The organism is Enterococcus sp. DIV1368f (assembly GCF_051712245.1).
In the GTDB taxonomy this organism is placed as follows: domain Bacteria; phylum Bacillota; class Bacilli; order Lactobacillales; family Enterococcaceae; genus Enterococcus; species Enterococcus faecalis.
In genome coordinates this window covers 57,672-114,524 of the sequence record NZ_JBIOON010000001.1, presented here as the reverse complement: position 1 = coordinate 114,524, position 56,853 = coordinate 57,672, and the positions used below count along the sequence as shown (strand labels likewise).

The 56,853-nt window shown below is 36.4% G+C and carries 67 protein-coding genes, 2 tRNA genes and 1 pseudogene (1 of these 70 cut by a window edge); 8 read left to right on the top strand and 62 right to left on the bottom strand.

Translation table 11 applies throughout. From position 1 onward, the window contains the following. Positions 1-609, top strand: the end of a protein-coding gene (locus tag IGL07_RS00605) for a helix-turn-helix domain-containing protein (RefSeq protein ID WP_010711884.1). The gene continues 876 nt to the left of window position 1, outside the view; only the last 609 of its 1,485 coding nucleotides appear in the window; its start codon lies beyond the left edge, outside the window; the stop codon is at positions 607-609. A gap of 457 nt (positions 610-1,066) precedes the next feature. Here the strand turns inward: IGL07_RS00605 and IGL07_RS00600 are convergent, their stop codons facing one another. The 8 genes from IGL07_RS00600 to IGL07_RS00565 form a co-directional block, all read right to left on the bottom strand. Beyond that, on the bottom strand, positions 1,067-1,246 hold the full coding sequence (locus IGL07_RS00600) for a hypothetical protein (protein WP_002381345.1): 180 nt from the start codon (positions 1,244-1,246) through the stop codon (positions 1,067-1,069). A gap of 20 nt (positions 1,247-1,266) precedes the next feature. Continuing rightward, positions 1,267-2,502: an MFS transporter gene (locus tag IGL07_RS00595; RefSeq protein ID WP_002356101.1), complete on the bottom strand. Its 1,236-nt coding sequence runs from the start codon at positions 2,500-2,502 to the stop codon at positions 1,267-1,269. Positions 2,503-2,868: 366 nt separating this feature from the next. Continuing rightward, positions 2,869-3,111 (bottom strand): GlsB/YeaQ/YmgE family stress response membrane protein, encoded by a 243-nt coding sequence (locus tag IGL07_RS00590; protein ID WP_002356092.1) that lies wholly within the window; start codon positions 3,109-3,111, stop codon positions 2,869-2,871. Between the two features lie 23 nt (positions 3,112-3,134). Beyond that, entirely contained in the window at positions 3,135-3,695 is a 561-nt protein-coding gene (locus IGL07_RS00585) for an Asp23/Gls24 family envelope stress response protein (RefSeq protein ID WP_002356090.1), read from the bottom strand. Between the two features lie 58 nt (positions 3,696-3,753). Continuing rightward, a complete protein-coding gene (locus tag IGL07_RS00580; protein ID WP_010816949.1) occupies positions 3,754-4,266 on the bottom strand; it encodes an Asp23/Gls24 family envelope stress response protein in 513 nt (170 codons plus the stop codon). A gap of 12 nt (positions 4,267-4,278) precedes the next feature. Next, on the bottom strand, positions 4,279-4,470 hold the full coding sequence (locus tag IGL07_RS00575; RefSeq protein WP_002356087.1) for a DUF2273 domain-containing protein: 192 nt from the start codon (positions 4,468-4,470) through the stop codon (positions 4,279-4,281). A 12-nt stretch (positions 4,471-4,482) separates the two neighbouring features. Next, positions 4,483-5,055 carry an alkaline shock response membrane anchor protein AmaP gene (gene amaP / locus IGL07_RS00570; protein WP_002381343.1) on the bottom strand — a complete coding sequence of 191 codons (573 nt, stop codon included), beginning with the start codon at positions 5,053-5,055 and terminating at the stop codon, positions 4,483-4,485. 12 nt (positions 5,056-5,067) lie between these two features. Beyond that, complete coding sequence (locus IGL07_RS00565; RefSeq protein WP_002376330.1) at positions 5,068-5,961, bottom strand: SDR family oxidoreductase; 894 nt, start codon at positions 5,959-5,961, stop codon at positions 5,068-5,070. A gap of 273 nt (positions 5,962-6,234) precedes the next feature. On the opposite strand from IGL07_RS00565, the gene IGL07_RS00560 reads away from it, so the two are divergent. After that, a complete protein-coding gene (locus IGL07_RS00560) occupies positions 6,235-6,888 on the top strand; it encodes a Crp/Fnr family transcriptional regulator (protein WP_002356081.1) in 654 nt (217 codons plus the stop codon). A gap of 41 nt (positions 6,889-6,929) precedes the next feature. On the opposite strand, the gene IGL07_RS00555 is transcribed toward IGL07_RS00560, so the two are convergent. From IGL07_RS00555 to ruvA, 5 genes are all read right to left on the bottom strand, one after another. Next, complete coding sequence (locus IGL07_RS00555; protein ID WP_002367583.1) at positions 6,930-7,847, bottom strand: helix-turn-helix domain-containing protein; 918 nt, start codon at positions 7,845-7,847, stop codon at positions 6,930-6,932. 547 nt (positions 7,848-8,394) lie between these two features. Next, positions 8,395-10,734 carry an alpha-glucosidase gene (ygjK, locus tag IGL07_RS00550; RefSeq protein WP_010711875.1) on the bottom strand — a complete coding sequence of 780 codons (2,340 nt, stop codon included), beginning with the start codon at positions 10,732-10,734 and terminating at the stop codon, positions 8,395-8,397. Between the two features lie 178 nt (positions 10,735-10,912). Beyond that, positions 10,913-11,611 (bottom strand): N-acetylmannosamine-6-phosphate 2-epimerase, encoded by a 699-nt coding sequence (locus tag IGL07_RS00545; protein WP_002367581.1) that lies wholly within the window; start codon positions 11,609-11,611, stop codon positions 10,913-10,915. A 141-nt stretch (positions 11,612-11,752) separates the two neighbouring features. Next, entirely contained in the window at positions 11,753-12,769 is a 1,017-nt protein-coding gene (ruvB, locus tag IGL07_RS00540; protein WP_002381340.1) for a Holliday junction branch migration DNA helicase RuvB, read from the bottom strand. Between the two features lie 12 nt (positions 12,770-12,781). Further along, a complete protein-coding gene (gene ruvA / locus IGL07_RS00535) occupies positions 12,782-13,396 on the bottom strand; it encodes a Holliday junction branch migration protein RuvA (RefSeq protein WP_002361491.1) in 615 nt (204 codons plus the stop codon). A 218-nt stretch (positions 13,397-13,614) separates the two neighbouring features. Here ruvA and IGL07_RS00530 point away from each other — a divergent pair, with 218 nt between their 5' ends. Then, positions 13,615-14,601, top strand: a complete 987-nt coding sequence (locus tag IGL07_RS00530) for an LLM class flavin-dependent oxidoreductase (protein ID WP_002356071.1) — start codon at positions 13,615-13,617, stop codon at positions 14,599-14,601. Between the two features lie 14 nt (positions 14,602-14,615). Beyond that, positions 14,616-14,840 (top strand): DUF896 domain-containing protein, encoded by a 225-nt coding sequence (locus tag IGL07_RS00525; protein ID WP_002356070.1) that lies wholly within the window; start codon positions 14,616-14,618, stop codon positions 14,838-14,840. Positions 14,841-14,886: 46 nt separating this feature from the next. Here the strand turns inward: IGL07_RS00525 and IGL07_RS00520 are convergent, their stop codons facing one another. The 26 genes and pseudogenes from IGL07_RS00520 to IGL07_RS00395 form a co-directional block, all read right to left on the bottom strand. Next, positions 14,887-16,566, bottom strand: a complete 1,680-nt coding sequence (locus IGL07_RS00520) for a peptide ABC transporter substrate-binding protein (protein ID WP_002361487.1) — start codon at positions 16,564-16,566, stop codon at positions 14,887-14,889. Between the two features lie 134 nt (positions 16,567-16,700). Next, positions 16,701-20,672, bottom strand: a pseudogene (locus tag IGL07_RS00515) (5'-nucleotidase C-terminal domain-containing protein); the annotation flags it as partial. A 56-nt stretch (positions 20,673-20,728) separates the two neighbouring features. Beyond that, positions 20,729-20,802 (bottom strand) — tRNA-Ile (locus IGL07_RS00510). An 88-nt stretch (positions 20,803-20,890) separates the two neighbouring features. Next, on the bottom strand, positions 20,891-21,724 hold the full coding sequence (locus IGL07_RS00505) for a peptidoglycan recognition protein family protein (RefSeq protein WP_048942155.1): 834 nt from the start codon (positions 21,722-21,724) through the stop codon (positions 20,891-20,893). After that, complete coding sequence (locus IGL07_RS00500) at positions 21,708-22,112, bottom strand: phage holin family protein (protein WP_010716872.1); 405 nt, start codon at positions 22,110-22,112, stop codon at positions 21,708-21,710. Before IGL07_RS00500 ends, IGL07_RS00505 begins: the two co-directional genes overlap by 17 nt. 99 nt (positions 22,113-22,211) lie before the next feature. Continuing rightward, on the bottom strand, positions 22,212-24,038 hold the full coding sequence (locus tag IGL07_RS00495) for a glycerophosphodiester phosphodiesterase family protein (protein ID WP_438747235.1): 1,827 nt from the start codon (positions 24,036-24,038) through the stop codon (positions 22,212-22,214). Between the two features lie 44 nt (positions 24,039-24,082). Next, positions 24,083-26,350 (bottom strand): phage tail spike protein, encoded by a 2,268-nt coding sequence (locus IGL07_RS00490; protein WP_438747234.1) that lies wholly within the window; start codon positions 26,348-26,350, stop codon positions 24,083-24,085. Continuing rightward, positions 26,347-27,108 (bottom strand): distal tail protein Dit, encoded by a 762-nt coding sequence (locus tag IGL07_RS00485; protein ID WP_002411214.1) that lies wholly within the window; start codon positions 27,106-27,108, stop codon positions 26,347-26,349. Before IGL07_RS00485 ends, IGL07_RS00490 begins: the two co-directional genes overlap by 4 nt. Continuing rightward, the gene (locus IGL07_RS00480) at positions 27,108-30,428 is read right to left on the bottom strand and encodes a hypothetical protein (RefSeq protein ID WP_438747233.1); all 3,321 of its coding nucleotides are present in this window, start codon (positions 30,426-30,428) and stop codon (positions 27,108-27,110) included. Before IGL07_RS00480 ends, IGL07_RS00485 begins: the two co-directional genes overlap by 1 nt. Then, a complete protein-coding gene (locus tag IGL07_RS00475) occupies positions 30,421-31,002 on the bottom strand; it encodes a Gp15 family bacteriophage protein (protein WP_333493723.1) in 582 nt (193 codons plus the stop codon). Before IGL07_RS00475 ends, IGL07_RS00480 begins: the two co-directional genes overlap by 8 nt. Continuing rightward, positions 30,999-31,418, bottom strand: a complete 420-nt coding sequence (locus IGL07_RS00470; RefSeq protein ID WP_002411217.1) for a DUF6673 family protein — start codon at positions 31,416-31,418, stop codon at positions 30,999-31,001. The genes IGL07_RS00475 and IGL07_RS00470 overlap by 4 nt, the downstream gene beginning before the upstream one ends. Before the next feature lie 40 nt (positions 31,419-31,458). Continuing rightward, positions 31,459-31,923, bottom strand: a complete 465-nt coding sequence (locus tag IGL07_RS00465; RefSeq protein WP_438747232.1) for a phage tail protein — start codon at positions 31,921-31,923, stop codon at positions 31,459-31,461. Positions 31,924-31,993: 70 nt separating this feature from the next. Further along, positions 31,994-32,473: a phage tail tube protein gene (locus IGL07_RS00460; protein WP_010784202.1), complete on the bottom strand. Its 480-nt coding sequence runs from the start codon at positions 32,471-32,473 to the stop codon at positions 31,994-31,996. Beyond that, positions 32,473-32,871, bottom strand: a complete 399-nt coding sequence (locus IGL07_RS00455) for a minor capsid protein (RefSeq protein WP_438747231.1) — start codon at positions 32,869-32,871, stop codon at positions 32,473-32,475. The genes IGL07_RS00460 and IGL07_RS00455 overlap by 1 nt, the downstream gene beginning before the upstream one ends. Then, positions 32,871-33,197 (bottom strand): minor capsid protein, encoded by a 327-nt coding sequence (locus IGL07_RS00450; RefSeq protein WP_231411084.1) that lies wholly within the window; start codon positions 33,195-33,197, stop codon positions 32,871-32,873. The genes IGL07_RS00455 and IGL07_RS00450 overlap by 1 nt, the downstream gene beginning before the upstream one ends. Next, positions 33,197-33,538 carry a putative minor capsid protein gene (locus IGL07_RS00445; protein WP_016618526.1) on the bottom strand — a complete coding sequence of 114 codons (342 nt, stop codon included), beginning with the start codon at positions 33,536-33,538 and terminating at the stop codon, positions 33,197-33,199. The genes IGL07_RS00450 and IGL07_RS00445 overlap by 1 nt, the downstream gene beginning before the upstream one ends. Then, positions 33,532-33,936 carry a hypothetical protein gene (locus IGL07_RS00440; RefSeq protein ID WP_002408952.1) on the bottom strand — a complete coding sequence of 135 codons (405 nt, stop codon included), beginning with the start codon at positions 33,934-33,936 and terminating at the stop codon, positions 33,532-33,534. The genes IGL07_RS00445 and IGL07_RS00440 overlap by 7 nt, the downstream gene beginning before the upstream one ends. Positions 33,937-34,032: 96 nt before the next feature. Then, complete coding sequence (locus IGL07_RS00435) at positions 34,033-34,893, bottom strand: capsid protein (protein ID WP_231411085.1); 861 nt, start codon at positions 34,891-34,893, stop codon at positions 34,033-34,035. Positions 34,894-34,895: 2 nt separating this feature from the next. Continuing rightward, positions 34,896-35,465 carry a phage scaffolding protein gene (locus IGL07_RS00430; RefSeq protein ID WP_063855942.1) on the bottom strand — a complete coding sequence of 190 codons (570 nt, stop codon included), beginning with the start codon at positions 35,463-35,465 and terminating at the stop codon, positions 34,896-34,898. A 96-nt stretch (positions 35,466-35,561) separates the two neighbouring features. After that, a complete protein-coding gene (locus IGL07_RS00425; protein WP_231411086.1) occupies positions 35,562-35,753 on the bottom strand; it encodes a hypothetical protein in 192 nt (63 codons plus the stop codon). 15 nt (positions 35,754-35,768) lie between these two features. Beyond that, entirely contained in the window at positions 35,769-36,926 is a 1,158-nt protein-coding gene (locus IGL07_RS00420) for a phage minor capsid protein (RefSeq protein WP_438747230.1), read from the bottom strand. Then, a complete protein-coding gene (locus IGL07_RS00415) occupies positions 36,926-38,425 on the bottom strand; it encodes a phage portal protein (RefSeq protein ID WP_033626102.1) in 1,500 nt (499 codons plus the stop codon). The genes IGL07_RS00420 and IGL07_RS00415 overlap by 1 nt, the downstream gene beginning before the upstream one ends. Positions 38,426-38,440: 15 nt before the next feature. Continuing rightward, positions 38,441-39,730 carry a PBSX family phage terminase large subunit gene (locus IGL07_RS00410; RefSeq protein ID WP_010824925.1) on the bottom strand — a complete coding sequence of 430 codons (1,290 nt, stop codon included), beginning with the start codon at positions 39,728-39,730 and terminating at the stop codon, positions 38,441-38,443. Then, positions 39,720-40,553, bottom strand: coding sequence for a phage terminase small subunit (terS, locus tag IGL07_RS00405; RefSeq protein WP_438747229.1), 834 nt, complete (start codon positions 40,551-40,553; stop codon positions 39,720-39,722). Before terS ends, IGL07_RS00410 begins: the two co-directional genes overlap by 11 nt. A 52-nt stretch (positions 40,554-40,605) precedes the next feature. Further along, positions 40,606-40,830 (bottom strand): hypothetical protein, encoded by a 225-nt coding sequence (locus tag IGL07_RS00400; protein WP_002404955.1) that lies wholly within the window; start codon positions 40,828-40,830, stop codon positions 40,606-40,608. Between the two features lie 905 nt (positions 40,831-41,735). Next, a tRNA-Asn gene (locus IGL07_RS00395) sits at positions 41,736-41,808 on the bottom strand. A 66-nt stretch (positions 41,809-41,874) separates the two neighbouring features. Here IGL07_RS00395 and IGL07_RS00390 point away from each other — a divergent pair. Then, positions 41,875-42,012: a zinc ribbon-containing protein gene (locus IGL07_RS00390; protein WP_010773976.1), complete on the top strand. Its 138-nt coding sequence runs from the start codon at positions 41,875-41,877 to the stop codon at positions 42,010-42,012. A 35-nt stretch (positions 42,013-42,047) separates the two neighbouring features. On the opposite strand, the gene IGL07_RS00385 is transcribed toward IGL07_RS00390, so the two are convergent. The 22 genes from IGL07_RS00385 to IGL07_RS00280 all read right to left on the bottom strand — a co-directional run bounded on the left by IGL07_RS00385 (position 42,048) and on the right by IGL07_RS00280 (position 52,190). Then, entirely contained in the window at positions 42,048-42,311 is a 264-nt protein-coding gene (locus tag IGL07_RS00385) for a hypothetical protein (protein WP_002357363.1), read from the bottom strand. 442 nt (positions 42,312-42,753) lie between these two features. Beyond that, the gene (locus tag IGL07_RS00380; protein WP_325826208.1) at positions 42,754-43,170 is read right to left on the bottom strand and encodes an ArpU family phage packaging/lysis transcriptional regulator; all 417 of its coding nucleotides are present in this window, start codon (positions 43,168-43,170) and stop codon (positions 42,754-42,756) included. A 389-nt stretch (positions 43,171-43,559) separates the two neighbouring features. Further along, positions 43,560-43,760, bottom strand: a complete 201-nt coding sequence (locus IGL07_RS00375) for a hypothetical protein (protein WP_002414920.1) — start codon at positions 43,758-43,760, stop codon at positions 43,560-43,562. Between the two features lie 182 nt (positions 43,761-43,942). Next, on the bottom strand, positions 43,943-44,452 hold the full coding sequence (locus IGL07_RS00370; RefSeq protein WP_438747228.1) for a DUF1642 domain-containing protein: 510 nt from the start codon (positions 44,450-44,452) through the stop codon (positions 43,943-43,945). Further along, the gene (locus IGL07_RS00365) at positions 44,449-44,661 is read right to left on the bottom strand and encodes a hypothetical protein (protein ID WP_010773514.1); all 213 of its coding nucleotides are present in this window, start codon (positions 44,659-44,661) and stop codon (positions 44,449-44,451) included. The genes IGL07_RS00370 and IGL07_RS00365 overlap by 4 nt, the downstream gene beginning before the upstream one ends. A gap of 13 nt (positions 44,662-44,674) precedes the next feature. Continuing rightward, positions 44,675-44,923, bottom strand: a complete 249-nt coding sequence (locus IGL07_RS00360; RefSeq protein ID WP_010773515.1) for a hypothetical protein — start codon at positions 44,921-44,923, stop codon at positions 44,675-44,677. Next, on the bottom strand, positions 44,920-45,336 hold the full coding sequence (locus IGL07_RS00355) for a YopX family protein (protein ID WP_438747227.1): 417 nt from the start codon (positions 45,334-45,336) through the stop codon (positions 44,920-44,922). Before IGL07_RS00355 ends, IGL07_RS00360 begins: the two co-directional genes overlap by 4 nt. After that, positions 45,320-45,481, bottom strand: coding sequence for a hypothetical protein (locus tag IGL07_RS00350; RefSeq protein ID WP_179114997.1), 162 nt, complete (start codon positions 45,479-45,481; stop codon positions 45,320-45,322). The genes IGL07_RS00355 and IGL07_RS00350 overlap by 17 nt, the downstream gene beginning before the upstream one ends. Before the next feature lie 271 nt (positions 45,482-45,752). Further along, the gene (locus IGL07_RS00345) at positions 45,753-46,517 is read right to left on the bottom strand and encodes a DNA-methyltransferase (protein ID WP_113793605.1); all 765 of its coding nucleotides are present in this window, start codon (positions 46,515-46,517) and stop codon (positions 45,753-45,755) included. 53 nt (positions 46,518-46,570) lie between these two features. Beyond that, entirely contained in the window at positions 46,571-46,777 is a 207-nt protein-coding gene (locus IGL07_RS00340; protein WP_113793604.1) for a hypothetical protein, read from the bottom strand. A 19-nt stretch (positions 46,778-46,796) separates the two neighbouring features. After that, complete coding sequence (locus tag IGL07_RS00335) at positions 46,797-47,126, bottom strand: hypothetical protein (RefSeq protein WP_202523117.1); 330 nt, start codon at positions 47,124-47,126, stop codon at positions 46,797-46,799. Between the two features lie 11 nt (positions 47,127-47,137). Further along, a complete protein-coding gene (ssb, locus tag IGL07_RS00330) occupies positions 47,138-47,665 on the bottom strand; it encodes a single-stranded DNA-binding protein (RefSeq protein WP_438747226.1) in 528 nt (175 codons plus the stop codon). Then, a complete protein-coding gene (locus tag IGL07_RS00325; protein ID WP_002381633.1) occupies positions 47,655-47,963 on the bottom strand; it encodes a MazG-like family protein in 309 nt (102 codons plus the stop codon). Before IGL07_RS00325 ends, ssb begins: the two co-directional genes overlap by 11 nt. Further along, on the bottom strand, positions 47,963-48,823 hold the full coding sequence (locus IGL07_RS00320) for a helix-turn-helix domain-containing protein (RefSeq protein WP_142954865.1): 861 nt from the start codon (positions 48,821-48,823) through the stop codon (positions 47,963-47,965). The genes IGL07_RS00325 and IGL07_RS00320 overlap by 1 nt, the downstream gene beginning before the upstream one ends. Positions 48,824-48,826: 3 nt before the next feature. Then, the gene (locus IGL07_RS00315; protein ID WP_438747225.1) at positions 48,827-49,468 is read right to left on the bottom strand and encodes a putative HNHc nuclease; all 642 of its coding nucleotides are present in this window, start codon (positions 49,466-49,468) and stop codon (positions 48,827-48,829) included. Between the two features lie 4 nt (positions 49,469-49,472). Next, positions 49,473-50,159 carry a DUF1071 domain-containing protein gene (locus IGL07_RS00310; RefSeq protein WP_128437528.1) on the bottom strand — a complete coding sequence of 229 codons (687 nt, stop codon included), beginning with the start codon at positions 50,157-50,159 and terminating at the stop codon, positions 49,473-49,475. Continuing rightward, positions 50,152-50,475 carry a hypothetical protein gene (locus tag IGL07_RS00305; RefSeq protein WP_033600921.1) on the bottom strand — a complete coding sequence of 108 codons (324 nt, stop codon included), beginning with the start codon at positions 50,473-50,475 and terminating at the stop codon, positions 50,152-50,154. Before IGL07_RS00305 ends, IGL07_RS00310 begins: the two co-directional genes overlap by 8 nt. Positions 50,476-50,674: 199 nt before the next feature. Next, complete coding sequence (locus IGL07_RS00300) at positions 50,675-50,848, bottom strand: hypothetical protein (RefSeq protein ID WP_002381626.1); 174 nt, start codon at positions 50,846-50,848, stop codon at positions 50,675-50,677. Positions 50,849-50,859: 11 nt separating this feature from the next. Continuing rightward, positions 50,860-51,045: a hypothetical protein gene (locus tag IGL07_RS00295; RefSeq protein ID WP_002411350.1), complete on the bottom strand. Its 186-nt coding sequence runs from the start codon at positions 51,043-51,045 to the stop codon at positions 50,860-50,862. 10 nt (positions 51,046-51,055) lie between these two features. Further along, positions 51,056-51,748, bottom strand: coding sequence for a Rha family transcriptional regulator (locus IGL07_RS00290; RefSeq protein WP_438747457.1), 693 nt, complete (start codon positions 51,746-51,748; stop codon positions 51,056-51,058). A 36-nt stretch (positions 51,749-51,784) separates the two neighbouring features. Then, complete coding sequence (locus IGL07_RS00285; protein ID WP_010824905.1) at positions 51,785-51,946, bottom strand: hypothetical protein; 162 nt, start codon at positions 51,944-51,946, stop codon at positions 51,785-51,787. 37 nt (positions 51,947-51,983) lie between these two features. Continuing rightward, on the bottom strand, positions 51,984-52,190 hold the full coding sequence (locus IGL07_RS00280) for a helix-turn-helix domain-containing protein (protein ID WP_010824904.1): 207 nt from the start codon (positions 52,188-52,190) through the stop codon (positions 51,984-51,986). Between the two features lie 142 nt (positions 52,191-52,332). Here IGL07_RS00280 and IGL07_RS00275 point away from each other — a divergent pair, with 142 nt between their 5' ends. The 3 genes from IGL07_RS00275 to IGL07_RS00265 all read left to right on the top strand — a co-directional run bounded on the left by IGL07_RS00275 (position 52,333) and on the right by IGL07_RS00265 (position 54,774). Then, positions 52,333-53,049: an XRE family transcriptional regulator gene (locus tag IGL07_RS00275; protein WP_231411100.1), complete on the top strand. Its 717-nt coding sequence runs from the start codon at positions 52,333-52,335 to the stop codon at positions 53,047-53,049. A gap of 164 nt (positions 53,050-53,213) precedes the next feature. Further along, positions 53,214-53,396: a hypothetical protein gene (locus IGL07_RS00270; protein WP_010824902.1), complete on the top strand. Its 183-nt coding sequence runs from the start codon at positions 53,214-53,216 to the stop codon at positions 53,394-53,396. 28 nt (positions 53,397-53,424) lie between these two features. Continuing rightward, positions 53,425-54,774: a recombinase family protein gene (locus IGL07_RS00265; protein WP_048942190.1), complete on the top strand. Its 1,350-nt coding sequence runs from the start codon at positions 53,425-53,427 to the stop codon at positions 54,772-54,774. A gap of 544 nt (positions 54,775-55,318) precedes the next feature. On the opposite strand, the gene glmU is transcribed toward IGL07_RS00265, so the two are convergent. Then, a complete protein-coding gene (gene glmU, locus IGL07_RS00260) occupies positions 55,319-56,695 on the bottom strand; it encodes a bifunctional UDP-N-acetylglucosamine diphosphorylase/glucosamine-1-phosphate N-acetyltransferase GlmU (protein ID WP_010826281.1) in 1,377 nt (458 codons plus the stop codon). Between the last annotated feature and the right edge of the window lie 158 nt (positions 56,696-56,853).

Below are 56,853 nucleotides of genomic sequence, written 5' to 3'. Positions count from 1 at the left end.
CGGATGCATATGGTCCAGCTGTTAGGCTCGCCCATTAAAGAGATTATTTATCAACTGACGTCTTTTTATCAAATTAAATTGACATTTCACGAGTATCTTTATCTATATACTTCTATCCAAAATTTAAGTGTCTTTTTTAAGACCTTTGTTACGATTGCCAATCCATTTGTGCAAGAAAGCTTTTTAAAAGAAGCACTTCAAAAAAATCCGAGTCTCTACAAAGATGTGAAGCGACTTACAATCGAAATGCTTCCAACATTGATGGGCAATGAAAAATTGTTAGTTGACTGCTTGTTCATTCTTTTCTGTACACTGAAAACGAAATCTTTACCACCGATTCGTGTCTTAGTACGGACCAACCAAAGTAACTTAATTTTAGATACCCTTTATGAAAAGCTAAGTAAAGCCGTGGATAAAAAATTAATTTTTGTCGCTTCACCAGAAAAGCCTTTCGATGTAATTATTACAAATATCTTTTCAGAAATTAGTGTCAAATCAACGATTCCTACTTATTATGTTGATTTTTCTGCTAGCATTGGTGAACTAGCACAGAGCTTAGAAAATTTAAATACACAAATTGTCACCAAACAAAGTCCACGCCACTTTTAAAAGTTTTCACGTGAAACATTTTAAGTGATAAAAATAAGCAAGAGGAGGTCGGGACAGAAGTGTTTAGCTCCGAGAACCAAGTAGGTACTGTTCAACATCTATTTGCTTTGCAAATAGTGTTTCTCAGCAATAAGAAGGAATTTCCGAAAATTGTCATAAAACACAACGAGGTACGAGTTGATGTTGCATGATACCTACCTGGTGTTCTTTAATTTTTGGAGAATTTCGGCTTATTTCCGAAGGAGTTGCTTCTGTTCCCGCCGTTTATCAGTTTTTGAGCATGGAGCAAAAATCCAAAGTGATTTTTGTCCCACGCTCTTCTTGCTTATTTTCTTTAAATTACAAAAAACGTCAAAAGGTAGCAGAAAAATTGCTACCTTTTGACGTTACGAAAATTTTTCAATGTTCCACTCTAGTGATAACGAAGCGTAGAACATTCATTTACTAACTACTCACTTTACATGACGTTATTATTTTCTGTCACCAATTCTAGCTCTTGCAAGTAATGATCCAAAGTCGCGTGATGTTGATCGACATCGGCTAACTCTGTTTCAATTTTAGCTAAACGCGTGTTCATGCGTTGAATTTCCGTTAGTGTTTGTTGTAAAACGTTTAAAATCCGTTCATCGTTAGGCATTGAAATCACTCCTTGTTCATTTATAGTTCTGAGCCGTGTTCAATCTCTTCAATCGTTTCAAGAGACAAATCTTTGGCATCATTTTTAGCTTTGTGGAAGACCATATATAAAATGGTACAAACGATTGGGATACAGCCTGCTAAGAAGTACATTTGTTGGAATGACATAAAGTTACGTAATTCACCTAAAACGTACGGACCAACCCCTAATCCAAGGTCTAAACCGATGAAATAAGTCGATAAAGCAATCCCGATACGGTGAGGACTTGGACTTTCTTGAAGACAAACCGCTTGGCCATTTGACATGAAGGTACCATAACCTAAGCCAATTAACCCACCTGAAACTAATAACATCCAACCAGACGTAGTCATACTTAATAAGAACAAGCCTAGTGTTAAGAAAATGTAGCTCGGATACATGACGTAGCGTTCCCCTTTGACATCGAAAATCCGACCTGTCGATGGACGTGTTAAGGTAATCACGACTGCATAGACGATAAAGAAGAAGGTGCTGACGTCAACTAAATCGATTACTTTGACATAAGAAGATAAGAAAGATAAGACACTTGAATAAGCAAGACCCATTAAAAAGGCGATAAATGTAATAAATAAAACTTTCTTTTCAACAAAACTATCAAAATTCCATTTAGATAAAGCTTCACGATGTTCAGGTGTTAATTCAATATTTTTCACTGGGAAAATGAAGCAAGCAATGGTTGTTAACAAAATTAAAATAATTGAAAAGTTAATAATGACATGGAAGTTGGAAACATTTAACAATAACATCCCAATAAATGGTCCAATGCCGGCTGCTAAACTAGTACTCAACCCATAATAATTGATCCCTTCCCCTTTTTTGTTTTTAGGAATATAGGCGGTGACAATCGCGTTGGTCGCTGTCGAAACGGTTCCGTAACCAAACCCATTTAAAAAACGGACCAGATAAAGAATGCCCATACTTGGCATATACATATACGCAACAGTCGTTAAAAGATAAAACAAAGCCCCATAACGTAAGACTTGTTTGCGCCCAATCAGTTCAAGGAGTTTTCCCATGAAAAGTCGTGCAAGCAATGTCCCGATGATGTAAATTCCTGAGGCCAGACCCGCTTGACCTAAAGTAGCATGTAAGCTATCTTGCGCAATCACCGCAATAATAACCATTAATAAATAATAAACAAGATAGACAATGAAATTAATCACTGTAATACTGATAAAGCCTTTATTCAAAAGCTTTGTTGGTGTTTGTTCTGTCATAATTCTTTGAATTCCTCTCTCTTTTGTTCTGTTTATTTTTTGTTGCTATTTTTCAATAAAAGACCGCTATCCCCTCACTTTGATGACTTATCAAAAAATTTTCTGAAATTCATTTGCAGTTATTACTATACGAGATATCCGTTACAAAAAAATGTAAATTTGTGAATGATAAACGTTATCTACAAATAACTTCAACAAATGTTGTTGATTTTTGTTGAAAAGCCAAAATAACTAATGATTTTAATTAAAATAAGCTCTTGGCTAATTGCTCAAAATTTACTTTTCATACGAAACTTCCTCATACATAGAAAAAGAAAAATAGGGCATAAGTCGAAACGACTTATGCCCTATTTTTTTAAACTTTCTCTATTTTCGTCCTAAAATCCATGAAACGATGGCAACTAAAATCACTGCCCCGATAATCGATGGCACAATAGCCATCCCAGCTAAACTTGGTCCCCATGTGCCTAAAATGGCTTGACCAATTGTTGAACCAACTAACCCTGCAATGATATTGGCAATAATGCCCATTGATGATCCTTTTTTAGTAATTGCTCCAGCGATTGCCCCAATGACACCACCGACAATTAATGCCCAAATAAAGCCCATGATTGTTTCCTCCCTTTAACTGTTTATTCTACACGTGGTTCCATATTTTCTTTGACTTGTTCTGTTCCTTTATTCACAGCTTTTTTTGCTTTTTCTGTTTGTTCAGAAGCAAATTCACCGGTACTTTTGGCAGCGCCTGTGACTTTATCTTGAACCGTTTCGCTATCTTCTTCGTATTCTTCTTTTGATTTGATATCAACTACGTTAACATTCACTTCAATCACATCTAAATGGGTCATTTTTTTCACTTCACGGCTGATTAATTCTTTCATTTTTTCGTAAATGTCTTGAATATCTTTGCCGTATTCTACCACGATATCCATATCAACAGCGACTTGTTTTTTACCAACTTCGGTATCAATACCAGCTGTGACGTTATCTGTGTTTACTAATTTTTCAGCAATATTTGAGAAAAAGCCGCCATCGACTGTCAATAGACCATCAACATTTTCTAAGGCTAAACCGATAATTTTTTGAACGACTTTATCTTCAAATGTTAATTCACCTTTGATTGCATGATCTTCTGGTGTGTGTGGTCCGTTTCCTGCTGGTTTTGGTACATTATTGAATTTTTCGTTACTCATGGTTCATTCCTCCTAGTTTCTTCTATTATTGCTTTATTTTTAATAAAATAATAACCAATTATTGAACACGAGGTGCCGTGTTTTCTTTGACTTTTGTCTTGCCTTTAGTTACCGCATGTTTGGCTTTGTTGGTTTGTTTTGACATAAAACTACCTGTCGCTTCAGCGGCGTTGCCAAGTTTATCTTGGACCGTTTCACTTTCTTCTTGGTACTCTGCTTGTGTTTTGATATCTACTACGTTGACATTGACTTCGATTACTTCCAAGTGAGTCATTTGTTGGACTTCACGAGTAATAACCTCTTTCATTTGATCATAAATGGTCTCGATATCTTTCCCATATTCGGCTACAATGTCCATATCCACTGCGACTTGTTTTTTGCCGACCTCGGTGTGAATGCCTGTTGTAACATCGTCACTATTAATCATTTTATCTCGTAAATTCGAGAAAAAACCACCGTCCACAGTTAACAAACCGTCGACTTCTTCCAAAGCAATGCCAATAATTTTTTGGATTACTTTATCCTCAAACGTCAACTCACCTTTAACAATCGATACATTTGCATTTTCCATAGCCAAAACCTCCTATTTATGATGAAAATAATTTTTGACAATGCCTGTCTGTTCCAAATACAAACCTAGCCAAATACCTAGTCCTGTCAGGAGTACTACTAACAATGTTTTAAAGAAGCCGATTGACAGAAACAAGATTGCAAAAACCAAGCCGACTAGGCCACCAATTAACGGAACGGCATATTGTTTTATCCATTCAACCATTGTACATCCCTCCTACTCCACACGTGCTTGTGTTTGCTGTTGTTGTGGTCGTTTCATTGATTGAATATCTTCAAAATGAACATCAATCGTAATCTTGTGACCAGTTCCCACCAAACGAGCAAGCCGTTCTTCCATTGTTTTTGACCAAGCTTCTGTTTGTCCAATTAAATCTGCCGTTCGTTTCAGTGTGCCTTTGACATTGACCTTAATGCGCCGTTTTGTCGCCTTTACACGAATGGTTGGTGCTTCCAGAAAGTCGCTGTCTTGCAAGCTAGAGCGTACAAATCCTTCGATGGCTTTACGGTGTAACACTAACTTTCCTTGCTCTTCTTTTAATTCAAACGTGCCTTTTCTTCTTGGGAATAAAAGAATGAATAAAAATAGAAAGAGCATAATTCCTAGTAAAACCAGCGCTACCCAAAAGATTGCTTGACGTGCGTACTCGTTGTCTTGCAAGAACCATTGGACATTATCTGGTGGTTGCCAAGCTGTATCGGCTGACCAAGTGGTGATGGCCACCGCGCCAAATAATGCCATTAAAATCAGTGAACCTAGAAGCAAAAGTATTTTAACAACTTTATTCACGGAACATCCCTCCTAAAGATTAATTGCTTCTCCACCAGTTACGCCATAAACTTGAGCCGTAACATAACTTGCATCATTGGACGCCAAGAAAACATAAACAGGGGCTAATTCAGCAGGCTGACCCGCACGTTCCAGTAAAGAATGTTGCCCAAATTCTGGCAACTCTTCAATTGGTTGTCCATGATCTAACTGTAACGGTGTCCAGATTGGTCCTGGAGCCACGCCATTTACCCGAATGCCTTTTGGTGCCAGTTGTTTTGCTAAACCAACGGTAAAGTTGGCAATTGATGCCTTCGTTGCTGCATAATCCAACAAATGCTCACTGGGATTAAAAGCTTGGACGGAAGTCGTTGTCACAATGCTACTTCCGGCAGGCAAGTGAGGCACTGCTGCTTTGACAATGCCAAACATCGCAATAATATTGACATGGAAAGTGTCTATCACTTGTTCCATTGGTAATTCTTCAATAGCGGCACAGGAAATTTGTTGGGCTGCATTTAAAACGAGGGTATCCAAGCCGCCTAATGCTTCATGAGCTTGTGCAACCAATTTTTCAGGTGCCTGTTTATCTCTTAAATCTGCTGGCAAAAGAATGACTTTTCGGCCAGCTTCTCGTATATAGTGCGCCACTTCTTCGGCGTCTTTTTCTTCACCTGGGAAAAAATGTAAGGCGATATCTGCGCCTTCGCGAGCAAAAGCAATCGCCGCCGCTCGTCCAATCCCAGAATCACCGCCTGTAATTAATACCCGACGATTTTCTAATTTGTGATTTCCGACATAGCTGTCTTCCCCACAATCTGGTTTAGGGACCATTTTGTCCTGTAATGCGGGAGTTTCTTGATCTTGTTGCGGAAATCCATCACTATAAAATAACTTTCTTGGGTCTTTTAAGTTTGGTTCTGTCATTAAATCTCCTCCCTTTCTACTATTACCTTAATACAATTTTTTCTTTTTGAAAAATATTTGAGCACATAAAATAAAAAAAATATTTTTAATACTCATTAAGCGAAATTTTTGGCAAAATTATCTAAAAGCTGATTTTATTTTTCAAAATAGCGTTTAATTGACCTTTTTTATCAACATTTGTTATTGACATATGATGTCCAATTCGCTTAAATAAGAAAGAAGCCCAACAGGCAAAAACAAAAATATTTAGAGATAATTGAGGAGTTACCGCCAATGAGAAATGTTTTACAAGACTACTTAGATGAACATTCCTTTAGAGTCGTTGTAAAAAAGAAGAAAAATTATTTAACTTATGAAGGACTGCAAGATCGTTATGCCTATATTTTAAAAAGTGGCATCATCAAAACTAGCGTTATTTCCAAAGACGGTCGTGAATTTAATTTACGTTATATCAACAATTTGGAAATTGTTTCATTGCTACGTGATGAATATTCAGAATTTATTGATGCACCTTTTAATATTCGCATCGAATCTCCACAAGCAGAACTTTACCAAATCGACCGTGTTCAATTTTGGCGGGATATCAATAATAGTAAAGACTTGCAAATGTATGTCAAAGAATACTATCGGGACCGTTTAATGCATTCCATGAAAAAGATGCAGCAAATGTTGATGAATGGCAAATTTGGGGCCGTTTGTACACAAATCTATGAAATGTACGATTCATTTGGCGTAGAAACAGAGGAAGGTATTTTAATTGATTTCGTGGTGACCAATGAAGAAATTGCGCATTTTTGTGGGATAACTTCTGCTAGTAGCGTTAACCGGATGATGCAGCAACTAAAAGAGTTAGGGGCAATTGAACTACGTAACCGCAAAATTTTGATTAAAGATTTAGATATGATTAGAGATAACATTATTGTTTAACATCAGCACCCCCCGCAAGTTTGACCTTGCGGGGGTGCTTTTTATTTTTCAGTGACAATATTCAATGGAAACTGACCTTTTTCTAAATTAAATGTCCGACCAGCCGTCAGCTGAAGCATTTCTTTTTTCATGCCTTCCGCCAAACGTACATCGCCAAAGCTTTCAATCATATCAATAACGGCGATTACTTCTTTATAATATCTCATTTTGCCAGTGTACAGATAATACGTAAGATTTTTTAAGTAACGTAAGTTAAAATGAATATAGTAGATTTCAGCAGGAATCGTGGTAACACTCACTAGCGCTAAATATTCCCGAGCTTTTGCATAATTTTTCTTATAAAGTTCCCCAGTAATGATATTTAGGTAAAAACCATAGGCAACATTTAGTGTTTGGGTATCACGTAATTCAGCATCTTTGACAGGAAACATCTGCTCAAGAATCTGAAGGACTTCATTTTCAGAAAACAAGGCGGCAGGATTAGTCACCATTTGATAATCGTAGTATGTATAGTAGCTTTTGCTAGAAATAAGCGCGAGAATTACCATTCGATCGGTTTCATCAAATTCTGGAATTTCCTCCCAATCATTACTAAACGTTAATTTAATATCTGTGTAAATAGACATTTCCAACGCATTTTTATGAGGATTGCGCTCTAATTGATAAAAATAATGAATCAGATTCTTTTTTTCACTTGTATTGTTCAACCCCATTTGACAACATTCAATTTGATGTTTGACTTCTGAAGAAGCCATGATTCTCGTATCAGATACCATAAAAAAAAATTCATTAAAAGTAATCCCCAATGACTGTAACGCCGTCATTAAATCCTCGTAACTTAGCTTGGCTTCACCAATTTCGATTCTTCGATAGGTTTGTTTCCCCTTTTTTGGCAAAACATCTTTCTGAGCAATTTTTTTCTTTTTTCTAAAATATTTTAGAGCACCTAGCACATCCATAATATCCTCCTTTTATAACAAAAATAATATTAAATATTATTTTTTTATTAACGTAAAGATCCAACAATACCTGTACAAATTAAAAAAAATCAGAGAAAACATTAATAAATATTTCAAAATATCCATTTTTATTATTTCCATAATTATAATATTGTAATATTTTGATAATCACAAAAACTTATATACTTAACTCCCCTTGAAAAAATCAAAAGAAATGTTCTATAATAGAAGTCAATATAGCTAACAAAGAAGGAGGTTTTGCATATGTTTGGTTTTGATATCAGCTTATTCCTTATCACACTATTCCGTTAAACCCACTCTTCATTAACCATTGTACAATCAATCCCATTGAATATCTATTTCATTTTTATTAAATAACACTTTTAATAAAAGTACATATCTTTTTATTTTTAGATATTTACTTTAATTAAATGAAATATATTTATTTAAACAAATAAATTACATTTAATTAAATCAGAGGGGAAGAGATTGTAGCAAGTGAAGAAAAAAACAGCTCTTGAGTGATATTTTCTCAAGAGCTGTTTTTCTATTTTATTTCAAAAGCGGTTTGCGTTGTGGGGTTATTACTTAATAAGGTGTTTTTATACAGTAAATAGTACGCTGCCGCTGACCAACTAAAGTTTTTCGTACTCAGGCCTTTCCCTGTCAGTGGATCATAATTTTCATGAATAGGTCCTTCTCCCATCAATCCTTCGGCATGTAAGAAGAGTTTTTGTGTCATTTCTTTTGCTTCTTTTGTATAGTCATAGTTTTGAAGAGCTTCTACACCAAACAAGGCTTGATCAAGCCAAACTGGTCCCCGCCAATATTTCGTTGCAGCAAATTTTTCATTGTCTTTGGATGCCGTTGGGAATGGCATAAAGGTATTGAACATTTCTTGATTCATCATGTTTTTCTTAACTGCCGCCGCCTGTTCTTTGGTCGCTACTTTTGCCCAAAGCGGCAACCAGCCTTCTGTTCCTTTGCCACGATTGACTAACAATTTTGTTTTCGAGCCGTCTTCATTTATTTGTAAGTCATAGAAGAAGCCCGTTTTTTCATCAAACATATTTTCTTGAATATATTTTTTTAGTTTCTTCGCTTCTTTTTGATAGTTCTTATAGTCCTCTTTTTTGCCTAGTTCTTCTGCTATCGAAGCTAAATAGCCCTTTTCAGCGTAGAGATACGCATTCAAATCCACTGATTCTTGATTAATTGAATACCCCACTACTTTTCCTTTATTTTTATTTTCAAAAACTTTAACTCCATCATCGCCTTTGCCCACACCTTCTTTGTCAAACCGTGTAGCGTTATCCATGCCACTTTCCCACGCGGCTGCTTCAATAACAGCATCATCGTCCACTTTAGGTTGGCCATTTTTATCTTTAATGATTTGATCCTTGTCGTCTTTTTGCCAGTGGGCATCACTGACCATGCTTCCATATTCTGCTATCCCATTTTTATTGTGGTCTCTGTTGGTATACCACCAATTATGATAAGCCACAAGTTTGGGATACATTTCTTTTAAAAATTCCTTGTCTTTGGTTTCTTGATAAATATGCCAAACTGCCCATGCAGCCAATGGTGGTTTAGAATTTCGTTCATTCCAGTTGCCACCTTCACCACCACGCGCACTGTCTTGATTGTAAAAGACAGCATCAATGATCGCTCCTGCATCTTGTGGACGTACGGTATCATCTTTTTTAATTTGATAATCAAACAAGGCACGCATATTATTTTTAGCTAACTCGGGATTAAAATCAGCCGTTGCTACATCCGCTTTCCACGAATCCCAAGCCCACATACCAATAAACCATTTATAAGACATGGATGGAACAATCCCGTCATGCTTAAAGGCACCTGCCGCACTTCGCCAATTGGTATTAATCGTTTCAATCGATTTGACTAGCGCATTTTGATATTCAGGAAATTCTGCTGTTTTCTTTTGATCAAACGTTTTATCTAGGTATCCTTGCCATCTTTGCTTGTTCTCTTTGAAATAGCGCGCCGCATTTTTGGTATATTCGGGTGCTTGTTGTTGTTCCTTTGCCTCTTCTTCTTTTGTAAAAGTATAGCTTTCTGTCGTATAGGTGTTGTACGTTTGTTTAGGCTTCAATTCAATAGGTTCAGCGGTCGCTGTATAATTCCGATTATCAATTTTTGTTGAAACTTTATCCGCATGATGAATCGTATATTTTGTGTCTTTCGTAGCAAAATAATTCCACGTTTCTCTGACTTCGCCAAAATTCACTTGAATGTCATTGTCTTTAGCAGTTAAACGAGTACCAATATCTAAGGTTTCCGTTCCCTCTTGAATTTTGTCAAAGACCGCACCTGTCCAGCTTGCTTCAAGTGACAAGGGCTCTTCACCAGTGTTTTCAAGTGTCGTTTGGATAAGCGCCGTTCGATTACTGACAAAAATTAAAGCTAAATGAATCGTTAGATCGTCTAATTCATAGGTTTGCTCTAGGCGCCCAGGATAATAAGACAGGTCCATGCGGTTGCTTTGGCTTAAATCATAGGTTTCTCCCGTTTTTTTATTTTTGACCGTTAATTTGTTTAAACTTGCCGCCAAGTTTACTGGATATTCTTCCGCAATAATCAATGGCCCTGCAAAACCACCCAGTAGCTCTTTATTGCTTTTTTCAGGTAAATAGTAGCCATGCCATGCACCTAAATCAGAAAAATTATTAAAATAATTGGTATCGTATACGCCATTCGTCCGTTCGGTTGGTGATGCACTCACATCTAAAACATTTGCAAATTCATCAACTTTTGTTCTTTCAACACTTGCTTGCACTTCCCCGCTTAACGCAAAACAGCTGACTACGGTGATTCCTAACGCTAACCAAGTAGACACCCGTTTCTTTTTTGATAAACCCTTCATAAAACCCCTCCTATAAAAATGATAGCGCTTTATACACTGATTTATTATCAGCAAGGACTATGCCAAACGGAGTGTATCCCTTTTCATTATTGAAAGATTCAGCTTTCTCTAGAAAAAAAGCGACCGTATCGAAGTGTATTTATCAAAAAATAACGAGTGTATCGATAGTGTATTTAGTTTATGCTTGATTCTGTTTTATTTTCGTAGCTTCTACAAATTTTTCAGTAATTTTTTGCGGTCGTGTAATAACAGATCCCACCACCACGCTATAAGCACCTAGCTCCAGAACACGTTGGACTTTTGCTGGCGTATCAATCATTCCTTCTGCAATGATTGGTGTAGTAAAATGCTTCTTTGCTTCTCTTAACAGTTCAAAATCATTTTGTTCAATCCGCTGATTTTCACTTTGCGGCGTATAGCCGACTAACGTTGTGCCAATATAATCAAAACCTAACTCCGCCGCTTCAATCATCTCTTCCAGCGTGGAACAATCTGCCATCCATTCTTGGTTAGGATACTTTTCTTTTATTCTTTTGAAAAATGTGGCTAACGTTTCGCCATTTGGTCGTTTCGAATGGGTTGCATCGAGAGCGATAATTTCTGGCTGAACAGCCATTAATTCATCTACCTCACGCATAGTTGCGGTAATATATACTTCTGCGCCAGGATAATCTCGTTTAATAATCCCAATGATTGGTAAATCAACCTCTTTCCGGATTGCTCGAATGTCTACCACAGAATTTGCTCGAATACCTTTAGCCCCTCCTTGTTTAGCGGCCAAAGCCATCTTGGACATGATAAAGGAACTATGCAACGGTTCGTCTGCCAACGCTTGGCAAGAAACAATTAATGCCCCTTTGATTTCTTTATTCAACATTAATCCCTCCAATTTAAAAGCGTTTACAAACACAGTATACCTACAACAGCTGAAATATGCCACTCTTCTAAATAAGAACAAACGTTTCACGTGAAACAAAAGAAAGCAAGCGGTTAAGGCTTGCTTTCTTTTGACTTATTTTTAATTTTTACGACCCTCTAAATAATCATACCCAAAATGTGCATACGCAAATGGCGTTGCAATTCGTCCTCGCGGTGTTCGTTTAATGAAACCTTTTTGAATAAGATAGGGTTCATACATATCTTCCACCGTTTCGGTTTCTTCACCGATATTTACAGACAAGGTACTTAAACCAACCGGACCGCCGCCGTATAAATCAATCATTGTTTTCAACAATTTTTGATCGACATAATCCAAGCCTTGATGGTCCACTTGCAGTAAGGTTAACGCTTTGTCTGCAATCGCTCGGTCGATTTTGCCATCTGATTGGACTTGGGCAAAATCACGGACACGTTTTAACAAACGATTAGCAATTCGGGGGGTTCCTCTTGAGCGGCGCGCAATTTCAAAGGCACCTTCCTCAAAAATCTCCGTTTGAAAAATATCCGCGGAACGAAGAACGATTTCTTTTAAATCCTGCTCTTGATAATACTCCATGTGAGAAATAATCCCAAAACGATCTCGTAATGGCGCTGAAAGCATCCCTGCCCGTGTGGTAGCGCCCACTAAAGTAAAAGGCGGTAATGGAAAATGAACGGGATGTGCCGTGGTTCCTTGACCGACCATGATATCAATGTAAAAATCTTCCATTGCGGAATACAGCATTTCTTCCACAACTCGCGGCAAACGATGAATTTCATCGATAAATAACACATCACCAGGCTCTAATTCGTTCAAAATAGCGACTAAATCTCCCGCCCGTTCGATGGCTGGTCCACTTGTGGTACGAATGTTCACATTCATTTCATTGGCGATGACCATCGCCATTGTCGTTTTCCCTAAACCTGGCGGACCATAAAGAAGGGTATGATCCAACGCTTCATTCCGATTTTTCGCCGCTTCAATATAAATCGTTAGTTCTTGTTTTACTTTGTCTTGACCAATATATTGTGCTAAAAATTGTGGACGTAACGATTTTTCAATTGAAGCTTCTGCTTCTTGACTTGCAGCTGAAAGCAACCGTTCTTCTTCTGTCATCGTTATTCCTCCTTAGCGTTTCATCATGAATTTTAACGCATTGCTCAAATAAACATCTGTCGTTGTCTCACCTAACGCTTCCAATTGCTTAGTGATACGCTTAATCTCTCGGTCACTGTAGCCTAGGGCACTTAATGCTTCTAACGCTTCTGCCAATGCTTGATTGCTTGTTGTCACCACTTCGGTTGCGGTCATGGCAGCCACCGCTGCTTCGGAAGACTCTAATTCTCCTAGTTTTCCTTTTAAATCTAAAATCATTTGTTGGGCTGTTTTCTTGCCAACACCTGGGAACTTCGTTAAATATGTAACATCTTCCCCTTCAATTGCATTGATTAAACCACCATGATCAGCCACAGAAGCCATGATAGCTAAGCCACTTTTAGGGCCAATTCCAGAGACACTGATTAATTTTAAGAACAATTGTTTTTCTTCTAAACTGCCAAAACCAAATAATAGCTGTGCATCTTCCCGCACGACTTGGTGAAGATATAGTTTAATATCCGTATCCATTTTTCCTGAATAGCGATACGGGTTATCGACTGAAATCTGATAGCCAATGCCATTTGTTTCAACGACAATATAGTATGGGCTAACAAACGTTACTTTTCCAATAATATATTCGTACATGTTGTCACCTTTCCAATTGCTGATTGCGTACATATGTTCCATTTTAACACAAAGCATCAAAAAGCCATAGCGGAGAATTTTTTATCATCGACCTTGGCTACATCTATTTGTTACTTTTCACTCACTAGGGAATTAAAAAGTGCGTACTGTTTTTTTTGACATGCTTGCGTAATAATAGCGGTAGCTTCAAAAAAATAACCAAAAAGGAGACTACATACATGAAATTAAGTATCTTAGATCAATTAACGGTTCCTAAAAATCAATCAGCAAGCGACACATTACAAGAAGCCAAAGAGCTCGCTCAATTAGCGGAAAAACTTGGTTACACAAGAATTTGGTATGCCGAACATCACGGATCAGACGCCTTTGCCAGTGCAACGCCAGAAATTTTAGTTGCACATATTGCTAGTGCCACTGAAAAAATTCGTGTTGGCGCGGGTGGCATCATGACCATGCATTATGCGCCATTTAAAGTCGCAGAAACGTTTAAAACGTTAGCAGCTTTATATCCTGATCGAATCGATTTAGGCATGGGCCGCTCGCCTGGCGGCAGCCCTTTAACTACGTTGGCGTTAAATAATGGTCAGCCACCGCAGCTAGACCAATTTGATAAATTACCTGAAATTTTACTCTTTTTAAGAGAGGAATTTCCTGAAGATCATTTATATTCTAAAATTTCAGCTGTTCCGCGGGAAGTTCTATTACCACAACCTTGGTTACTAGGTGCTAGTAAAGAAAGCGCACGTTCAGCTGGTGAATATGGCATTAATTTTTCCTTTGCGCAGTTTATTCATGGACATTTACCCAAAGAAGTATTGTCAGCATATTACAAGCATTTCCGACCAGTAACTGAACAACAAGAGCCTCAAGTGAGCGCTGCGTATTTCACTTTCGCCGCCGACACGAAAGAAGAAGCAGAATACCATGCGGCTAGTTTTGAGCATTATATCTTTGCCACCGAACATGGGCTTCCAAATAAATTTTTATCGCCAGAAGAAGCCCTAGCTTTCCCTTACAGTGAAATGGACAAACTGGTTTTAGAACAAAATAAACAACGCTTTGTCATTGGCAGTAGCCAAGAAGTTGCGGAGTTTTTCCACCAACAAGAAGAACTAGGGTTGACAGAAGCAATGCTAATCACCCCAGGTTATGACAAACAAACGCGCTTTCAATCGTTTGAACGCCTAGCAAAAGAATTATTATAGAAAGGAAATGAGAAATGTTAGAGGTTTTAAAAAGAATTAATACGCTTGCACAAAAAGAGCGTGAACAAGGTTTAACATCTGAAGAACAAGCTCTTCGTGTCGATTTGCGACAAGAATATTTGCGGACCATTCGTGAACAATTCAATAAAACATTAATGGGCGTCACTATTTATGATCCTACTGGTGAAGATGTGACCCCAGAAAAATTAAAAGAAGAACAGCAGAAATATTTTGATTAAAAGAGACACAGAACAGTCGATTTGACTATTCTGTGTCTCTTTTTAACTACTCTTCTGTTACATATGTCCACTTATAATCATATTGTGCGCCAGCACCATGGGCAACGACGCCTTTCACTTCTTTACTGCGTAGATGGGCAGTCGCCTTTTGATAAAGTGGTGCTAAAGCGGTCTCTTCACCAATCAATAACTTCTCAGCCTTAACCATGTCTTCCCAACGTTTTTCAGGATCTGAAGCATCTCTTGTAGCTGAAGCCTCAATCAACTCATCGTAGGCTTTACTTGAAAAACGCCCGCGATTATAGTTATTACCAGTAACAAAAAGGTCTAAGAAACTACTTGGATCTGCGTAATCCGCAGCCCAACCACCTAAGATTGTCTCAAAATCGCCGCGACTACCTCGATCAATTCGAACTGAAAACGGCACTGGGCTCACTGTTACATCAATACCCTCTAAAGTATCCTTTAACGTACCTTGAATATATTCCGCTAACTTTTTCGTAGAATCGACATCATCGGCAACAATATCCATTTTGAGTGTTGTTATGCCCAATTCTTTCTTCGCTTTTGCCCAATATTCTTTTGCTTTTTCTGGGCTATATTCAACAATTTTTTTATTTTCATCAGCAAAATCTTTGTCATCTGTCGGCGAATACGACATCCCTTCTGGAATTAAGCCGGTAGCGACTACTGAGCCGTCGCCTAAAATTTTATCTACTAATGCGTTGCGATCAATCGCTGCTGAAATTGCTTTGCGTAAATTCACATTATTATACGGTGAATTTTTATCTCGCTGATTAAATTCCAAATAGCTGGTTCGTGCTTCTTTTTCGATAACCAATTCTGGATCCTTCGCCATTTGCTGGGCCAATTCGCCACTTAAAATAACATCGTCTGCCTGGCCATCTTGGAATAAGTTCAAGGCAGTTGGCGCCTCCTTGACAACATCAAAATTGATTTTATCTAATTTGACATTGTCTTTATCCCAATAGTTTTCATTTTTTTCCAAAGTCCAATTGGTATCTGAGCCAGCCCCTTCAAAGTTAGCTAAGACAAACGGACCATTATAGACTGCTTTTTCACTGGAAGCAGCGTAATCTTTGCCATATTTCTCTACGGTTGCTTGATGTTGCGGGAAAAATAGTGGAAAGGCCAGTAAATAATCAAAATATGGTGTTGGTTTTGCCAGTTTAATTTCTAGCTCGTAATCCCCGTTTGCTTTAATGCCTAATTCAGAGACTGGTTTCTTACCAGCTACAATATCTGCGCCGTTTTCAATCATTTCTAGAAAATAAGCATACTCAGCGCCAGTCTGAGGATCTGCTGTACGTTGCCAACTAAAAACATAATCGGCAGCTGTGACAGGATCACCATTGGACCATTTTGCTTCTTCTCTTAGTTTCACTGTGTACGTCAGACCATCATCACTGACTTGCACTTTTTCTTTAGCCCCTGCTGGTTGCGGCTTGCTTTTATCATCTAAACGATAAATTCCTTCATACGCATTATTCAGTGCCGTAAAACTAATTGTATCTGTTCCTAAAGATAAATCTGCAGAAGGCATTTCTTGTTGAACTACTACTTTAAATTCTTGTTTAGCGGCGGTTTTCTCTGATCCGCCTTTTGCTTTTTCGGCGCCAGCTCCCCCATCACCACCACAAGCAGCTAAAACTAACAGCGTTGTTAAACTTAACCCGATAAGTCCTTTTATACGTTTACTTTTCATGCCTTTCTCCCTTCACAGAAAAAACTCTTCATTTTTTAATTTTTAGAATATTCTTATAATACTAAAATTAAAAACAAATGGCAAGCATTAAAATAAAAAAAGAACCAATCCCGAAGGACGGTTCTTAAAAATGACTAACTAGCTTTGTTACGTCGTTTATAAATATACCAGCCAGAAGAAGAAAGTCCAACGAACAGTAAACCATATAACGCAAGCGCTTCTGTTTCTGTACCTGTTTTAGGTAAAAAGCCGCCATACTTTTTCTTCTCTGTTACGGATGGATTGCTCTGTCTTGCTCCCGCTTGGTTTTGTTTATTGGTTGCTACTGGTGTTTCTGGTGTTGGTGTTGGATCTGGTTTCGGGTCTGGTTTTGGATCTGGTTTTGGATCTGGTTTTGGATCTGGTTTTGGATCTGGTTTTGGATCTGGTTTTGGATCTGGTTTTGGATCTGGTTTTGGATCTGGTTTCGGATCTGGTGTTGGCGTCTCTCCTCCACCGATTAACTCTTTGTATGCTTCTTCCGAAATAGAAACAATTCGTTCGCCTGGGAATGGTTCTTTATATTGTGCTAAATCAATCGTCGTTGCTGCACGATACAACCGCAAGCTGGTTGCACTTTTCAAGTATTCAATTAAGACAGCATCTAGTGAGATTCCTTCTTCTCGTTCACCACCTAGCATATCGTAACCATCACCACCAGCAGCTAAGAAATCATTGGTGGCCATCCGGTATTGTTTCTTCTCATCTAACGGTTCAAACTTTTGTGTTTGTCGATTTTTAATTTCTATTCCTAATACGCGACTACCGACAATCGTTTGTCCTGTTTCATTGCCTTCGTCACTAGCCAAGCGAGTACCTGGTTTTGTGGAATCATAGTGGATACGAATGGAGCTTGAAACATGTAGGAAACCACCATTTGCGCCAAGTTTTGGTTGGCCAGCATCATCTAGTAAAATTGTGCCATTCTCATCTTTTTGTGGAATCGAACGAACAGACATTTCAAACATTTCTTTAACTTGAGCGCCGGTTACTTGAATTTGCGCAATGCTATTGCCAAAAGGTAACACAGCAATGACATCCCCAACTTTAATCGGTCCTTGCTTAATATCAGCGCGAATGCCGCCACCATTAGTTACTGCAAAATCAGCAGGTTGACTAAATGCGTCTTGGCCATATGACATAATCGCATCACCAATCAAATTCCCTAAGTTGGTCTCTCGTGTGCGCACATTTTCTCGTTGTCCATCCAATGTGAATGGAATATAATCGACAATTACTTTTTCATTTTCAGCGTTAAAATTCGTACGTGCTTCATCAACGATGGCTTTAACTGCCGGGTTTTCTGGCAATTCTAGCAACTCTGCTGCTGAAATCAATTTTGCTGTTTTCTTAGTTGGTTCACTCTCTGGTGCTGTGACAATTCCAACATTATTTAAATAATTACCTGTTTGAGCATAGATCACTTTGCCATAACGTTTGCCACTTTCGACGGCTGTATGCGAATGTCCATCAATCACAGTGATATCTAACTCAGGATATGTTTGACTAAGGGTTTCTGCTAGCGTATCACCACGCCAGATATGCGGCGTCGTTTCATCTACGCCTAAATGCCCAGTAACCACGAAAGATTGAATATCCGCGTACTTCTCTTTAATTTCCTTAATCACTGCTTCTACTTCTGGAATCGGGTCTTTAAATGTCACCTTCTCCACGTTTTTCGGGTGTGTTTTCGTTGCTGTTTCTGGGGTCGTCACACCTACAATGGCAAACTTTTTCCCGGCTTTTTCTACGATTGTATACGGATCAAAAACCCGTCCACTGCCATCTTTGTAATACGTATTACTAGATAAAATCGGAAAATTCAGTTGATCTTTATAACCTAGTGCAATCTCTAAACCAAAATCAAACTCGTGATTTCCCACCGCCATGGCATCATAACCAACTTCATTCATTGCTTTGGCCATATCCGCGCCTTTGGAGAAATTGGAGATTGGTAATCCTTGGAAAACATCCCCTGCATCCACCATCAAGGTTGGGTTTTCTTGGTCTTTAAAGGTTTTTAGACGCGCCATACCTAATTCGCCTTTCCCTGCTTCTAATCGTCCATGAACGTCATTTGTGTGCATAATGGTATATGCATTATCTAAATCAAAGCCCGCATTACGGACGTCTTGTTTCGTAATAGCGGCGGCGTTTGGTGTACGTCCATCAGGAGAAGTCGGAATTTGAAGAGTGCCGTCATTCACTAATTCGATTGCTTTGGCACGCCATTTTTCATCAAAATTTGTCCCAATAATTGACCAATTTTGTTCGATTTCTTGTTCTGGATCAAGCGTTCCTTTTTTCTTAATATAATCAACAATCATTCCTCGTAAGGTTTCTGGATCAGAATTTTTAATAGGTTCCCCTACTTGAATCCCTTGGCTAGCTAAACCGCCGTAACGATAATTATTCATAGCAATCGTATATTCTTTGGCAGGATCCAGCGGTTGGCCGTCAATTTTCGCATCTACAATTCGTTCACCCACTGGTTTTGAAATGTCAATCTTGTAGTCCACTCCAGAAATCATGTCATAGTTATATACACGAATGTTTGGATTAAAACTAATGGTCAAATCATCTGGCTGTGTTTGGTTATAGTACGCCCCTTGTTTTTCTAAATACTTCAGTAAGTTTTCACCGTTAATGGAGACACTCACTAAGGTATTCGGGTATTTGTAGATATCAAAAATCGTGGCATAGGAAATCTTCCCCGCAGGTAATTTACTGTCGTATTTAAACAGCGCTGCCGCACTTAATTGTGCGCCTGTTACTTCTTTTTGAACGTTATTAATTAAAGAAATCATCGCTGTTGGTTGTAATTGTGCTTCGGGAATTCCTTTAATTTCTTGTTTTGGTAAAAAATCAGCTGTTGCTGTGCCGATCTCCTCCTGAATAAACGCTCGCGTTTTTTCATGGTATTCTTTTGTCGCTGCCTTAACTGCTTCATCTGCTGGAACATTCGTTGTTGGTACAATCGTTGCTGTACCTTCTTGCACTTCCCACTTATCGGCATTTTTAGCAACTGAAAGATCAATTTTGACAACCTCTGTCCCCGTATCTTTCGGTCCCCCTACCGGTACAGTTTTTCCATTCGGCGCTGCTCCTTGCTTGGTAAAAGAAAGGTGGTCATGACCCAGAATATACGCATCAATCCCCGCGACATTTTCAATTACTTGGTCGGCGCTGGCAGCCGGATCACTATTTTGTTGTCCCGCATGAATCGAGGCAACAATAATGTCAGCCTGATCGTTAGCTTTCAACTCAGTAACTGCTTTTTCTGCTTCTTCTTTCAAAGGTAAAAAATTAAGCGAAGTAACACGAGGGCCATCCCACAAAGGAATGTGCGGGATTGTTAAGCCGATAATCCCAACTTTTAAATCTGGCTGCCCATCTTGATTAAGATCAAGTTCCTTCGTGGTAGTCCCTTCAACAAAACGACTACCATCCTTATTGTAGGTATTCGCAGACAAGATTGGAAAAGTGGCTTCTTGTTGAATTTTTTTGATTAACGGTAAACCAAAATTAAACTCATGATTCCCCAAAACCATTGCATCATACTTCATCACATTCATGGCGGTGATCATTGGATGGGTCTTTTCATTCACTAAAGGTGCTTTATTATACAAGTCATCTGTTAAAATAGTGCCTTGAATATTGTCGCCATTATCAATTAAAACGGTGCCTGCTGGGTTTTGTGCCCGGACTTGGTTGACGACTGTACTTACTTGGGACAAACCAACTGGTAGTTCTTTATCATCTTCATAAGACCAATTCCATAATTGACCATGAACATCTGACGTACCTAAAATTGTTATTTTTTGCGGCGTGCTCGTTTCTTCTTTTTCAGCGGTTGACGTTTCTAAATTCGTCGTCTCTGTTGGTGCTGTGGTTTCTTGTGACTGCTTGACACTGTCACTCGTAGCCTGATTTGGTGCTTCTTGTTTGATGTCTGTTGTTTCCTGTGTGATGACTGGTTCTTGTTTTCTACTTGAATCGGTGGTACTTGTTACTGCTTCTGAACTTTGTTGACTCGTTGTTTCTACTGCATATGCCGTACTGGATAATTCCATTTAACGCAAACAAAAAAACCTCGTTCCCTAGAAGAGAGCGAGGTTTTTTATGGACCATACAGGACTCGAACCTGTGACCGAACGGTTATGAGCCGTTTGCTCTAACCAACTGAGCTAATGGTCCTAAAAAGAGCCACCTTAGAAAGGCGACTCAAGAGAAATTTAATAAGTGTGTTATTATTTGACACTACCTATAAATATTTTACTATACTTTATTTCACGACTGGAAACATAGCTTCTAAGCGATTATACCAAGGAGCGTTTTTGTTCCATTTATCTTGTCCGTAGAAAGGAATATCTTTTCCATTGTTTCTCTTGTATAGGTCCTCAATGACTTTCATTTCATCCGGATGAGACACACGTCTTGTATTCACTCCGTTACAAAACATTACCGTCCAAGCATCTCCATTCCATTCTAGTTTACCCGTCTTTGAATTAATTGGTCTTTCGTATAAACATTGCATAGTCGTTTCTCCACCTTTTATATTATTTTGATTGTTATTATTTGAATTGCCATTGCCTTCGTTTGGATTGCCCATATATTTTTTTATTTGGCTAATAAAATAGTCTTTTACGGCATTTGTTTCTTTTCCATGCAATTCCCACGAACGGTGAGGACATGCCGTAGGAACAAATTCTTTGTGTAATCTTACAGTATCTCTATTAGGATGCATTCCCCAAAACTTCATATCTTCAGCAACTTGTTTAAATGTCATTTGTTCATTAGCTAAAAAATCGGCATCGCTAGCACCCATTGATTGACATACTTCATAGCCAACATAGTTCAAATTACCTTCTGGATTCGCTGTGTGCCATGCTGCATTGAATGTATCTTCTACACGTGCAATTGTATTCCGATCAATATAATAATGAGCAAAACCATTCGCCAGTTGTGTAGGAGACATTACAGCCAAACCATTGACATATTGTGTAGCGGTCGCATAAATACTTCCAGCATCATTATGAATTACAATACCTTTTGGCGTTGGATTGGGACGTTTACCAGCAATCCCTCCACAAACAGATTGATTAATCACTTGCACCATCTTTAGGTTCACCGCCTTTATCATTTTCATCTTTTAATTTACTTAAATGCTCCTTAACCCATGAAGGAAAAGGAACGCCTAACTGCCCTAAGTTTTCAATAATGGAAATACCATACACTGCTATATAAAATAAGACAAATCCAGTAGCGATTGATTCTAGACCCATGATTTTTAAGTATGGATAAGCAATACTTACTAGGCAAACCACTAAAAGATGTTTTACCAATCCTAGCAATCCTTTTGTGCTATTCCCCTCCTTAATGAAAATCCCTTTACATAATCCTGTTAAAATATCACCTAACACAATCCAGACAAACACTTGGATAAATCCGTTAGAAATCATATTCTTAAATTCTAGTATCAACGCTTGATTATCAATAATCACCATATTTTCCACCTTCCAATAATAAAAACCGCCTAGCTTTTGCTAAACGGTCTCTTATAAATATTTAAATTAAATTTTGATTTTACTTTAATTGATTTGAACTTATACTGCATATACAGTTGATCCTGCTGCCCAACTTGATCTACCGCTCCAGTTTAGCCCCACAGACAAAGTTCCTGCAACAACTCCAGTAGGTGCTGTTCTACCTCTAATATCAAACGTTCCTAACGCCACGCCGCTAGAAGTACGTATTCCGCATTGTGAATATTGGCTTTTCAAAGGAATAGCCCAGTCAGGCAGGTTTGCTATAACAGTGTTTTGAGTATTACCACCCTTTTCAACATTAAAGTTAATATGGATTCCGCCCCCTACTAATTCTTCAACATAACTAGCATCAGTAATACCTTGATTATCAACAAATCCGTTTTGATAACTCAACTTAGCATATTTTTGATTTCCAGATAATGAATTGGTGGTGATATAGTCTATACCTAATTTAGTCATATCTGCAAACTTGTTTTCTGGAACTGTCCAAGTACCAACTTTAAAACCAGCCATATGCAATGCTTTAACATTTGCTGTTGACAAGCTAGAATTACTATATGAGCAACTAACAGCCGCTGGAACACCTAGTTTTTTGATCTGAGTAATTACACTTTCGTTAATCGCATCAACAAAGTAATGTAGCTCTATATTAGGATAGTAGGTTCTGATCGTGTTCAATATATTGACACCAAACGACCCAATAACACAATTTGCTTCGCCGTATCCATAAAGATCCAACGTATCTTTTAACAAATCAAAATTATCTTTGCTATAGGTTCCAGATTTGACTTCAATAACTGGTACTTTGTTTAATTCTTTACAGATTTTTAAATACTCTTCAAACGTAGGTGGCGTTTTTTCTTCATCTGATAACTTAGAAACATTAGCACCAGCATCAATTCTTAAATTTCTAAATTGTGCCAATGTCATGGATGATACTTTACCAGTTCCGTTTGTTGTGCGATCCACTGTGTCATCATGCATGACAACCCACTGACCATCGCTTGTGACCTGAATATCCGTTTCGATACCCCAATGACGTCGAACCGTTTTAAATGCTGGAATAGAATTCTCTGGATATTCTGTATTGTTTCCTCGATGGGCAATCCAATTCAACCCTTCCTTCCATCTTTGACGTTGTGCCTTCGTGTCATTTTGATAGAACTCTTTTGTAACCAGTTTTTCATCCGATTCCTGTTTCGTATATGCATCGCCTTTAGCGATAAATTTTTCATCCGATTCTACACGTGTATAAAAGTCTGCAGCTCGTAATTCTTCTAGGGCGGCATTCATAGCATCAGTAACTGTTTTTCCAATTGTTGTAATCTTGGTTTCGCTATCTGTAGCCACCTTTGATATACGACCTTCTGCATCGCTGACTGTTTTATCAATTTTCGCTTGTAATACATTCATTTCTTTTTTAATTGATTCAATACGAGCAACTACCGCATCATAATCAGCATCTATTTTTTTTAAAGCTGCTTGATAGGCCTCATTTAACGCTGTTACCAATTTGTTGTATTCTGTGATAATCGTTTCTGCTTCCTCTGCGTCAATGTCAGCATTTCCTTTAACAATAATTTTAAAGTCTCCGGTAGTATCTCTTTTCCCATCTTTTTGAAACGAGAAATATGCTCTCTTGTACGTCCCTTCCACGCTAAACGCTGCACTAGGAAACGTGTATTCAAATGTTCCTTTTTGCAATCCAGCGTTATTAGAAGAGACGTTTTCAGAATCAAAAACTTTCACTTTTCCGCCTGCCGGTTCGCCCTCAAAAGTAATGACTCCACCCGACAAATCGGGTATCTCATCTCGTCGAGAAATTTTCACAGTAATTGTTTGCATTTTTTCGTCGCCAACACGACCATAAATAATTGGTGGCATTATTGGATCCTTAGAGAAATCAAGATTTAATATTTTATTTGCCATCAAATCCCTCCTCTATGATATTTTCTTCTATTCTTGTTAGGTTTGTTTATTTTTTCTTCTAATTGTTCAATTTTTTCAATAAGTTGTTTATTAGTTAAACTGTTAAGCATCACTTGTTTATTCATATCTAAACTTAAATAGTGGTCTTCATTATGTTTAACACTTAAAAATGGTGAATATTGAGCAATTAGCCCAAGTTCTCTTTTATTAGAAGGCTGTTCTATTGGATTATTACTTTTATAGTGTTGCTTTCTATCAAATTCCACAAAGTTTAATTTTTTGGTTTCTTTGATACCATCAATCTTCGTATCTGTTATATTCTCCTTTAGCCGAACATCTGATTGATTTAGAATTGAAAAACCATTCATGTTTAAATTAGAGTAAAATCCTAAGTTAACATTGTTATTCACTGTAAATTTTGTACTAACACTAGTATTTACCAATGTTGAATTTTTTATTTCTCCAGACCCTCCAACATAACTTCCACCCATGTTTAAATTTGATATTTGAACCCCTGCGTCAAAAACTGTAAAGTGTCTCGCAACATCGTTCCCTGAGACTTTTTTTGCTCCGACACTTGCTAACACTCCTGGTTCAGAATAAATATGGATTTCTTCTTTGCCTAAAGAAGTAGAAAATGCTCTACCCAGACCTCCTAACTTATTTAAAGTTCCTTCTTTGTTAAATCGCACACCATCAGAATTTAGTTGCATCAATTCAATTTCTCTAGAATCATATATTGAAAATTTGTTAGCATCCATCGTTGATTTTAAAACATTATTATAGTAGTTCTTGATAGCTCCCTTTGACATTATAATTTTGTTATAGCCACTTTCACTTGTAATGTCACTACCTGTAATTGTCACACCTATAATGTTAATAGCTCTCAATGTTCCTGTAGCCATCCTGTCTGCAACAATTAGCCCATTATTTGTCATTGCTAACTCATAGTTACCGTTATATCCAGTTGAGCTAAATCCCAGCCCTCCAACATTCCACCGCCAGACTTTTCTAGCAGTATTTATACTTGTCGTATCCATAATTAATAGTTCTTGAGGATCTGCAAGCGACGGATATATGAGCACATGACCTTTTCCTGGATTTTTGATAATATCAGATGCTTCTTTTTGCGCTTGTTCAAGCCAATCTATTTTGTCTGACAAATCATTAATATTTTCTTTTGAGTCTTCAATTACCTTAGCAAAATCAGTTCTCGCTTCACCTAATTCGATTGACTCATATCGGTCTAAAGAAATATTCCACACAGTTTTTACAATTTGTGCCGTTGTATTAATGTTTAATTGATTAAACGCAACCGTTACCCAATCACATAAATCTACAACCTCAAGGCTTTTAAGTTGTTCATCTGAGACGGAACTCGCTAAGTCTACATAACTAGCTTTTATACTTACACGAGGAATCCCCACATTATTAGACTTAATAAACGATTTAACCATGCCGCGTAAAGCTTCAACATCTTTTGGCTCTTTATCACTAAAATCAACCATTTGTATTCTACGTTCCGTATAATTACTGACATAGTCACTATCAATATATATTTCTGGTAGAGTGATTACTTTTTCATCATCGCCATTACCGATTTTAGCCCAGCCATATATTGAAGTATACGTATTTTCAATGGATTCCTCTTGATTAATATCTGTTAAATTTTTACCGTAGGCAATGACTACATTCGTATCGGTACCGGCTTTTGCTAACAAGCGAACTTGATTATTATTAAAAAGATATTCCCCACCGAAATTATCTAAAATTGAACCAGCGACACCGCCTAAAACTTCTTGCGCATTTTTATATTTTGCGGGGTCTGTAAAATCAATTGAAGATGTAGTCCCCACATCACTGTAAAAAGTAAAATCACTTTTAGGCTCCATCTGACTTCTTAATTGATTCAATGCTGTTTGTGCCGAAATATTAGAATATTTGGAACCGATTTTTACCATTGTGCGCAACAATTTATAGCGATAATGCTCACAGTAAACAGTGACAATCCCTTTGATTGGTTTTGTAATTTGTGCAATTTCAAACCGTTGACTTTTAGCGACCAATGTCGGTCCAGCATCAGCGACTATCCATCTTCCTACTTTCAGCTCATGAAACAAATTCCCTACCACTGGATACTGGAATGTCATATCATAAATACCATTACGTTCCCTTGTAGAAAGAGGATTTATTGCATCTTGTAAAGGACCTATGCCTAGGGAGTTCCAATTGTTATTTTTCTTATCATGTAAAATAATCGTGCTCATACGGCTAAAGTCCTCCATTTTGGCTTAATTTTAAAATCAGTGATATAGGTATAATTGATAATGCTTTCGCCTGGGGACAGAGTGATTGGGTTATAACCATCTGTATTTAAAAAGCAATATTTTGTGATATTAAGGCCACCATCTTTATAAGCAATGCCTTCTTCGCAATCTAGCGTAATTTTTCCTGTTCCAGCTTCTTTTGCAATCCTGAATTGTTGGCCATTAATATAAATATTACTATCTTGTGTACTACTAGTTTTATTGAAAGTTATAATTGGCAGACTAGAAAAAGCTTCTGGATTCCTAATACCACCTCCACTTTTTATATCTCTTTCATCATCACCATCAAGACGAAAAACGAACGGCTGGCACTTAAAAACAAAATCAACATCTAACCAACTTCTTGTTTTGTCTGCCGCATCTACTTTGCTGTAGCCTAGCGCCTTATAATAGTATTCGCTATATTCACTAAAAATAAGCGGAGCGTAATCTTTTGATAAATAAAGCCACGCAGCTATATCTCTTAACTGCGCGGCAATAGTTGTATCTGCTTGTTTATACAATCGTACTGGAAAGACCTTCTCGATGTCTTTATATTTTCCTTTATCATAAATGACATCAGAGCTCCTTCCATCTACCTCTGTAAACTGCAAAGCGGCTTCCGGAATAGTAAACGTCATTTCGTTTCTTATCCGCATAGCGAATTCATTCGATTGTTTCCCTCTAAATTGAAAATATGGATAGTTCGTTAAATCCATTATAGCCGCCCCCTTGTTTGTCGTTCTGTGAGTGTTGCCAATTGTTGAGAAGTTTCTTCAATTGATTTCTCATTAGAAAGATCTGCATGTTCAATGTTTATATTGATTGTAGGATTGTAGGTTTTCGCAAAGTTGCTATTATTTACAATTTGGCTACCCAAATTAGCAGCGCCCATCATATTTGTGTTTAATGCTAATTCTGGACTAGTAAAGTTAAAATTTGAAAAAGCATTGTCAAATGAGAGTTCCTTAGAAATAGAATCTGCCATATTAGAAGTAAGATGTTTAACATTATCAAATCCTGCTATTATTCCCTTTTCTAAACCAAACATTAGTGCAGAACCATTATCAATTAAAACTTTTTTATCATATGGAATTGGACCTTTTAAACTAGCGATAGTATCTGCGATACCACTAACAAAGCCTTTAACTTTTTCAAATCCCCATTTTATTCCTTTTAGTAATCCACCCATTAAAGATGTACCTGCATCCCATAGTTCATCTCCAACAATTGCAGAACCTAAACTATTTACTAATCTTTTTACTGCCTCTCTAGCCTCTTCTTTATTATTATCAATACCCTCTGCTAAACCATTAATTAATCGTATAGCTGCTTTCCACATTCTATCTGAGAAATTAATAATATTCTCAACTAATTTATCAACTAAATCTGCAGCAGCGTTTACTAATCTGTATAAATTATTTCCAATTCCTTCTATACATTTCACTACTAAATCCATACCTGCATCGACGATTCGTGATAGATTATTAGAAATACCTTGTAGTACGCTAACGATTAACGTCACTCCGGCATCAATGATATCAGGCATTCTAGAAGATAATCCATTTAAGAAATTAATCATCAAATTAACAGCCGCATCGATAATATCTCCCATTCTATTACCGATTGCATTAACAAAATTAACGATAATACTAATTGCTTCATTAGTGACTTTGCCAATATTATTTGCAATTCCACGAAGAAAATTAATCAACAAATTGAAACCAGCTTGCAAAATATCAGGCAAATGTTTATTCAACTCTGAAAGCCACGTGATAATTAATGTAGCCATGTTTTGCACTATTTTAGGTAATTGTTCTGTTATACCTTGAAGCAATGCATTGATTAAACTAGCTCCAGCTCCTAACAACTTTGGTAGTGCTTCAGTAAGTGAACCTAAAAAAGTAGTAATAATCATCGTTGCTGATTCTATGATAGTCGGCATAACTAATAAGATACCATTAGTCAGTGCATTGATTATTTGTACTGCAGATTGAGCAATGATAGGCAACAGCGTGACTATTCCATTAGTAAACGCCATTATCAGTTCCCCAGCAGATACTACAATGCTTGGCAATCCTTGTGCGATACCAGAAATAAAACTAGACACTACTTGTAAAGCTCCAGTAATAATACCTGGTAAAGCATTGGCAATCGCACCTAAAATTCCTTGTAGCGCTGTACCAAAATTTGTACCTAATTGTGGCCCATAAGTCTTGATTCCTTCAGCTAATCCTTTAAAAGAATTCATAATTGTATCAATACCTTTATTTACATCTCCGCCACCCAGAGCTTTTGCTAGTAATTCAAAAACTTTTATAAAAAGACCAACGGGACCCATCATTCCTAGGATAACCATTTTAAGAATTTTTAAACCTACACCAACTATATCAAATGATTTTCCAACTCTCTCAGTTGGGTTTATAAGTTTTTTTAGAGAATCTATCACATTTTTTATTGCTTTACCGATTTTCATGATATTTTGCTCACCTTTGACGGTGAATGCTCCTTCAAGAAAATTACCTAATTCGCTCATATTTTTAATTGAACCAGACATTATTTTTCCGATTGCCTTTATCCCAAGTTTCATATCATTAATTTTTCCAGTAAAATTAATCATTCCTTGCCAAAGACTTTCAGGAAATAGCTTAATAAATTGAGACCTTAATTCCGCGATTTTCTCTCCTGGACCATTGGTTAGCATTTCAACAAAGCCTTTACTTAAAAGCTTTAATCCTTTAAATACTTGATCAATGGGTTTCATGAACGATTTTAAAGTCAACACCATTCCATCAACCTTATTCCTAAAAGTATCTGAAGTTTTATAAAAATAGATGAAAGCTGCGATTAATGCACCAATTCCAGCGATAACTACAGCAAAAGGATTTGCCATCATAGCCACTTTCATTAATGAGAAAGCCGTTTTGACACCATTAATTGCTGTTTTAACACTGTTCATAATTCCGATAGTTGCTTTGAAAGCAATAAAGCCTGCTATAGCACCAACAATAACAGAACCTAGAAATTTAATTATTTGAGCATTTTTACTAATAAGTTCAAACAATTTATCAAAAATAGGAAATTTATCGCCAATTGAGTCTAATAGTTCTGCAAATGCCGCTTTTACATGAGGAATAGAAGCTTTGACAAAAGTAACAATCGCTCTTGGTAATGCTTTTAATATATTTCCAATCATGGGAATAAAGTTACCAAAAAGAAATGTGGCCGTTGTTTCTGCTAACTGATTTAAAGAAGGTTGGATATCTTGTCCAAGAGCCATTTTACCAAGTACATTAGATAAAGAAGCTTTCATAGCTGCGAATGAACCGCTAAGTGTCTCTGCCGCTTCTTTTGCTGTAGTTCCTGTGATATCAAGATTTTCTTGTATTGCGTGAATGGCATTGTATACATCACTTAGGTTACTAATATCATATTTAACGCCTGTAAGTTTTTCGGCATCAGAGAGTAGTCGTTGCATCTCTTCTTTTGTACCACCGTAACCTAATTTCAAGTTATCAAGCATTGTATAGTTTTGCTTTGCAAAACCTTGATAGGCATTTTGAATATCTTGCATATTTGTACCCATTTTGTTGGCGTTGTCAGACATATCAATCATAGCCATATTTGCAACATCTGCTGCTTTTTCTGTATCGCCACCAACAGATTGTAGTAAACTAGCGCTAAAACTTGTTACGTTTTCCATATATGCATTCGCTGATAACCCAGATGTTTTATACGCTTCATCTGCATACTTTTTTACTTTGTCCGCACTACCTTTGAATAATGTTTCAATCCCACCGAGGGATTGTTGTAGATTTGCTCCTTCTGAAATTGCGGTAGAGAATGCAGTTTTAATTGATGAAATAGCTTTGCCTACAACTGCAGAAGCAACTTTTACTAATCCCATTGAGATAGCTAAATTTTTTATAGAAAAACCAGCTTTGTCACTACTGCCTTCCAATTGATCTAGCTGGCTGTTAAGCCCAGCTACACTTTTACCATTAACATCAACATCAATTACAACTTGCCCATCAGCCATCTTCTTCCTCCTCTCCTAAGTCAGTATTAGGTAAGGCATATTTCCTTTTTAACTCTCGCATTCGACGTTTTTCTTTACTTGATTCCCCTTTTTGAGGTTCCCAATTCCTAATCTGAATAATCCTCTGCATAATACAATTATCTGGTAGACTCTCTAAAAGTGCTTGAAACTCTTCCCAACTCATTTTTCCTTGTTCTTCGAAAAGATTAATACCAATTTGACGAAAAGAAGCATAGATATACTTGGCATCATAAACCAAATCTATATCTTTACTATTTATTTTAGTTGGTAATTCATTGCCTAATTCATCAGTTTCAACTTCGGAATGTTGACCTAAAAGCAGGTATTCATCATAAACGTATTTAAACATTTCAAATTTTTGTAGTATATCTAAATCAACTTCCCCAACTAAGATTAGAATCGAAAGTTCAATCTTATCTTCTAATATCAAACTCTCATCTTGCATTATTTCAAAAACATCAAGGACATGATCAAACGCTAAGTTTATTGGAAATTCTTTGCCCAAAAACGAAAAGGATGTAGTCAGCGGATTATTCAACCGCATAATACTCATCCTTTCTTTTTGCTAACTTTTTTTAGATATTCTTGTTTTAATTTTTTTGATTTTTTACCACGCTCATCTAATAATTCAGTCTGTTTCTTAGTGTATTCTTCAATAGATTCACTAATACCTACTGATAAATCGTAAAAGGCGTTTAGCCATGCGATTATGTCTGGGATGTCTTTATACAAAATTGCAAACGTACCTTCACCAAGTACGGAATCATACCCTTTTGTCAACACAGAAATATATAATTCATCACTCATTTCCTCAGAATTTTCATCTAAGTCTTTCAGTTCTTGTACGACTTTATCGTACGTTTCTTCATATTCTTTTATATGCTCTAATGAACAATCAAAGAAAAATTCGTGCCCAGCAATTTTCACTGGAAAACCAGTACGCTCTACTTTAATCTCTAATGCTTTCATTTAATTACCTCCATAAATAAGGACAGCCAAATAGCTGCCCTTATTTTCGTATATATGCTTGATTATTAAGTGTTAAGGTATGTTGTGCTGTTTTCTTACCATCCTCTGTTTCGCCTTCGGTAACATAAGTACCAACTGGTACCGTTTCTGTCCAAGTAATATTACCTGTTTCAGAGACAGCAAGGCCTTCTGTTACAGGCGTAATAGAATAGTTTACTTTTTTATTTGTAGCATTTTCAGGCAAAACAGTTGCTGTGATTTGTCGGCTACCTGCAGTACCCGCATTTGCTGTGGACGTTTTAGGAGAAAACTCTAAGCCTGTTACAGCAATTGGCGATGTTTTAAATGACGGTACATCTACTTTTTCGCCGCCGTCTGCAAAACCTACTTTGTATGTTCCTGATGGAACGTCGGTGTTTGGCTCAATACCTGTAATTTCTAGAGGGCTTGGACTAGCCGGAACAATGACTTCCTCACCTTTATAAACAATATACTCTCTAGCCATTCTTATTCTCCTTTCTCCATTTCAATGATTACCCCAGTTTTAGTCGGAGTCATTTTACCGATTACTGGGGTTATACTTTTGGGGTGATATTAGGTAAGGTATCAAAGGTAATCGTGCAGCTGAAATCTTCATACTCTGTCGCATCTCCTGCACCAGCGACAATATCTGTTACTGTTGCACGCCCTACATAAGTATCGCCATTCGTCATAATAATTTTATGCCAAATCTTACGATTTTCTCCAATTTTGTATTTTTTACTTGCAATTAATTTTTGTGCGGGATCTTCTGGGTCATAAAATCCTTCAGGACTATAAGCACCAGAAACAGAAGTCACTGTAGTTTCTGGTGTACCATCGCCATCATAGAAACCTGCATCGTCCGTTTCTTCATCGGTATCATCGCCAATTGAACTAATGTACTTGGCAAGACGTTTCCACTCTAACTCGGTAGTTGGTGTTGTTTCTTTCCCAGGTACATACTCAGCAATAAAATGCTGCCGTTTTGCATTTTTGTTCCGTGCAAACATTTGAATATTCATTTTTAATAACATTAATTTTCCTCCTTAAATGTGGTTAATTTTGCTTGAAAATCTAATAAAAAAACGAACCAACCTTGTTCATCAGCTTCATTAATGAACGGTTTGCTCGTTATCATTAAATTATTACACTCAAAAGAGCCATCTTTACTTGATAATTCTTCAATACTTTCTAATACATCTGAAAGAAGCCACAACGTATGCTCTAACTTATTACCGTCTTTTGATTTCATGGCAATTTCATAGTTTAACAACTCGTCTTTGATTCCGTCATAATATTCGGTTTCTACCTTACCGCCCGGTAATGGGTATATCACTAAACTTTCTAGTGCTGAAAGGTATCCTTTCCGGATATTTAACGGCAAATTAGGAATCTGGTTTATCTTTTCATTTAAACAATCAAGAAAATCCATTACTTAATACCCGCTCCTTTCAGAAAAGCCCGTTTCCATGAATTTAGATAAGCGCCTTTTGCTTTTAAATCCCATCTTGGCCCAGTACCTGGTGTGGTATATTTTTTTCCGTTCAAATAAAATTGACGTTTCGCGTATTTCGTGCCGTAAATAATCTTTTCACCATTGCTTGATAAATGAACGCTTTGCCTTAAAATATTATTCTTTCGTGGTACAAATTGGTTCATATCTGCCATCGCTTGATTACCTAACGCATATCTGCCTCGTCTCATTGCATCGGGGCTTACTTTGGTTCGTACACCGCTTAAATTTACCTTAATCCCCATCAGACCACCTCAATTTCATACGAGTAGACATTATTCGAATAGGCTTCAATTACGGTATCAATTTTAGTGATCACGTGTTCCTTGCCATCGTAAATAACCAATGATTGTTCTTTGAAGTCAGGCAAAGGCGTAGTCAATTCCTGATAACAGAAAATCAATCCGTTATAAAGCAATTGTTTACCGCTTGATGAAAAGGTATATTGGCTTCCTCTGTCAATCCGGCAATACTCAATAAGAACTGGTTCCTTGTATACTGGCTTGTTCCAATCGCCCTCCCCTAAGTACTCTTTATACTCAAAGGAATCAACTAAGAACTTTTTGGGTGGCTTTGGCATTAGCATGACGAAACACCTCGATATAACAAACCTGTACCTTCCAGATACAAATAAACGTCTTCGGCAGTCAACGACTTACTTTCGTTATTTCCAGAAGGATTGTAGCGACTGGCATTAGAAATACTCGTACGGCCTGCTGAAAAGCTTTGAGGGGCATTGTTGATACTTTCATACGTATCCGCACCAACATCGACAAAATACATTATTTGCGCACACAGAGCGAGTTTAAACTGTTTCACTCTAAATTGCCTAGAATCTTTCGTTATATCATTGAACTGATAAAAGTAATTCGTTACATTATCAATTGCTGCGGTGGCTTTTACTAAATATTTGTCAAAGTTATCTTTATATTCATCTGTGGCGCCTGTAAGCTCTTTAAACTCTTCAAAATCAATATAGGACATCTTAGATTCCTCCTAAAAAAGAAGGAGACTAAGCTCCTTCTTCCATTTCAATAACTACCCCGCTTGTTGTCGGCGTTAGTTTACCAACTTTCGGGGCTACGCTTTTGGGACATATGACACATAAATAGCTTTTTTCGCATTATCAAATACAATTGCATCATAGTAATCCAAACCTTTAATTGTATCACGGTAACCACTACGGTCTTGCGAAGCTGGCACAGTATCAACTGTCCCATATTTGACAATTGGCGCAACTGCAGTTAAAGGAACAATGATAAAGTTTAATTTATCTTCAATGTTCACACCTGAGAAACGGTCTTTCGCCACTTTTAAGATGGGCACGCCACCGTCAATTTGAGCTACTGTGCGATTAATACCATTGATTGCCATTTGGTTAGTAGAAAATGATTTTGTTACCCCTTTGGCATTTTTTAGCAAGCGATAGGTTGCTGCCGAAACGAACATTACATATCCGCCAGGAACTTCGTTGTCTGTCATATATTCTTCTGCAGCATCATAAGCCGCTAAAATATTGTCTTCTGTTAATGTTTCATTCACTTTTTTTTCAGCATTATCAAACATAACTTGTACTGCTACTTTGTCACGATGCGGTACAGTGACTAAACGCTTGTGTTCTGTCACAATGTTATTAATCGTTAACGCTGCACTTTCAGACTGATCTAATTGATCAACATCATAACCAAACCAGTCTTCATGCGTTAATTTGATTGTTTCTTTGGCGATATCAATTTGGTTACGTGCATTTTCCCCATTACGTTTGTATTGCGTTGCTTCCATGAATCCTGACATCTTATTCACTCGTACTTCGTTCACGCCTACAAAATCAGCTGCAGTGATACTTTTTGCGCCTTGCGTCAAAATATCCCATACTTGGGAATCTGCGCGATATTCTTTATCAATTGTTGCTAAATCTTCTGAATCTAATACTACTGCCATAATTATTCACCTAATCTTTCTTGAATTTTTTGTACAATGCTTTTTCCACCTGCTGCATTGCCTGCAGGATTTCCACCAGCCAAAATTTGAGGCGTTGGCGGAGTTGGTTCAGGGTCTTTTGCTTCTTGAAACAAGAATGATTTATTTTCTTGAAGTCCCTTTAATTGTTCTTCAAAGCCTTGTAACTTACCGTCAACAACTTTAATAGTGTCTTTATCTAAAAGACCAAGAACAATCGTTTCATCAAGTGCATTCGCTTCTTTTAAAGCCAATTGAATGGCAAAGTCTTTTTGTTGTTCGGCTAATTGGTTTTCAGAATTGGTTTTCGCCTCATCGAACTTCGCTTGTAAATCGGCCAGATTTTGAGATAACTCTTCGTTGCCTTGTGCTGATTCTTTTAAGGCCGTCAATTCTTCTTGATTCGCTTTTAGTTCTTGTTTAGCGCTGTCACGTTCACTTTCTGCGGTAGCTACTTGCGCATTCAGTTGCGTGACGGTCTTACCATGTAAAGCCATGATAGACTTCGCTGTTTCTTCCTCAATGCCTAATGCGATTAAATCCTCTTTTTTCATAAATCTGTTCCTCCTAAGTGTTTTTTTGAGTGGCAACTCCCACTGTGAGCCGTCTTTTTGAGACTTCCGAGCAGGTCTAGGTATAAAATAAAAAGCCTAACGGTAGTTAGACCTGTTTTCTTCTTCTCTTTTTAAATATTCTTCGTATTCGGCATCTAGTTGATCGTATGGATCATCGCTTGGCCCGATATTCATTTGAAACCCGTATCTAATTAAAGCGATAGTGATTGTCAGTGAACAACCCATTATAGGTAACCCAATCACAACAGCAATAAATTTTAATAGCATTCTATAAAACTCCTCTCAAAAATCATCGTAACGAAAATCTTTTAGCAACGTATTAACTGGGGTGTAAACTTTTTCACGGGCATAATTTCTGCCTAAATACTCATTAGAATCTACTAGTTCTCGTAGTTTCGCTTGGTTTGCTCTTACTTTCTGTTGCCATTGTTTGGCGTTGTCAGTCTGTCCTAATGCTTCGGAAACCATTTGATTCTTTTTAAACCTAACGATTTGACGTTCCAGTTGCCGTTGACGCTTAGTCAATTGAGCGACTTTTTCATTTTCTTTTGCATCAACTTTCGGTTGATTGTTCGTGTTAACGCCAGGAATAAAAGGGATGTGTAAATGATTGCAGTTTACTCCCCGATGGCCTCCAGCGGTTCCATATTTAGCTTGCCAATAAGGATCGTAGATACTTTTATATTTGCTACCCCTTGGAACGGTTCTGCGTAAATCAACCACATGTCCTTGAATCTTTGAACAAGCTTTTCTAGCCCCCATATGGCTAGTGACAAGCACCGTATGAACGCCATATTCACCCATACGGTCTGTTCGCAACTGATTAAAGGTATTTCCTAGTGTTGACTTCAAAACAGTTCTAATGTATCTTTCCAAACTCCACGTGTGCCCGCCTTTATCTATAAAAGTGGACTTAATTCCTTTTTGCGCCCATTCTTGCAATGTACGTTCTAACGCTTCCTCAAACGTAAATAAGCCGCTGTTAAATGCAGCGACTGTCTTATTAATGATTTCATTGTACATTTGAGTGGTAACTGTTCCATAACCAAAGTTAGTGGATAACAACGTTTGGTTTACATAGTTGTTAATATCAGACCACACTTGGTCGTGATAGGCTTTCATGATATTGTCTAAATCCGTTGGCATAGGCTTTGGGTCATACGGCAATTCTTTATCCAAGTCTTTTACAATCTTTTGCCCGGTGCTTTCAAACATTCGTTCTATTTCAGATTCAGCAATTCCCGTTACTTGAGAAATGATTTTTGCTGTTTCTTTGTTAAATAAATGCAGTTCTTGTAACTTTTCTCTTTGCCAATCTAATATGTCACCACTCCCATTTTTTAAACGCTTAGCGATGATTCGTATTAATTCGCCCTCTAACGATTGGTAGAGGTGTGACATATTAGAGGACCATAAATCTAATTGATGAGGTGTAATCATTATTCCTCATCTCCTAGTTCATTTTCCGCCGATATTCTTTCTTGTTCTGGATAGTCCATTTCTAACGTTTCTGCTCTAATCTCGTAAACTATTTTTTTGGCCTCTTTTTCAGTCACACCAGTTAATTTCTGAATAGCGCTTAGTTTTGATGAAAGACCAGCTGTAACTAATTTAGAGTAATAATCAGCTTTGGCATCTTGAGATTGAAAAACACCGTCATCAAAATCTATATTAATGCCTAGTTCTTTTGAATATTTGAATAGATTAAATGCTGCGGCCAATTCGAATATAGTTGTAATTAATTCTTTTAATGCTTCTTCCACAATTAAGACATTATCTGAACGGGTAGAAAAAGTCTCAGAATTTTCGCTGATGATTTCCGTAGCTGTTTTGACTGATTGTCCATCAAAGCTAAATGTTCCACTTGAAAAACCGGTTTGTAATTCAACAATGCGTAAAATAAAATTAATTGTCTCAATAAATTCCTGTGACCGTAACGTAGGAACAAATTCACTAATAAAAGGCTCGTCTGATTTCAACCGTTGATATACAGATGTCTTACTGTCAAATCGTTTTATAGGATTCCCTTTTTCATCATATCTAACTTTGAAGAAATGATCTGAAGCTAATATTTTTCTTCTCGCTTCTTCAACTTCATTCATAAATTCATCGTATTTTTCGTTAATATCAATCAATTGGCGCTTCGCATTGTCTATAATACCTAAACTCAATGGACTATCAATATCTATATTGTTTTTTCCAGCAAGTTTAATATAGACAAATAATGGTCGAGTAAATCCGACTAAAGCAGACTCTTCTTTTAGTTCCTTGTACTTGTCTAATGTCGGTAATGGTACCCTAACACCTGTTTGAGATTGTTCTTCTGAACGATACAATTCGTTTCTGATATAGTAAGTGCTATTTTCCCACTCATGAAATTCTAAAAGTGTGTAATAAACATTTTTCTTACCTTCAGTTTGTTGTGTAATCGTAGCAATAGCTGCTTCTGATATGTCATTAGTGTTGGACTGTAAAGGGTAAAAAGTATCAGCTCGGCAAAAGGATATTTTTATTTTGTTTGTCTTTGTGTCTACGTAGGGACGTAGGACAAGCCCTCCTATTGCATATCCTGCTTCCAGCTCTTCACCAAAGTTCTTACGAAACTTATTATCGTTAAAAACTGATTGTAAAAACTGGTCCGCTTCATCATCATCAATGCTTATCGCACACCCGTCATTAAAGACTAGCTTAGCTAATTTGCGAGAAACTACTTTTGATACATTTAATGAATGAAAAGCCCTGTGCATACGCATACCATCACTATTAACGTAGCTCACATCAGGAAACTTATTTTTATATATGCGTTTGTTGTCCATTATTCTATCGATTTCAGCAGTGTTTACTCCGATTTTTGGATGATCTGTAATTCTATTAAGTGTTTCTACCATACCTATTTTTGCACCTCCAATCCTGAACATCGCTTTTAATTTGTCAAACATGTAAACACCTCTTTTCTAGGCGATATAGGTTTTATAAAAGTAATTATTACCATACCTTGCTTCATCAAGTGCATGATTATATTTATCTACGGGCAATCCATTATCGTTTCTCACATACATAGAGATTTCTTTTTCAAAATTATAGTGGTCAAATTCTTCTCCACATTCTAAAACTATAAATTGGCCACTTGTCATAGTATTTTGTAGTCGTTGTATACCGACTTCTATTTTTAAACCATTACTTGAAACTTTATCTTTCCTATTGTTATCAGCTTTATCGGTAATAATCCCTATTAAGTCAAGCTCAGAACGTAACGTTTTACAGGCAGGATCGACAAAGAAATAATTCCAGTGTGGCAAATGGTTCCATTTTGTATAACACCACTCAACAAATTGTTTAATCTCTTTTGCATAAATTGACATCGCTTTTGTTTCTCCCGTATCCGTTCCGCTATGATAGTAGTTTGCTAAACGATACAGATAAAATTTTCCATCATAGAAGGTGACAACCCAAAATGCACAGGTAGTTGCATCAGCTTGGCCACCATCAGCAGTAAAAAACGTTTCAATGATGTTTCCTTTTATTTCGGTTGCTTTGTTGTTCTTACCGAACATTGAGTAAATAACACCTTGTGGTAGCACTCTATGACCATACCAGTCACGTTCTAAAAGATATTCGCTACTTGATAACTCATCGTATAACTGCTGCTTTCTTGATTCACTTAAGATTGGATTATCATCTGGTGTCCAGTGACGAAATAAAAAACGTCCTGATTTCTCAAAACGTTCTAACAATTCTAAATTAGGGTGATTCGGTGCTGGCGGATTCTGTTCACCTAAATGATAGCGCCATTCTGCAGCAAAAGTACGTCTAAAGCACTCATTAATAAAATCTTTATGCAGCAAGTTAAATTCTAAGAAAGTAACTGAGCCTAACGACATGCCCGTAATAGCACCAACCGAATTGATTTTACCTCCGCCTTTGTAATAAATCTTTTTTTCTCCGTTAGGTGCATATAAAAGCAAATGGTCCCCATGTTCATCATGTCGAATATCTGAAACGCCATCAAATATATGCATTAATCCTAAACCGTCACCGTCCATAAACATTCGGAAAGCTTGTTCTTGATTATAAGCAGTCACAAGATGGTTCTGGTCTGGTGAGCGTAAATAGAAGTCTGCCATTTTAAATATATCACTGGTGGTTTTTCCACTACGAGGAGTGCCTTCGTTTAATTCAAAGGTCACTTTGCTTGTGTTGAAATTAATGTTCGCCACTTGCTTATCACTAAAATTAATTACCATCGCTCACACCTCGTGATTTAACGTTGAGTAAAACTTCTAACAATTCGTTAGCTCTTCCACCAGCTGTTAACTTATCAGCATTATTAGATGCGATTTTTGCATCAGCTTCTGCTTTTTCTGTTTGCGCATTTAACAATTGTAATTTAATGCCTCTAGTAATTAGTTCTTCCTGTTGTTTTATTGCTTTAGTTAACTGATTGCTAATTCGTGTTAAAGCATCTTCAATCGCTAAGATGTCATCTAACTTTCTAAATGTCTTACGAGTTATTTGTACATCTTTCAAAACTTCTCTTTTGACAGTAACCATTTTCCCATCAATTGCCGATGGCTCTTTAACTTTCCGAAGCTGTTGCAAACGTTCAACTTCTTCATCATTTAAGCCAGCCTCTGCATCTTTTATGCGTTTAAGCATTCTATATTGGCGAATTTTCAGGATTCTTATTTCTTCATCCAAAATAAAAAAAGGATCATCATTCATATTAGAATAGATGTCCTTTTCTTCGTCAGATAACATATCGGCAAATATTGTTTCGTATTCGCCAGTTTTAATAGCGTTCTTATTACCTTTAGGAGGAGAACCTCCTTTGTTCCCCTTAGCATTTTTATTACCTGGCGGCGCTCCACTTTTATTGGTAACGTTACTATTCGATTTAGTAACGTTACCTTTTAATTCTTCCGCCCATTTATCAACAGATTTCCATTTCCTGATTTGAGAATCAGAAACATTTAGTTCACTAGCTAATTCTTTAAGAACCTTTTTCCCGCCTGAATCTAGCCATATTTTTTTAGCTTCATCACGACGAGGGTCTCTTTTTCTAGCCATCCATTAACACCACCTCACTTTTCGCTTCAATAGTTGAGTTTGTTTTCGTAAATCAAATATACTTCTCTACATTCTCTTGTACATGTTTGTCACTCCAACACCCATGACCGCAATATACCAACTTGCAATAGTCAATTTCTTGTGGTGTAGCTTCTCGTGTCATCTCAATGATGGAATATTCTTTCTTAATCTGCACCGACATTACTACCCGTTTATGTTGGTTTTTCATGGGTTTCGGATAATGGTGGTTCAGGGATATGTACCAATAATTATCCATCCTTCATTCCCTCCAAACAAAAAAAGAAGCCATCAAGGCAATCTCTTTTATTCATCATTCTTATTTGTTATAATTTTATTAGGTAGCAACTCCTTTTATTTTTAAATCAACACCTTATGTAATTCATGATTCCATGAAAAGACACACAATTAGCTACCTAACCGCTAGTATGTCACCACTAGCGGTTTTTATATGCATCAGACAAGACAATTAATGAATGATTTGCTATAATTTATTTACGGGTAGCGACATACCTTAGAAAATTTCTTGCACATGAAATTCCTCATATCGTACTAGCTACCTAACCACCCATGATTAATTTCACTGGTGGTTTTTTTGTTGTTCAGTAAACATAGTTACTAACTCATCATCTGAAGCTCGATTGCAATTAATGTAAAAAAAACAAACACATAAATGTTTTACAATTTTTTTAATATTTGTTAGAATTTTTACAGGCAGGAATTCCTTCTTGATGAATTTAGATTTTGCGATTTAAAATTCTATCAACAAGTCTTACTATAACTGCCTATCCGCTAATTTTCCGATATTAGCGGTTTTTTACATACTAAAAGAGACATTCTTAATTAATTTTATGTACTAAATATGTCATTTCTTACATAAATTGGATAATGTCTATCACTATTAATTTGCTATAATGCTTTTGGGTAGCAACTCCTTAAATGCTGAAACAGTTATTTACACCTAGAAAACCCATCTTTTTGTAATATAGTCTGCTACCTACCCACTAGATTCCATAGTCTAGTGGTTTTTTTACGTATAAAAAAAGACTGCACGGTGAAAGTGCAGCCTTAGATAGGAAGGAAAATCTTAACCGTCATCTGATCGTAAAGGTAGTTACATTTGACTTATTGACGATTTTTTTATTTAAGTAGCATAGCTACTTACTGGAATAACGAGACTCGAACTCATGATCCTACGATTAACAGTCGTATGCTCTACCAACTGAGCTATATTCCATCAAAATGTCACTTCCTATTGTTAATTATATTCTAAGGTGTATACTTCAAGTAAGGAGGTGATAACATGACTTATTCTACAGGTGAAAAGCCAGGCAAAGGCACCTATACTTGTACTAATTGCGGTCAGCAAGTTGTATTAGATGACAAAACAGATACACTGCCGCCATGTCCTAGATGTGATAATACAAAGTATAGAAAATAATTATTTATAAGCAGTCTTTTAACGGACTGCTTATTTTATATTAATTTACGAAGTGTTTTACCTTCATCATTTAAGAGCCATACTGCAACAATTTTAAAATCTTCGTAATATGGCAGGTTAATTGCAGTTGTTTGCTCCTTACCAAATGTAATGATAATCGGGTTACTCATGTTAAAAACTTTAACTGCATTACTATCACAAGAAGTCCCTGAAACCCCTCCGATATAGTCCACTAAAAGTTTCGCTGCTTCTTTACCTTCTAATTCTTTTTTATTAAACTTATCAATTTGCAATAACATATAAATCTTCCTTTCTGTCTGTCTTTAATTTTACATAAGCTACGCTAGCAATCGCCAAAATATATCACTCGCAAACCTGTAGAAAAAAGAGAGAGGAATTACACCCCATTTCTTTTAGTTTGAGAACGTCTGATTTGTGAGTGATCATTTGCAAACTACATACCGCTATCTTGACAAGTGCTTTCAGCGTACGTCTACGTGTAAGCTTAATGCCAAGTTTATTGCAATATTTGGCTACCTACGACTAAACGAGACCAAAAGAACTGGACTTTCCACATCCTTATTCTTTATTTTTTATAGGTAGCCTCAAAAGATAAGTGAAACGGAGCTAAGATAGGTAATGCATGCCTTACCCTCGTCTCCTTATCTTTCGACACTACCATAATAACACCTAAATATTGATAAAAACCGCCAACTTTCCGCCAAAAAACCGCCAAAAATTTTATTTATATGCAATTATTTTTCCATTTCGATACGCTTCGGCAAATTCAATTAAAGCCTCTGATTTCATTCGTTGAATACTTCTTTCGGAATATCCAACTTCCCTAGCTATCTTGTAATTAGAGTAATGGTCCTGCACACAGAAACTATAATGCAAAATTTGTCTGCTAGTTAGGCTTAATGCCATAAGCGCAGATAAAATTTCGTCTCTTTCTGCTTCTGCATCTGCTAATTGTACTAGCGCATCTTCTGCTTTGTTCCCATGACTTTGGCTTTTAGGCATATCTGTAATAATTGGTGATTTTAAATCTATCAAAGAGCGACCAGCTATTCGCTCTAAACGTCTAAAATTCTTCAACACATTTCTGGCATTCGCTTTTGTTTGTCGAAAATCTACTTCTTTTAGCAATTGAATCAAGTGGAATCGCTCCTTTTGTGGTATAATAACTATGTCGAAAATATTTCTCACAGCCGGAGCAATCTGGCTTTTTTTATTTTCTACTAAATATACTTTTTACAATACGTACTATGAGATAGTATTTTCAAATACATTTACTCATGATATAATCATATTAACTTTCTTGGGGATTTTATTTCTGAAATAAATTTCTCCTTTTCTATGATAACTGGCGGAAAACAGTTATCGATAGTTCCTGTCTCCACCAGAGACACAATGTCAACCTTATTTGTTGGCACTATTAGCACTTTACTTGGGAAAAGTGCTAACTACCACATTAGTCAGCCATTGGTCGGCTGGCTTTTTGTTTGCAAAAAATCGGCTAGTTATTGTAAAAAAGTTGCAATAAGTTAAAACTCCAATGTAATTGGCCTCCCGTATTTTAAAATTCTCCATTCGCCATCTTTTGTATTGGTTTTATTCATATGATTTCTTTCATCACGAGCTATCGTATAATCGAAAAATAAATCGGCTTTCTCTGCTCCATGTAAGTACTCAACATACACTCCATCAACTTGCCTTCCTAAGATAAAAACTTCTGGATAACTCATACGCTGGAACCCCCTAAATATAGCCCTAATCCCAAAATAAACGAGCATGAAAGGAAATAAACAAGGTCACTGCTTGTTATGTCATTGCCATACACGAAATGGCTCACGGTTGCTTTTGCTACAAGAATCATTATTGCAATGCCACTAACTTTATTTATTACTCTTTTCCAGTTGCGTTTCATTTATTCACCATCCACCTTCACAGCAAACGGCCAATAGCGCTCATCAACTGCTTTGATTTCTTGTTCTGTTAACATATCCACCTTTTCCTTACATGTCGTAAAATCAATTGCTCCCGCTAAATTTAAAAAAGTATATCCTGTGTTAGTCGCCCATTTGCCTGGTAATAAAACGTGATATAAAGGTCCCTTCTCGACTTCGTAACCGTTAGCTAATGCATCAACAAATAAATCTCTATTCGACTTAAACCACAAAGAAAATTCATCATTTGGCATTGCTCTTGCGAAAGAAATTGCTGAATCAATAATATCAACTTTATCAGAACCTAGGCCTTCGCCTTCTTTGATAAAGTCATCGGCCTTTTTGGGCAATACAGTTTTTTTCGGTTCGTCAAGTTGTTTTACTGCAATCAAACAGTCACGAACTGCCTGGTCATATCCTTCGTTGTACTTTTCGATGAATGAATCACCTTCTAAACCTTCTAAAATACCAATCAATTCTTGTTTATTCATCGCTGCTCCTCCACTTCATCAAACCCACAGATTAGTGATTCTTTTTTCCATACGCCGAATCCCTCAATTCCTATCAATCCTCTGTCTTCTTCTGGAAACAAAAGAATATACCCTGAAGGAATTACCTTTTTTACTTCTAATATTTTTCCAGTATATTCGGGAATTGCTGTACCAATATACTTCACTTTGTCACCTTGTTTAATAACCATAGCTGTTTTCCTCCTAAAATTTCAGACTGTCGCCGATCATTTTATTTAATTCATAAAGGACTTCGTGTGGTAACACCGCTTGTACATTGACGCCGGTTTCGCCGCATTCAATATCCAAGGTGTAATCAACGCCCGTTTCTCCATTTTTACGATAGGCTTCTTTTTCTAAATGAATTTTGTATAAATATTTACCGTCAATCGCTATAATTTTTTGTTGTGTATTATGACTGATGTTCTCGTCGTCCGTTATTTCGTAACTCATTCCGATCCCTCCAATAACTCACTATTCTCGTAGATATTACCAACAATCTCGATATCGTCGGTAACTTCAAATAGATCCTCAGATATATTGTCCCACTCATATTTAAATGCACCATTTTCAAAAATTACTTGTCCGTGCACTTCTAGATGGTCATCCCAGCCAATATCACCCTCAAAAATTTCAACGCCGTTCTTGTCTTTCAAGCCTGTTGATTGCATGATGACATAAGGAAATTCATCCCAATTAAAAGTTGTATCATAACTTCCTATCTCTATTTCAGACGTACCAGGACTGCCTTTAATCTGAAAATCCGTAATTATGGCCATCATGCTATTCGAGTCATCAAACAAAGGTGTAACGTTTTCTAGCATTTCTTTCTCGTAGGTATCCCGCTCTTTAAACTTCGGTATCATTTTGCACCTCTTCATAGCGAACACTAAACACATGAGGATCACTGTACAAGTCATTTACTGATTGCTCCATCTCAGCAATTGTCTTGTTGTATTTCATAATTGTGTCCTGCAATTCTTCACCCATGAAACACTGTTTGTAAATCAATCTATAATTTTTTCTCATGTTCAAAAACTCCTCTACTTTTTTAGTCTTAATTTGGTTCAGTACATATTTTTTACTGATAATCATTTGATTGTTACTATCGCTTATATTTCCCTTGTCTTTCCGTTGAACAACAGTTATTTTACCGAGTATCGAGTTATCATAGACTTTCTGAACAATCCCCTATAATGGATGCTTAAAACAGCTATGAGCTCTAAACTTTGGAATCATCTTCTTCACTCGCTTTCTAAAATAATGACAGCTGTTCTTCAGTTCATATAAATAGCCCCATTGGGATATTTGACAACATTTTTTCCTGAGAAGCTTCATACATCTCTTTCTTTATTTCAAAACCATAAGCATTTCTATTAAGTTCTGCAGCCGCTCTAAGCGTAGAACCACTGCCAGCACATGGATCAATTACAACATCTCCATAATCTGTAAAAATTTCAATTAATCGTTTAATAACAGGTATTGGTTTCTGGGTCGGATGTATTTTTGGATAGCTGTTATCCGTTTCCCATTCAAACCAATTTAGAACCATACGGCCGTCGTTATTGAATTTCGGAAGTTTTTCTCTATAAAGAACGAGCGCATATTCTGTAGCTCCCACAACTTTCATATTCGCTTTTAATACTTGAGGACTGGATTTCTTAATAAAAACTAGTGGAATATGATTGTTAAAGCCGTACTTTTTACCATAGTCAATCACCATTTGAAGCTGTTGAAAGGCGCAAAATACTATCATAGCTGGCGCTTTTCCAACTTCTTTCGGTTCTTTCTTTAACATTTTTGAGCAAAAATGCATAAATTCTGAAATTCTAAAATTCTCATCGGTGTCAAAAAAACTTTTATTCGCTTTGTCGGATTCTCCATTTTCAATTTTTCCGCCTTCATACCATGCCGAGCTTGATGCATATGCATTTTTACCTAGGTTGTAAGGAATGTCTGCAATAACTAGTTGTGCTTTGGGTATTCCATATCGCTTATAATTTTGAAAATGATCGTTAAATAATTGTATTTTCGTTTCTATCTGCATAATTTCAAAGGAGTAAAGAATTCTTTACTGTGGCCACAAACCTCCACTCCCTTCTATAAATTCACTGGCTCATTTTTATAACCAGCATAAATTAAAATTCCCTCAATCACATAAAGGTCCGTTTTCTGCTTTAAACTAGCCTTAAATTTCTTGGCAATATTTCTAGCTGTTTCTAAAGAAACTACTTCATATGTTTTAGCAAATGCATCCGCAATAATTGCGGATGTTGGCGTGTAATAAATCTCCAGCAAAATGAACACTCACTTTCATTTCATAAATCTAATTTAAATGTTCAGCTTTATATTCCCAGAATTTGTTTCTAGGCATTCCTAACGCTTCTATGATTGCATTCACTGAATATCCTATCCATTGCAAATACAAATATTCTTGAATGGTGAACTTGTCTTTATCAATTGAGCTGATTGGTTTAGATTTATCCATTGTTTGCTCACCAATATTCTTACCAAGCATTTTAATTTGACGATAGACCATGCTTTTAGGATGTCTATACCAGTCCGGATTCTCATTCATTAGCTTGAGCATTTCTTTCCGCTTTTGCTTTTTTTCAGCTTGAATACGTGCTATATCTTCAAAAATTACACTGTTCATTTTTTAACCTCCTAGAACGGTAGATCATCGTCGCTAATGTCGATTGAATTACCTGCGCCTGCGAACGGATCTACATCTCCGCCAAACGACATTTGTTTGCTATTATTTTGCTGATTTAAGCCTTTGTTTTGATTTGTGGTATATTTACCCTCGAAATCATTTTGAACGCTTGTACTGTCATCCTGTGACGTCTGAATGCTATTTCTATTCTCGTTTGTACTTTTTGATTCCAATAATTGGAAACTCTCGCAAACAACTTCAGTCACATAGACACGTTGGCCTTGTTGGTTGTCATAATTACGAGTTTGAATTCTTCCAACAACTCCTAATAATGTTCCTTTGCGAGCATAATTAGCCATTGTTTCAGCAGGCTTACGCCAAATCACACAGTTGATAAAGTCTGCTTCACGGTCACCATTTTGATTCGTAAAGTTACGGTTCACAGCAAGAGTAAAGCTTCCAACTGCAGAACCACTTGCGGTGTAGCGTAAATCTATATCTTTCGTCAGCCTTCCGATTAATACCACATTATTTATCATTCAAATCACTCTCCTTAACGAACACACCGTTGACATTTTTTCCCTTACGATCTTTAATCTCGTTATACGCTTGGTTCAGACATTCATATAAATCCATATCATTTTGCATAGCGAGAATAACTAGTGTCACAACAACATCACCGATACCATCCCTTAAATCATTTTTATTATTTCTTGCTAATGCTGCTGCGACTTCTCCGACTTCTTCAACCACTTTTAGCATTTGTTTCTCAGGCTCTGCGATATCTAGATTTTTTTCTCTTGCCCATTTCTCAATTAATTTAACTAATTCATTCATCATTTACCCTCCAAGTATTCTTTTATTTGTCTATCAAGCTCAGCTTGTTCCTCTGACGAAAGTTTCTCTTCTTCTTGCTTCTGATTGTTAGCCCATTCAGGTAACTTTTCTTGTCTCATTGGCACCTTAGAATAGGCTGGCAGTTTATTTGTTTGAGACAGATCATATTCATCGTTGTAACGATCATCACGTATCCAACGAAACAATTCTTGCGGGTGATACCAATCGTTTAATTTAATATATGCAAGATAGTCCTTATATCCTTTTTTAAACGACTCTAAATCTTCTTCCGTCTTGAACTTCTTTAAAAATTGTTCTCTAGCTTTTTTCTTGTTGGTTTTCTTTGGATAAGTTTGCCAAACTTTTTCGAATAATTCAGGCATAGTTGAGCTCGGCTCAACACTATTCTTTTTATTCTTTGTATTATTCTCTGTATTATTAAGTAATGTATTATTCTCTGTGAAGTTTTCTTCACCAGGGGTAGTGAAATTTTCTTCACCACCCTCGTGATGATTTTTTCCATAGGTGATGAAATTTTCTTCACTAGGGGTGTAGAATTCTGTATCGGTTGGAAAAGGCAATATATAGATATGTCTACGATCTACAATTTTGCTATCTGGTTTGTAAAAGACTTGTATCTTTATATATTTTCGTTTTTCTAATTGCTTCATCCATGATATGATCGTCCGTTTGCTAACGTTGTATAGGCTGGCAAAGTATTGATTTGTTGCCCAACAGTAGCCTCTTTCATTTGCTAATGCTGTCAGCTCTCCATATAATAGCTTTGCATTCCCATTTAATTGGTTATCGTAGCGGACAATGGCTGGAATGATAGCATAAAAGCCTCTATGTTCATTCATTGGTTATCCTCCTATATTTAATTTCTTGCGTTCCTCAATATTTAGTTTGACTGGTTTTATTTGATACTTATTCAAAAAGTTCTTAGTACCAATACGATGTTCTTCTTGGTGATGGAAACGGCAACCTGCATAAAAAGTAAAATTTTCATGGCTGATTTTCTTACGTTTGCGACCCATACCAACAACCTCAATGTGACAAACGTCAGCATGTTTACCACAAATACAGCACTTACGATATTTCAGGCAGTAATAAAACCATTTGTTATTTTCAAGCAAGTATTGGTATCTTTTTTCCAGTGGTATATCGTTTTTCAAAATGAACTCAATCAAGAAACCGATCCACTCAGTCGCTTCATTCTTGGTAGCTCTACTATGTTCAAAATAAACACCACTCTTAGCCTCGTAGTAGTATTTCAAGACACTTTCAATCCATTTAGGTTCGTCATAGCTCCAACGTGCCACATCGGCTATTAGAACGTGAGAAAGTGCATTCTGTTTTTGAGACATCTGTCGATTATCTAAGAATTCAACTTTCGCTAAATTATCATCGTTATTAGCCAGAAGTTCGAGAAAATTTGAATTTATTTCATCCTCAAATTCGATGACCAATTTATTTCCTATGTGGTTTATGATTTTTCCAATCACTCAATCACTTCTTTTCTTTTTTTGCCTTTTCTGCTTGGTTCGTAGCTTGAGCGATTAGACGGCCAATCATTCCATAATGTTGTTTGTTCATTTGTTCTAATTTTGTTATTTTATCTAATTGTGGATAGCTCTCTTCAATCCATAAATTTAAACGCTTAATCATTTCTTCTGTTGCATCAAAACCAACGATTTCGCTCAATGCTGATAATGCTGCTTCTGTTTTTTCCAGGTCTTTCACTTCAATTGTTGGAGGCTCTGGTAAATCTTCACCTCTATAGATATATAATCCTAACCCATGTTTTGCTAACGCCTTAACAAATGCACGTTTCAATGCTTTATTTACCTGCGTCATTGTCGGCGATGTTACATCGTTATTTTTAAAATCTAAAATAGGGTATATTTCTGTCTCTTCGACTTCTTTAAAAAGAACAGATACTTCTACATATGAACCACCATTTGTTGTCTGATATGGTAATTCTTTTGATACTAAAAACTCTTTTCGATCTCCCTTAACTACCATCCAATGTTCAAACTCACGAATAGAAATAATGGCATTTGGATCGTGCTTCTTCATAAGTTCGTGAGCATCGGACCACGGTAGATAATTGAACTTTCCTTTTTGTTGTATACGTTTTGATACATCTATTTCAGTCATTTTCTGAAAATCTGTAATAATCTTTTTCTCAGTCATTTAATAGTGCCTCCTTGTATACTTTGCCTAAACCGATGTAATCAATCTTTTCTAAATACCGTTGGTCAAATTCTTCTATTACATCTACAATGCTATTTTGAGTGACAATAGCTGTTAATTCATGACACTTTAGCTGTGCTTTTTTATCATATTTAAAGATTTTAAACCACATCTGAAATACTCCATCTTCATCTGCAATTTCATTTCCGAAAAAGTCAGTACTATCAATTTCATCGTTTTCATATTGTTCCTTGTTTTGCTTTTTAGGCGGCTCTGTTAAAAATCGATCTAATGCATCTGCTTCACTACGATTCATTCACAAGACCTCATTTCTGTGATATAATTTTTCTTGTATAATTTTTGTATGCGACTTATTGCTTGCCGGCTTAAGTCGTTTTTTTGTCGTCATGCGACACCTCTGCGCTCTTTTTGTTGCGCAATGTATATTTTATTTTTTTGTTGCTTGTACCATAAATCAGCAAGTTTTTTTGTTTGCTGTAATTTTTCTTTCCTTGTCATTTATTTACCTCTCTATCTTCAAGTGCCAGATCATAAAACAGTGTCCAAATGATGAATAAGCCGATATATACATTTTGGATAATCGGATTAAAATTTCCGCCTACTATCAACCCCAATCCGAAAACGATTAGCAACACTGCAATTCTTCTTAAGTTATAAATTTTTCTCATTTCATTTCTCCTTAAATATGCATTCTATTTTGAATCTCTAAGTATCTTAAAAATTCAAGTTCTCTTTCAATTTGATAGGCTTTTCCTTCGGTCAGTTGTTCTGATTGTCTAAGCGCTGCTCTATCATCTTGTAGCTGTTTACGCTCTTTTTTGATTTGGTTGAGTATCCAACTTTCTTGTTCAGTTGTATAAGCCATAATATTCTCCCTACGCTATGTCGTTTAAGTCTAAACTCATTTGTCTTACAACTGTTTTTGTTGCTGTCGACGGCTCCCAGTCGTTGATATATTCAATCACGATTGGATAATGTTTTTCTCTTAATTGTGATCGGGTACCCACGCCTGTAATTTGCTTAATACCTGAATTAATATCTTTGTATAACTTTCCACGCTGTTCCTTTGTAATTTTTCCAAATCCTCTTGCCACTTCTGCTACTCGTTGATGAACTCGACGTGATAAGTAGCTATAATCATCTGCACCGATTTTTTGATTGTCTTTTAAGTCGGCTACTTCTTTTTCAATTACATCTACACGCTCATTTGTTTCTTCATTTGCTGATAAAGCAAGCATTGCTAGTTCTCTTTTGGAAGTTGGTAGTTTGGGCTGTTGAATTTCTTTTTCCATTTGATTAAAAGCCTCAATATATTTCAGTTTGAACTGCAATGCCTTTTGACCAGTGAACCCCATTGCTAATAAAGTGAAGCCGTCGCGATTCATGATAACTTGGCGATAAGATTGTTTGTTTTGCGGGTGAACATATATATCTTCATAAAATAAGTCTGCCGAATTTTCGGCTAGCCCTTGCTTTAATTCATCAATGGCTTCTAAAACATGTTTATGCTGTTTTCTAAATGTTTCAGCAACTTGTAAACTACTTGTTACCACTTGTTTATTTTTCATTATTACTAATTGCATATTCTGTTTCTCCCTTCATTTTTAGTTAGCTTCTTTCTGATAACTGTTACCTTCACTTTTCTTAGATTCACTTTTACTTTTTATTTTACAAACATGTTGTATACCAGTACGTCGCGTTAAAACATCAGCAAAAGCTTGTGCCAATAAATCGATATCTACTTTTTCTGACGACTTTTGATTCATATCACACTTCCCTCCTCTTTTGTTGACATTCGGGAACTCAACGAGTAAAAAAAATAGATATTCTAGATTCTGGCATTTCTAATGCTGTTGCTATTTTTGCTAGTTCGTCAACTCCCAATGAAACTGTACCATTTTCACGTTTTGTATATACACTTCGTGTCCATTGTAATTTCTTTGCTAATTCTTCTTGAGAATACCCTTTTGCGATTCTCTCAGCTTTTAAACGGTTGAAGTCAAATTCCATTTTTATAATCCTCCTAACATTTATTCATTCATGAATGTGCTTTAATGATATATCGATGATTCCCGAATGTCAACTATTTGTGCCGAATAAGAACATTTTTTGTTGACTATTGGGAACTTTATTAGTATTATTTCTTTAGGAGGTGAATAATTTGAGAACGAATGATGAAATTATGACATTAATTACAAATTTGCGTAAACAGAAAAAAATGACATCCACTGAATTAGCAGAAAAAGTTGGAATAGCTAAGTCCGCAATGTCACGTTACGAAAATAGAACAAGACAATTTCCTGTTAATAAGATATCCGACTTTGCCAACGCTTTAGGAACAAGCCCAGAATACCTATTAGGATTTGAAGAAGAACCACTTTCTCAAATTTTAACGAAAATAAACGAAACCTCAGCTAAGTTAGAAACTAAAAGACAAAAAAATGTATTAATATTTGCCGAGAAAGAATTAGATAAGCAAATTCTTGAAACGGAATCACGCAATAGAAAAGTTGTTCCATTGGTAGGAAAGACCGCAGCAAACCCTGCAGTTCTAGAATATGGAGATATAGACGTTGAACAGCATTCTTTCGCACACGTGCCGGAAGGAGCAGATTGTGCTATTAATATTCAGGGAGATTCAATGGAACCGCTAATTAAAGATGGAAGTATTGTTTTTTATAAAAAACAATGTGATGTTGAAAATGGTGAAATTGCAATTGTAGAAATTGATAATGATGGTGTTACATGTAAGAAAGTAATTAAAGACTACTCAAATAAACAAATTATTTTGAGATCAATCAATACCAAGTATGAAGATAGAATTTTAGAAAATGAAAAAATTAGAATTATTGGAAAAGTTATATTATAGAACTTTTTTATTAGACTTAAAAGTATTCTATTGAAGGCCAATCTGTTTAAAAAAATAATTTATAGAAGAATAGTTCGTGGTTAGATAAGAAATAAATATAAATTTTAACCTTCGGACTTTTCTTCTTACAAAAAAAGAACATACATTCTATAAGGAGGGATATTATGAATAAATATGAAGTAGAAAAAAGACTTTGCGAAGAATTGAATATTGAATATATTAATTTAAATTTACGTACAGGACCTAGTCACAGATTTACTGAAAAAGAATACCAAGAACTTAAATCTGATTATGCTCAGTTATTTTTACAATTAAACAAGCTTAATGTTGAGAAAGACCAAGAGTAGTTTTTAAATAAGATAGGGGGATTCGTTTATGCTAAAGAGAGCAGCGTTATACATTAGGGTTTCTACTGATCAACAAGCAAAACACGGGGATAGCTTAGACGCACAAATAGCTACTTTAAAAGATTATGTAAGTACTCAAGACAATTTGACAATCATTGACACGTATATTGATGACGGCATTTCAGGACAAAAATTGTACCGCGATGAATTTCAACGCTTATTAGAAGATATAAAAAAGAACAGAATAGATATTATTTTGTTTACCAAATTAGATCGATGGTTTAGAAATTTACGTCATTACTTAAATATTCAAGAAATATTAGATAATTCTGGCGTAACATGGCTTGCCGTTTCACAACCATTTTTCAATACTGATACTGCTTATGGACGTTCCTTTGTTAATCAGTCAATGAGTTTTGCTGAATTAGAAGCACAAATGGCGTCTGAACGTATCAAAGCAGTATTTGAAAACAAAATTAGAAAGGGAGAAGTGGTAACTGGTAGCGTTCCTTTTGGTTATAAAATCTGTGATAAGAAGTTAATACCTAACGAAAATGCACCTATCGCAAAAGATATTTTTAAACATTATTCTATTCACAACAGTATACGCCTAACTGTTGAATATCTATTCAATGAATATGATATTACAAGAAGTTCTCGAACAATCAAGCACATGTTAAGGAATAGAAAATATATAGGTGAAGTTTCTGGTAACAAAAATTATTGTCCTCCCATAGTGGATAAGGAAACCTTTGAGAAGGTTCAAAATCTATTAGATAAAAATATTTCATCTATAGCAAAACGTACTTATATCTTTTCAGGACTGGTAGTATGTAGTTGTTGCGGTAAAAAAATGACTGGACGTTATCGAAAAAGAAAATATATTAAAAAAGATGGCACAGTGATGTATTATACAAAAAAAGTATACCGTTGTAACGGAAACACTTATAAAAGAAATAAATGCCCAAATAAGATAAATATACCCGAAGAGATACTTGAAGAGTATTTATTAAACAACATTAAAGCAGACGCGGAAAACTTTGAAGCTAAACAGAAGAAGATAGCAGTTTCTGCTCCTGAAAAAAACAATAATTCAAAAGTACTAAAGAAAATAGAACGGTTAAAAAAAGCGTATCTTAATGAGGTTATAAGTTTAGACGAATATAAGAAAGATAGAAAAGAGCTTGAACAGATGATTGTTCAAGTCAAGCCTAAGGAAACTATAGTATTTAAATCAAATTGGTTTAAAAAAAATATAGAAAGTACTTATCGTGATTTCGATGAAGAAGAAAAAAGGTTTGTTTGGAGATCAGTACTTAAAAACTTAATTGTAGACCCTCATGGCAAAATAACAATTAATTTTTTAACAAAAAATTAGCCACTTTTAGGAACTGTCCTACTAGTAACGCTTGGCGCTATCAACGCAACAGCCATTAAAAAATGCATGCCCCACTTCACTTTTTTAAAGCTCAACTTTTTCACAAATTTCCTCCTTGTGTTTCAACCCATTTGCAACAAACAATTGTCAAAGTAACAAACAACAAAAAGAGCCTTCCCCCATCACGCTGCTCTTCTTTTCCTATCATAATATATCCGTTAAATAAAAAACAGTAAATTCCGTTAAAATAAGATGTTTTTCCTGTAAATTGTTTTTATTTTTGGACAATATAGCGGATTTGTTTGTGAAAAAAATAGTAATTTTGACCAAAACACGAACTTTATAAAAAAGAAAGTCTTTTTATATTGGAAAAGCGGAACAAAAACTATTTTTTTGAAAAAAATAACTAAAAATACCGAATAAACAGCATTGGTCTAGTCCTTGAATACCTCTAAACAAATATTAGCAGCAATTGGTCTAGTCTTTAAGAAGGAAAAAGAACGCTCTTTTGCTTAAGCAAAAGAGCGTTCTTTTTTATTTGAGGTTAATCCTTCATATAAGGTAACTTTTTAGCATAGCCTTCTTTATTCACTTGACGTGCCCGGGCAATCGCCAAATCTTCTGAAGGGACATCTTCTGTGATGGTTGAACCAGCAGCAGTCACCGCATGATCACCAATCGTGACTGGCGCAACAATGTTCGTTGCAGAGCCAATAAACGCGTGATCACCCACGACTGTTTGGTGTTTATTTTTGCCATCATAATTAACAAAAACAACGCCGCAACCGACATTAATATCTTTGCCTAATGTTGCATCACCAACGTATGTTAAATGGCCCACTTTTGTGCCTTCATCGATTGTTGCATTTTTTACTTCCACGAAGTTACCAATGTGTACGTTTACCCCCACATCTGCTTTAGGACGTAAATGTGCATACGGACCCACATCGGCCCCCTCACGAACCACACTTTCTTCAATCACAGACTGTTTAATAACCACTTGATTGCCGATGTGACTATCAACAATTTCTGAATGTGCGCCAATCAAGCAATCTTCGCCAATCACTGTTTTTCCTTTGATAGTGACTCCCGCTTCAATGACTGTGTCTGAACCAATTACCACGCCTTCATCAATATACGTTGTATCTGGATCAATAAATGTAACACCATTTCGCATATGCATTTCATTTAAACGACGATGCATAATTTTATTAGCAGTGGATAAAGCGACACGATCATTTACACCCATTGCTTCGTCAAAGTCTGCCATTTGATAAGCAGCGACAGCTTTGCCTTCTTTTTTCAAAATTTCAATGATATCTGTTAAATAGTATTCCCCTTGTGTGTTGTTTGTATCTGTTTTCGCTAACGCTTCAAACAATGATTCATTATCAAAACAGAAGGTTCCTGTATTAATTTCTTGAACACGTGCTTCTTCTTCACTGGCATCTTTTTGTTCCACGATTCGTTCAACAATGCCCACATGGTCACGAATAATTCGCCCATAGCCTGTTGGGTCTTCCGCATGCGCTGTTAAAATAGTCGCACTTGCATTCTTACCTTGATGGTAATCGAATAAGTTTTTCAAGGTTTCTGCAGTTAATAACGGCGTATCCCCTGTAATAACTAATGTTGTTCCTTGTTTGCCACCTAATAACTCTTGTGCTTGCATGACTGCATGCCCAGTTCCCAATTGTTCAGCTTGTAAGGCATATTGACTACGTTCGCCTAAATGGCTTTTAATCATTTCCGCCCCGTGTCCAACGATTGTCACGATTTCTGTTGGTTCTGTTTGTTCTACTTGATCTAAAATATGTTCGACCATTGGTTTACCAGCAACTGGATGCAATACTTTATAAAGTTTAGATTTCATGCGTGTTCCTTTACCAGCTGCTAAAATAATTGCGTATCTATTTTCCACGTTTGCCACCTCAAATTAACTAAATTGTTTGATTTTCTTCTAAATCGTCCTCATTATACCTTTTCTAGTTTATCTTACTCTTTTGTCTTTTTCAACAAAATAAGGCATTTAAAAGGTAGACCAATTTATTTTCTCATCTTTTTTTAAAGGAATAAAAC

Bases quoted from the DNA above. Each gene is read 5' to 3' on its own strand.
- IGL07_RS00600 (WP_002381345.1), bottom strand. From the start codon at position 1,246: ATGCCTAACGATGAACGGATTTTAAACGTTTTACAACAAACACTAACG.
- IGL07_RS00595 (WP_002356101.1), bottom strand. From the start codon at position 2,502: ATGACAGAACAAACACCAACAAAGCTTTTGAATAAAGGCTTTATCAGT.
- IGL07_RS00590 (WP_002356092.1), bottom strand. From the start codon at position 3,111: ATGGGCTTTATTTGGGCATTAATTGTCGGTGGTGTCATTGGGGCAATC.
- IGL07_RS00585 (WP_002356090.1), bottom strand. From the start codon at position 3,695: ATGAGTAACGAAAAATTCAATAATGTACCAAAACCAGCAGGAAACGGA.
- IGL07_RS00580 (WP_010816949.1), bottom strand. From the start codon at position 4,266: ATGGAAAATGCAAATGTATCGATTGTTAAAGGTGAGTTGACGTTTGAG.
- IGL07_RS00575 (WP_002356087.1), bottom strand. From the start codon at position 4,470: ATGGTTGAATGGATAAAACAATATGCCGTTCCGTTAATTGGTGGCCTA.
- IGL07_RS00565 (WP_002376330.1), bottom strand. From the start codon at position 5,961: ATGACAGAACCAAACTTAAAAGACCCAAGAAAGTTATTTTATAGTGAT.
- IGL07_RS00560 (WP_002356081.1), top strand. From the start codon at position 6,235: ATGAGAAATGTTTTACAAGACTACTTAGATGAACATTCCTTTAGAGTC.
- IGL07_RS00555 (WP_002367583.1), bottom strand. From the start codon at position 7,847: ATGGATGTGCTAGGTGCTCTAAAATATTTTAGAAAAAAGAAAAAAATT.
- ygjK (WP_010711875.1), bottom strand. From the start codon at position 10,734: ATGAAGGGTTTATCAAAAAAGAAACGGGTGTCTACTTGGTTAGCGTTA.
- IGL07_RS00545 (WP_002367581.1), bottom strand. From the start codon at position 11,611: ATGTTGAATAAAGAAATCAAAGGGGCATTAATTGTTTCTTGCCAAGCG.
- ruvB (WP_002381340.1), bottom strand. From the start codon at position 12,769: ATGACAGAAGAAGAACGGTTGCTTTCAGCTGCAAGTCAAGAAGCAGAA.
- ruvA (WP_002361491.1), bottom strand. From the start codon at position 13,396: ATGTACGAATATATTATTGGAAAAGTAACGTTTGTTAGCCCATACTAT.
- IGL07_RS00530 (WP_002356071.1), top strand. From the start codon at position 13,615: ATGAAATTAAGTATCTTAGATCAATTAACGGTTCCTAAAAATCAATCA.
- IGL07_RS00525 (WP_002356070.1), top strand. From the start codon at position 14,616: ATGTTAGAGGTTTTAAAAAGAATTAATACGCTTGCACAAAAAGAGCGT.
- IGL07_RS00520 (WP_002361487.1), bottom strand. From the start codon at position 16,566: ATGAAAAGTAAACGTATAAAAGGACTTATCGGGTTAAGTTTAACAACG.
- IGL07_RS00505 (WP_048942155.1), bottom strand. From the start codon at position 21,724: ATGGTGCAAGTGATTAATCAATCTGTTTGTGGAGGGATTGCTGGTAAA.
- IGL07_RS00500 (WP_010716872.1), bottom strand. From the start codon at position 22,112: ATGGTGATTATTGATAATCAAGCGTTGATACTAGAATTTAAGAATATG.
- IGL07_RS00495 (WP_438747235.1), bottom strand. From the start codon at position 24,038: ATGCCACCAATTATTTATGGTCGTGTTGGCGACGAAAAAATGCAAACA.
- IGL07_RS00490 (WP_438747234.1), bottom strand. From the start codon at position 26,350: ATGAGCACGATTATTTTACATGATAAGAAAAATAACAATTGGAACTCC.
- IGL07_RS00485 (WP_002411214.1), bottom strand. From the start codon at position 27,108: ATGGATTTAACGAACTATCCATATTTTCAATTTAGAGGGAAACAATCG.
- IGL07_RS00480 (WP_438747233.1), bottom strand. From the start codon at position 30,428: ATGGCTGATGGGCAAGTTGTAATTGATGTTGATGTTAATGGTAAAAGT.
- IGL07_RS00475 (WP_333493723.1), bottom strand. From the start codon at position 31,002: ATGAGTATTATGCGGTTGAATAATCCGCTGACTACATCCTTTTCGTTT.
- IGL07_RS00470 (WP_002411217.1), bottom strand. From the start codon at position 31,418: ATGAAAGCATTAGAGATTAAAGTAGAGCGTACTGGTTTTCCAGTGAAA.
- IGL07_RS00465 (WP_438747232.1), bottom strand. From the start codon at position 31,923: ATGGCTAGAGAGTATATTGTTTATAAAGGTGAGGAAGTCATTGTTCCG.
- IGL07_RS00460 (WP_010784202.1), bottom strand. From the start codon at position 32,473: ATGTTATTAAAAATGAATATTCAAATGTTTGCACGGAACAAAAATGCA.
- IGL07_RS00455 (WP_438747231.1), bottom strand. From the start codon at position 32,871: ATGGATTTTCTTGATTGTTTAAATGAAAAGATAAACCAGATTCCTAAT.
- IGL07_RS00450 (WP_231411084.1), bottom strand. From the start codon at position 33,197: ATGGGGATTAAGGTAAATTTAAGCGGTGTACGAACCAAAGTAAGCCCC.
- IGL07_RS00445 (WP_016618526.1), bottom strand. From the start codon at position 33,538: ATGCTAATGCCAAAGCCACCCAAAAAGTTCTTAGTTGATTCCTTTGAG.
- IGL07_RS00440 (WP_002408952.1), bottom strand. From the start codon at position 33,936: ATGTCCTATATTGATTTTGAAGAGTTTAAAGAGCTTACAGGCGCCACA.
- IGL07_RS00435 (WP_231411085.1), bottom strand. From the start codon at position 34,893: ATGGCAGTAGTATTAGATTCAGAAGATTTAGCAACAATTGATAAAGAA.
- IGL07_RS00430 (WP_063855942.1), bottom strand. From the start codon at position 35,465: ATGAAAAAAGAGGATTTAATCGCATTAGGCATTGAGGAAGAAACAGCG.
- IGL07_RS00425 (WP_231411086.1), bottom strand. From the start codon at position 35,753: ATGCTATTAAAATTTATTGCTGTTGTGATTGGGTTACCTATAATGGGT.
- IGL07_RS00420 (WP_438747230.1), bottom strand. From the start codon at position 36,926: ATGATTACACCTCATCAATTAGATTTATGGTCCTCTAATATGTCACAC.
- IGL07_RS00415 (WP_033626102.1), bottom strand. From the start codon at position 38,425: ATGTTTGACAAATTAAAAGCGATGTTCAGGATTGGAGGTGCAAAAATA.
- IGL07_RS00410 (WP_010824925.1), bottom strand. From the start codon at position 39,730: ATGGTAATTAATTTTAGTGATAAGCAAGTGGCGAACATTAATTTCAAC.
- terS (WP_438747229.1), bottom strand. From the start codon at position 40,553: ATGGCTAGAAAAAGAGACCCTCGTCGTGATGAAGCTAAAAAAATATGG.
- IGL07_RS00400 (WP_002404955.1), bottom strand. From the start codon at position 40,830: ATGGATAATTATTGGTACATATCCCTGAACCACCATTATCCGAAACCC.
- IGL07_RS00390 (WP_010773976.1), top strand. From the start codon at position 41,875: ATGACTTATTCTACAGGTGAAAAGCCAGGCAAAGGCACCTATACTTGT.
- IGL07_RS00385 (WP_002357363.1), bottom strand. From the start codon at position 42,311: ATGTTATTGCAAATTGATAAGTTTAATAAAAAAGAATTAGAAGGTAAA.
- IGL07_RS00375 (WP_002414920.1), bottom strand. From the start codon at position 43,760: ATGAGTTATCCAGAAGTTTTTATCTTAGGAAGGCAAGTTGATGGAGTG.
- IGL07_RS00370 (WP_438747228.1), bottom strand. From the start codon at position 44,452: ATGAATAAACAAGAATTGATTGGTATTTTAGAAGGTTTAGAAGGTGAT.
- IGL07_RS00365 (WP_010773514.1), bottom strand. From the start codon at position 44,661: ATGGTTATTAAACAAGGTGACAAAGTGAAGTATATTGGTACAGCAATT.
- IGL07_RS00360 (WP_010773515.1), bottom strand. From the start codon at position 44,923: ATGAGTTACGAAATAACGGACGACGAGAACATCAGTCATAATACACAA.
- IGL07_RS00355 (WP_438747227.1), bottom strand. From the start codon at position 45,336: ATGATACCGAAGTTTAAAGAGCGGGATACCTACGAGAAAGAAATGCTA.
- IGL07_RS00345 (WP_113793605.1), bottom strand. From the start codon at position 46,517: ATGCAGATAGAAACGAAAATACAATTATTTAACGATCATTTTCAAAAT.
- IGL07_RS00335 (WP_202523117.1), bottom strand. From the start codon at position 47,126: ATGAACAGTGTAATTTTTGAAGATATAGCACGTATTCAAGCTGAAAAA.
- ssb (WP_438747226.1), bottom strand. From the start codon at position 47,665: ATGATAAATAATGTGGTATTAATCGGAAGGCTGACGAAAGATATAGAT.
- IGL07_RS00325 (WP_002381633.1), bottom strand. From the start codon at position 47,963: ATGAATGAATTAGTTAAATTAATTGAGAAATGGGCAAGAGAAAAAAAT.
- IGL07_RS00320 (WP_142954865.1), bottom strand. From the start codon at position 48,823: ATGAATGAACATAGAGGCTTTTATGCTATCATTCCAGCCATTGTCCGC.
- IGL07_RS00310 (WP_128437528.1), bottom strand. From the start codon at position 50,159: ATGACTGAGAAAAAGATTATTACAGATTTTCAGAAAATGACTGAAATA.
- IGL07_RS00305 (WP_033600921.1), bottom strand. From the start codon at position 50,475: ATGAATCGTAGTGAAGCAGATGCATTAGATCGATTTTTAACAGAGCCG.
- IGL07_RS00300 (WP_002381626.1), bottom strand. From the start codon at position 50,848: ATGAGAAAAATTTATAACTTAAGAAGAATTGCAGTGTTGCTAATCGTT.
- IGL07_RS00295 (WP_002411350.1), bottom strand. From the start codon at position 51,045: ATGGCTTATACAACTGAACAAGAAAGTTGGATACTCAACCAAATCAAA.
- IGL07_RS00290 (WP_438747457.1), bottom strand. From the start codon at position 51,748: ATGAAAAATAAACAAGTGGTAACAAGTAGTTTACAAGTTGCTGAAACA.
- IGL07_RS00285 (WP_010824905.1), bottom strand. From the start codon at position 51,946: ATGAATCAAAAGTCGTCAGAAAAAGTAGATATCGATTTATTGGCACAA.
- IGL07_RS00280 (WP_010824904.1), bottom strand. From the start codon at position 52,190: ATGGAATTTGACTTCAACCGTTTAAAAGCTGAGAGAATCGCAAAAGGG.
- IGL07_RS00270 (WP_010824902.1), top strand. From the start codon at position 53,214: ATGAATAAATATGAAGTAGAAAAAAGACTTTGCGAAGAATTGAATATT.
- IGL07_RS00265 (WP_048942190.1), top strand. From the start codon at position 53,425: ATGCTAAAGAGAGCAGCGTTATACATTAGGGTTTCTACTGATCAACAA.